This window comes from Salinisphaera sp. Q1T1-3 (assembly GCF_003602005.1).
Classification (GTDB): domain Bacteria; phylum Pseudomonadota; class Gammaproteobacteria; order Nevskiales; family Salinisphaeraceae; genus Salinisphaera.
In genome coordinates this window covers 1-57,671 of sequence record NZ_QZWD01000005.1, presented here as the reverse complement: position 1 = coordinate 57,671, position 57,671 = coordinate 1, and the positions used below count along the sequence as shown (strand labels likewise).

Genomic DNA, 57,671 nt, shown 5'->3' with positions numbered 1-57,671 from the left:
TGCCGACCATGTGAAAGACCAGCAGACAGTAGACGAAGGTCGCCAGGAAGATGCCCAGCACGCTCTGATTCGCCCGATCACGCATGAAACTGCGGATCAATCGATGACCGAACTGGCTGGTCGCCAGTGTCAGCACCACCATCATGGTCGAGAACACCACCGTGGCGATCGCCACCATGGCGCCGGTCAGCGTCTGCAGCAGATTGCCCGCGTTCGACGGCCCCCCGCTATAGAACACGCGGCCGAGCCAGGCGCCGGTTACGCCAAGCTTGTCGAGGCTGAGCGTGGCCGCGAACAGCACGATGCCCGTCGTCATCATCAGCGACGGGATGTACCAGAAACTGGATCGTGCGATCTCCAGCCGCTCTTTGAGTTTTTCGTACATGGAAGCGTCGACCCCCTGGAAAACGGCCGGTTGTATCAGTGCCGCCGTAACAGTTGACGGTCTCGATGCCGTCAGCGTCGTCACAGGCCACTTGCCGCGCCATTATCCATCGCGCATGACGCGGATTTCATGCCCGGCAAAAAAAAGCCGCCGATCACACGATCGACGGCCTGGCTGCGCGTGGCGATGTGCGATCGCCTCAGACGGTGGCGTCCAGCGCCTTGGCGAAGATATCCACGCCTTCGTCGATCTGCTCGCGGCTGGCAACCAGCGGCGGCAGCCAGCGCACGACCTGTTTGCGCGGGCCACATCGCAGCAGCAGCAGACCGGCGGCTTCACAAGCCTTGGTGATGCGCTCGGCGCGCTCGCCGTCCGGTTCGCCGTCCTTGTGGATCTCGACGCCGATCATGAAACCCTTGCCGCGCACATCGACGATGCAGTCGTGATCGGCCATCAACGACTCGAGACGCTGTTTGAGATGCGCGCCCTGCTCGGCTGCGTTCTCGACCAGGCCTTCTTCCTCGATCACATCCAGCGTGGCCAGGGCCGCGGCACAGGCGACCACGTTGCCGCCGTAGGTGCCGCCCTGGCTGCCCGGCCAGCCTTTTTCCATGAGCCCGCGCGGCGCGGCGAATGCCGACAGCGGAAAGCCGGAAGCCAGCCCCTTGGCCGTGAGGACGATATCCGGCTGCACGTCGAAATGTGTATGCGACCAGAACTCGCCGGTCCGCCCGTAACCGGCCTGGACTTCATCGACGCCCAGCACCATGTCGTAGCGGTCGGCGCGCTCGCGCAGGCCCTGCATGAACCGGCTGTTGGCCGGCACGAAGCCGCCCTCGCCCTGAATCGGCTCGATCAGCATGCCGGCCGTATCGCGCGGCGAGCTGACCGTCTCCAGAATGTAATCGAGCTCGCGCAGACAGAAATCGGCGGCCTCGTCTTCCGACCAGCCGTAGCGAAAGGCGTTGGGGAACGGCGCGACGACCACGCCGCCCATGATCGGCTGCAAACCCGCGGTGTAGGCAGTGCCCGAGGTGGTCATGGACGCCGCGCCCATGGTCCGACCATGGAACCCGCCGTGGAAGACCACGATGTTGGGCCGACCGGCGGCATGGCGCATCAGGCGCATCGCGCCCTCGGCCGCTTCGGTGCCGGCGCTGGCATAGAACACGGTGTCGATATCGCCCGGCATCTTCTCGGCCAGACGGGCCGAGAGTTCCTGGATCGGGCGATGCGTGATCGTCGTGTACTGGCCGTGAATGAGCTTGCCGACCTGTTCCTGGGCCGCGGCGACCACCTTGGGATGACAATGACCGGTGCTCGTGACCCCGATACCGGCCGTGAAATCCAGATAGCGCTTGCCGTCGCTGTCGAACAGATAACAGCCCTCGCCACGTTCGGCGTAGACATCGGTTGCCTGTTTGAGCAGCGGGGACAGGTTACCGGGGCGGTTGGCCGTCATGGCAGTTCTCCTGGCTGTAAGAATAAGCGGTTTGGGGCACGGCCGGACGCCGTGCCCGTCGAGGCTAGACCTGTTGACAGGCCCGTGCAACGCACGCGGTGTACGGGCGCGCCGGCCGTGCGGATGAAGGCTCAGCCAGTCCGATCGGCCAACGCAGCGACGACCGCATCGCCGATGACATCGGTGGCGCGCGCATCGCCGGCGTGTGCGGCCAGATCATCGGCCACAGCCTGCTTAAGCCGGACGCCGGCACGGGCTGCGGCCGGATCCTGCTCGCCCATCCAGTCGAGCATCATCGCCGCCGTGAGCAGCATGGCGGCGGGTCCGGCCTTGTTCTGGCCGGCAATATCCGGGGCGCTGCCGTGGGTCGGCTCGAACATCGGTGGACGCGTCCGATCACCGGGATTGAGATTGGCCGAGGGCGACACGCCCATACCACCGTTCAGGACAGCGGCCAGATCGGTGAGGATATCGCCGTGCAGGTTCGAGGCAACGACGACATCGAACAACCACGGATGGCTGACGAACTTCATGCAGGCCGCATCGACCAGCTCGTGATGCGTGGCGATATCCGGATAGTCCGCCGCGATCGCCTCGAACATCTCGGTGTACATATCGCCCCAGAACTTCTGGGCGTTGCGCTTGGTCACGAGACAGACCTGGGCCGGTTTGCCGTTGAAATCCCGCGTTCGGCCCTCGGCCTGTCTTGCCGCGGCGCGGGCGCGCGCCTGCTCGAAGGCATGCCGGATGATGCGATCGGTCGCGCGATGCGTGAACACCGCGGTCTGTGTGACCACCTCGTTCGGCGTGCCGCGTGCCAGCCGCCCGCCCTGGTTCACATACTCGCCTTCGCTGTTCTCGCGAATGACGAGCATGTCGATGTCTTCGGCGCGCGGGTCGGCCAGATACTGGGGAGCGCCTGTCAACCGACGCACCGGGCGCTCGCAGACCCACTGATCGAAGCCCTTGCGGATCTCGAGCAACGGCGCCAGCGAATCCGAGTCCGACAACAGATAGCGTTCCGGGTCGGTGGTCGGCCCGGGATCGCCCAGGGCACCGAGCAGAATCGCGTCGTAATCGGCGAGCCGGTCGAGATAGTCGGCCGGCGCCGATTCGCCGTGGGCCTGGTGCCAGGCGTGCGACGGCCAATCGAAGACGTCGTAATCGATCGACAGCGCGGCATCGGCCTCGGCCAATGCATCGAGCGCGCGGGTGGCTTGCGCGATGACTTCCGGCCCGATGCCGTCACCCGGCAGGACCGCAACGCGCCATGTGGTTTGCGTTTTCATCCCGCCAACGTATCACCGCCGGCACGCCTTGCGAATGCCCTCGCTCGACCTTTTTCGGCAACCACGGTTGATCGTCGTTCGTGGGCGGGGAAAAAGCCTGCCGCCCCGCCCGATCATGCCGCCGCGGCATCTCACCGCCAGGGCCTGTTGATGTTTCGTGCGAATCCGCGCCACGCGCTCACTGCAATCGACAATGGGCGGCAAGACGAGGCCTGCTCGCACGCATCGCCTGTCCTGCTGCGTCAGCGCGCGAGAACGCGGGATTGCTGCTGTGTTCTTGATGCGCGGGCGCTTTTCCCGATGGGTTGGGCTGCCCATGGACAATCGCCGCTGGCCGCCCGGCGGCGATTCGCGCCTTGCAGGACGTACGGCGAACTCGCAACGATAGCGCTCGGACGAACCATCAACAGGCGCCAGCACGTCGGGCACGAAAGAAGCGACGCAACAACGAGGCACTCTGCTCACCCAGCACGCCGCCGACATGGGCCACACGATGATTCAAGCGCGCCTCGTCGAGCACGGCGAAGATCGAGTGCACGGCACCGGCCCGGAAATCGTCGGCGCCGTACACCACCCGAGCGATGCGGGCATGGCCGATCGCCCCGGCACACATGGCACAGGGTTCCAGCGTGCAATAGAGCGTGGCGCCGGGCAGCCGATAGTTATCGGCATATCGACAGGCATCGCGGATCGCCACGATCTCGGCGTGCGCGGTGGCATCACCCGCGGCGATCGGCTGGTTGTGACCGCGCCCGATGCATACCCCGTCACGCACGACAACGGCACCGACCGGCACCTCACCCGCAGCCTCGGCCTGCTCAGCCAGCGCGAGCGCCTGGCGCATCCAGATCCGGTCGTCTTCGCTGACGCTTGCTTGCATGGCTGTCCTGCGTGCCGATTCGTCGGCCATCGAAAATCTCTTGGTCATCCGCGACGGGGGTCATGTGCCGCGCCACGAGGCCTTACATTATAAGCGCGACTTGTTCTGGTGATCTTTGATGGCATCTCTTGCAAACACACGCGTGCTGGTTCTCGGCGGCAGTTCGGGCATCGGTGAAGCGATCGCCCGCCGCAGCGCCGAATCAGGCGCCGCCGTGACCATTGCGTCACGTTCGGCCGACAGGCTGGCCGCGGCCGCCGAGCGCATCGCCCGCGATATCGACACGGCCGTTCTGGATACAGGCGACAACGACGCGATCGAGGCGTTCTTCGCCGAGCACGGTCTGTGGGATCACGTCATCGTGTCTTCTGCCGATACCGCCCGCGGGCCGATGCGCGAAATGCCCCTGGCCGATGCCTACGCCGCGATGGACAGCAAGTTCTGGGGTGCCTATCGCATCGCCCGCGCTGCCCGAATCGCCGAGCACGGCACCCTGACTTTCGTGACCGGCTTTCTGGCCGAGCGCCCCGCGGCCGGTGCAGCCCTGCAGGGGGCGATCAACGCAGCTCTCGAAGGACTCATGCGCGGGCTGATGCTCGAACTGGCCCCGGTGCGGGTCAATGCCGTTTCCCCGGGGTTGGTGGACACGCCCCTGTGGGACAACCTGTCCACGGCACGAAAACGCGAGATTCTCGACAGTACTGCAGACCGGTTGCCGGTCGGACGCGTCGGGCGTGCCGGCGATGTCGCCAATGCCGTCCACTATCTGCTGATCACCGGGTTCGCCAGCGGCTCGGTGGTGCGGATCGACGGCGGTGGTGCCATCAGCTGACGCCGCGTGTGCGGTGCCGGCCGGCCAATCGTGATACGAACCCAAGCGTCTTGTTTTTCGCGGCCGACGTAACCATCTCCCGTCCATGCTTTCAATTCGAGCGACCGAATCATGAAGATAGAACTCAACGGCAAGACCGCCCTCATCACCGGCTCGACGGGCGGCATCGGGCTGGCCATTGGCAAGGGTCTGGCCGGCGCGGGCGCCACGGTGGTACTCAACGGCCGCAAGCAGGATCGCGTGGATGCCGCCATCGCCGATCTGAAGGCCGCGCTCCCGGATGCCGACGTGCGCGGCGTCGCCGCGGACCTGGGCACGGCCGAAGGCTGTCAGGCGGTCGTCGATGCCGAGCCGCAGGTCGATATCCTGGTCAACAATGTCGGCCTGTTCGGCCCGCATGATTTCTTCGACGTGCCGGACGACAAGTGGCAGCAATTCTTCGACGTGAACATCATGTCGGGGGTGCGTCTGTCGCGCGCCTACGCCCCCGGCATGGAGGCCAACGGCTGGGGTCGCATCGTGTTCATGTCCTCCGAGTCCGGCATCAATATTCCGGCCGACATGATCCATTACGGCTTCACGAAATCGGCCAATCTTTCGGTCTCGCGCGGCCTGGCCAAGCGCATGGCCGGCACCGGCGTGACCGTCAACGCCGTGCTGCCCGGCCCGACACTGTCTGAAGGTGTGCAGGACATGCTCCGCGAGGATCAGAAGGATTCCGGCAAATCGATGGAAGATTTCGCCCGCGATTTCGTCATGGAGGCCCGGCCCAGCTCCATCATCCAGCGTGCCGCGCACGTCGACGAAGTCGCGAATATGGTGGTCTATACCTGCTCAGAACAGGCCTCGGCCACCACGGGCGCCGCATTGCGCGTCGAAGGTGGCATCGTCGATACGCTGGTCTGATCCCGCCGGTCGCCTGCCGCCGCCACGCGGGTTGCGGCGGCGGCCGACATGCGCCGTTATCGAGCGGTCACAAGTCGGCAAAAGACACGCGCTGCCCGCGACGATTCAGTACGGTCCGCCAAAGATCATGATCGCCGCGTGATGCGACCCTGCGCTCGCCTGGCCGCTCGCCTGCCGATACGGTCGATATGGCGGCCGAACGCGCCGGCCGCTATCGCCAATTTCGATGCGCCCACGTCAGGCTCCTCGCACGGCAAATGCTGCCACCACGCATTGACCGGCGACCCAGCGCAGCTGGGACCGCCCGCCCCCGGCTTTCGTCGAATGTTCGGAAACGAACATTACTCATAAGGTGAGCACGGATTTCACACTGACCCACCGCCTTGACCGATCACAAAGCCGACGACGATGAACCCATCACGCCACGCCAGGAGGCCATCGTCGCCCGTGTGCAGCAATACGGTTTCGTGGCGATCGAGGCCCTGGCCCGCGAGTTCGACATCACGCCGCAGACCGTCCGCCGGGACATCAACGCGCTGTGCGCGCGTCGTCTGCTGCAGCGCTATCACGGCGGGGCGGGGCTTCCGCCGTCCACCGAAAATCTGGCCTATGAAACCCGCGAAGGCCTGCATGCCGACGCCAAGCGACGCATCGCGGATCTCGCTGCTACCCATATCCCCGATCATGCCGCCGTGGCCATCGGGCTCGGCACCACGGCACAGGCAGTCGGGCTGGCCTTGAAGGGGCATCGCGGACTGCGGGCCATCACCAACAATCTGCGGGTGGCCGCGACCCTGTCGGCAAGCGACTCGAATGAAGTCATGCTGGCCGGCGGCATCGTGCGCCAGATCGATGCGGGCGTGACCGGCGAATCGGCCATCGATTTCTTTCGCAGCTTCCGCGTCGACTATGCGCTGATGAGTATCTCGGGTATCGAGGAGGACGGCAGCCTCATGGACTTCGACTACCACGAGGTCCGTCTCCTACAGGCCATCCTGGCTAGCGCCCGGCGCCGTTTCCTGCTCGCCGACGCCAGTAAATATCGACGCCATGCCCTGATTCGTGTGGCCAATATCTCGGATTTCGATGCTCTGTTCACCGATCGTCGCCCGAGCGGCGAACTCGCCCGCGTGGTGGCCGATGCCGGTGTGGCCGTCTACGTCACCGACACGCCCTGACCGGGCACCGGACGATTTCCGGTCAGCCATGATCGGCCACATGCCGCACATCGAGCGCCGCCGCCGGCCATCGATCTGGGCCGTAGTCACGGGTTGGCTCGGCCGCAGGTGCCCGCGTCGCTTGCCCGACACCATGATGCGGGGCCTTGTCTCTACGACTTTTGACGCGTTGCGGTTGTTCACTTCCGAGCGTTAACGTCGCAAACCGAAAATCAACCCGGCCACCCTTCGCCATGCATGAGACATCCTGCTACGACCTGATCGTCATCGGTGGCGGTATCAACGGCGCCGGCATCGCCCGCGATGCCGCAGGTCGCGGGTTGTCGGTCCTGCTGTGCGAGGCCGATGATCTGGCCAGTCATACGTCCTCGGCCTCGACCAAACTGATCCACGGTGGCCTGCGTTACCTCGAACAGTACGAGTTCAAGCTGGTCGGCAAGGCGCTTGCCGAACGCGAAGTGCTGCTCGCCGCCGCGCCGCACATCATCTGGCCCCTGCGCTTCGTGCTGCCACATCAGAAACATCTACGCCCGGCCTGGATGATCCGCGCCGGTCTGTTTCTCTACGATCGCCTCGGCGGGCGCCAGACACTGGCGCGTTCACACGGTATCCGGTTCGCGACACATCCCGCGGGTGAATCGCTGCAGGACGCGTTCGACAAAGGCTTCATCTACTCCGATGCCTGGGTTCAGGACGCGCGTCTGGTCGTATTGAACTGCATGGACGCGGCAGCCCGTGGCGCAACGATCGCCACCCGCACGCGCTGCGAGTCCGCACAGCGCGATGCCGCGGGCTGGCAGGTCCGGCTCGAGAAAGCCGACGGCACGCAGATCGACGTGCGTGCGCGCGGTCTGGTCAACGCGGCCGGGCCGTGGGCCGTGCGGTTTCTCGACGATGTCGCGCATCTGACGCATCGATACGCGCTGCGTCTGATCAAGGGCAGCCATATCGTCGTGAACCGTCTGTTCGACCACGACCATGCCTATATCTTCCAGCAGCCGGACGGCCGCATTGTCTTCGCGATTCCCTACGAGCGCGACTACACCCTGATCGGTACCACCGATGTCGAGCACGACGGCGCCCCCGGGGCCGTCACGATCTCCGACGACGAGATCACCTATCTCTGCGATGCCGTGAATCGTTACTTCAAGGCACGGATCACCCCGGGCGATGCCGTCTGGTCCTATGCCGGCGTCCGACCGCTGCTTGACGATGCCGAGGACAACGCCAGCGAGATCACGCGCGACTATCGCATCCAGCTCGACACCGAAGCCGCGCCGCTGCTCAACGTGTTCGGCGGCAAGCTCACGACCTTCCGCCGACTGGCCGAGGATGCGATCGATCAGCTCGCCCCGACGCTGGGCAACCACGCACCGGCCTGGACGGCCACCGGCCATCCGTTGCCCGGCGGCGATGAGCGCGAGCCGCAGCGAATTGTCGACGCGCTTGGCGCGAGTCATCCGTTCATTCCGTCGACGATGGCCCGGCGTCTCGTCTTTGCCTATGGCACCCGCGTCCATGACGTGATCGGCCAGGCCGAAAGCCTCGCCGATCTCGGCACGCATTTCGGCGCCGACCTGTACCGCGCGGAAGTCGATTATCTGTGCCGATACGAATGGGCCCGCAGCGCATCGGACATTCTCTGGCGCCGCTCGAAACTGGGCCTGCGAATCGGCACCCGCGATCAACAACGGCTCGCCGATTATCTGGCCAAACCCGAGGCCCGGACGACAGCACCGATGGCCTGCACGGCCTGACCGTATTCATATCGATTACCCAACAGACCCGCGAAACGAGGAGGAGAAGATGAATTCGACCCGATACGAGACAGGCGCGGCATGCGTCCGTCGATCCACCAACAGCCACCGCACGCTGCGGCCCTGACGAGCGGAGCAACGAGCGATGGACATGGGAATCATCGAAACCATCCTGGTGCACGAAATCGCGGGCACCGCTTTTCTGACGCTGCTGGGTTGTGGCGTGGTCGCCAACGTACTGTTGAACAAGACCAACGGCCACGGCAGTGACGGCATCGTCATCTTCTTCGGCTGGGGCTTGGCCGTGTTCGGCGGCGTCTACGTGGCCTACGACACCGGCGCGCACATCAATCCGGCCGTCACGATCGCTTTACTCATCGGCCCTGCCAAGGAATATGCCGACGGGATTCCGATTAACTTTGCGACCACGATGGCCTACTTCGTCGCCGAATTCGTCGGCGGCTTTCTGGGCGCGATCGCCTGTTATCTGGCCTACAAGAAGCAGTACGACGAAACCGAGGACGGGGCGGCGAAACTCGCAACATTCTCGACCGGCCCGCAGATCCGCTCCTATGGGTGGAATCTCGTGACCGAAATCATCGGGACCTTCGTGCTGATCTTTGTAATCATAATGTTCGGACATACGCCGTCCGGCCTCGGCCCGTTGGGCGTCTCCCTGCTGGTGGTCTCGATCGGGGCCTCGCTGGGTGGGCCGACCGGTTACGCCATCAACCCGGCGCGCGATCTCGGACCCCGCATCGCACATGCGGTACTGCCGATCAAGAACAAGGGGCCGAACGACTGGTCCTATGCCTGGGTCCCGGTCGTGGGCCCGGTGATCGGCAGTGTCCTGGCCGCGCTGGCCGTCTACGTCTACTGACGTCATACCGTCACAATACGCATCACATCGTTTGCAGCTTACGCACGAGGAGCCAGAGCCAATGAGCAACGACAAGAAATACGTTCTCGCGATCGACCAGGGCACGACGAGCTCGCGCTCCATGCTGTTCGATCACGACGGCCAGGTGGTCGGCATCGCCCAGCGCGAATTCGAGCAGATCTTCCCGCGGCCGGGCTGGGTCGAACACAATCCGCGCGAGATCATGACCAGCGTGCTCACCACGCTGACCGAGGTCATCAACAACACCGGTGTCGATGTCTCGGAAATCGCCTCGATCGGCATCACCAACCAACGTGAAACGACGGTCATCTGGGACAAGAATACCGGCCAGGCCGTCTACAACGCCATCGTCTGGCAATCGCGTCATTCGGCCGAGATCTGCGACGACCTGCGCGAGGCCGGCCATACCGACATGATCCGCGACAAGACGGGTCTGGTCGTCGATGCCTATTTCTCCGGCACCAAGGTGAAATGGATCTTCGACAACGTCGACGGCGTCAAGGAAAAGGCCGACAACGGCGACCTGCTGTTCGGCACCATCGATTCCTGGCTGGTCTGGAACCTCACCGGCGGCAAGGTGCACGTCACCGACGTGACCAATGCCTCGCGCACCATGATGTTCAACATCCGCGATCGGCAATGGGATCCGGAACTGCTCGCGCTGTTCGATGTGCCCGAGTCCATGCTCCCGGAAGTCCGCTCCAACAGCGAGATCTATGGGCATGTCCTGCCGAAGTTTCTCTTCGGCAACGAAATCCCGATCGCGGGCATGGCCGGTGACCAGCAGGCCGCGCTGTTCGGCCAGGCCTGTTTCGAGCCCGGCATGGCCAAGAACACCTACGGCACCGGCTGCTTCACGCTGATGAACACCGGGACCGAGGCCACCGCCTCGGAAAACGGTCTGCTGACCACCGTCGCCTGGGAAGTCGACGGCACACTGGAATACGCCCTCGAAGGCAGCGTGTTCGTGGCCGGCTCCGTCATCCAGTGGCTGCGCGATGGCCTGCGCATGCTCGGCAAGGCCTCGGACTCGGAAGCCTATGCCGAGCGCGCCGGTGACTCCGACGGCGTCTATCTGGTCCCGGCCTTCACCGGCCTCGGTGCGCCGTACTGGAACTCCAACGTACGCGGTGCGATGTTCGGCCTGTCGCGCGGTACCACCAAGGAACATTTCATCCGGGCAGCCGTCGACTCCCTGGCCTATCAGAGCGCCGACGTGCTCAAGGCCATGCAGGCCGATGCCGACATCGCCCTCACCGAGTTGCGCACCGACGGCGGCGCGATCGCCAACGACGTGCTCGCCCAGTTCCAGGCCGACATCCTCGGCGTCGACGTCCTGCGCTGCGCGGTCAGCGAGACGACGGCCCTGGGTGCCGCCTACATGGCCGGCCTGGCGGTCGGCTTCTGGACCTCGCGTGATGAAATCTCCGACCGCTGGGCCCTGGAGCGACGCTTCAGCCCGGATATGGGCGAGGAGAAACGTGAAGAACTCTATGCCGGTTGGAAGCGCGCGGTCGAAGCGACCATGGGCTTCCGGGTAGAGTCCTGACCGAGACCGCGCGCGCCATCGCGTGAGCGTTCAAGGCCTCGTCGATATCGACGGGGCTTTTTTGTGCGCCAGACAGACCGCCGGGCGCCCCCGCGCAGACGACCGCGCACGCCCGTTTCGGCAGGGGCTGCGGGTGGCCGGGCACAACGGCCCTGTCAGCACGCACGGTTGTGGCACCGCCCTGCCGCAGGTGTGGCGACCGCGCGCGCCACGCCCCCGAGTCAACAAGCCCTGTCGTCCATCTTCCGTTGGCGCAGAACTTGCGCGATGCTTCAGGACACGGCCTATCGCGAATGACGCGAACGCCGGGCACCGGTCACCGCACGCCGTGACGCATCGTTCGATCATCTTGGCGTCGGCCCGTGTCGAAATATAAACAGGAGGAGACGAAGATGAACGCAGTCGCAGCCAAGCAGGTCGAACTCGAACCCGGGGTCCGGGAATTCATCGACACCCCACGCAGAATGCTCATCGGCGGGCAATGGGTGGCCGCCGAATCCGGCCAGACCTTCGATGTCTACAATCCGGCGACGGACGAGGTCATCGCCCAGGCCCAATCCGCCGGCAAGGCCGATGTCGACAAGGCGGTCAAGGCAGCACAGCAGGCTTTCGATGATGGCCCGTGGACACGGATGTCCCCGGCCGAGCGCGGTCGCATCGTCTGGAAGATCGGGGACCTGATCATGGCACATCAGGAGGAACTGGCGCAGCTCGAATCGCTCGACAACGGCAAGCCGATCTCGATCGCCCGCGCGGCCGACGTCCCTCTGGCTGCGGAGCTGTTCCAGTACATGGCCGGCTGGGCGACCAAGCTCAACGGCGAACAGATCGGCATCACCGTGCCCTATGCCCCGGATGCCCAGTGGCATGCCTATACCCGGCGCGAGCCTGTCGGTGTGTGCGGCCAGATCATCCCCTGGAACTTCCCGTTGCTCATGGCGGCCTGGAAGCTCGGCCCGGCGCTGGCCTGTGGCAATACAGTGGTCATGAAGCTGGCCGAGGAGACGCCGCTGTCCGGGCTGAAGCTCGCCGAGATCATGCAGGAAGCCGGCGTGCCGGACGGTGTGGTCAACATCATCACCGGTTTCGGAGAAGAAGCCGGCGCGCCCATCGCCGCCCATCCGCAGGTCGACAAGATCGCCTTCACCGGCTCGACCGACGTGGGCCGGCTGATCGTCGATGCCGCCAGGGGCAACCTGAAGAAGGTGTCGCTGGAGCTCGGCGGCAAGTCGCCCAACATCGTGCTCGATGATGCCGATCTGGAAAAAGCCATTCCGGGCGCAGCCAACGCCATCTTCTTCAACCACGGCCAGTGCTGTGCCGCCGGTTCGCGGCTTTTCGTCCATGAAAAAGTCTATGACGAGGTCATCGAAGGGATTGCCGACTATGCCCGCAACATCAAGCTCGGCCCCGGGCTGGACCCGGAAACCCAGATGGGCCCACTGGTCTCGCGCACCCAGCTCGAGCGCGTAACCGGCTATCTCGATGCCGGCAAGCAACAGGGGGCGAAAGCAGCCGCCGGCGGCGAGCGGGGCGACGGTGCCGGCTATTTCGTCAAACCGACGGTACTGGTCGATGTCGACGACGACATGAGCGTCTACCAGGAAGAGATCTTCGGCCCGGTCGTCGCGGCCACGAAGTTCTCGGATGTCGACCACGATCTCGTGCGTCGCGCCAACGATACGGTCTTCGGCCTGGCCTCGGGCGTATGGACCCAGGACATCGGCAAGGCCCACAAGCTGGCTGCCCGGCTCCGGGCGGGCACGGTCTGGGTGAATTGCTACAACATCTTCGACGCCGCGCTGCCCTTCGGCGGCTTCAAGCAGTCCGGCTGGGGCCGGGAGATGGGCGAGCAGGTGCTGGCCAACTACACCGAGACGAAGTCGGTGGCGATCTCGCTGTAACGCAGCTGCGGCTTGCGCAGGCCGGTCCCGGTGTGGGCCGGCCTGCGTGGGACCGCGATTCGGCCACCGCAGTCGAGAGCACCAGCCGGCGTTGCACCGCGCGCCCGGGCATGCTCGAATGACGTCATGCGAGACGGCTGGTCCCGACTGTCGACCTGGTGCAAGAGCGCGCTGGCCCTGTGCCTGCTGTGCAACGCCCTCTTGTGGTCGGTGCATGGTCTGGCGGCTGCGCCGAAGCACACGCATGCCTCGGCAACGACGGCGACGACTGCCATCGATGCCTCAGCATCCGCCGCCACGGCCAGCCCCGACCAGCCGGATCCGCCCGCAGACCATTGCTGCAGCCACGCCGAGCTGCATCACCTGGGTGTCATCCATATCTTCGTACACGAGACCCGGCCCGGTGCGGCCGCGCTCGTCACACGCACGCCGGCCCGCTATACCAGCGTTGCCGCCCAACCGCCGATTACCCCGCCCATAGCCTGAATTCTCTCGCTCTTCTTCTTTTCGCGATGAGGATTCATGCATGTTTCTGCCCTACCTGCGGCCGGGTGCCTGCGCGCTCGGCCTGGGGCTGGCGCTGTGGTCGGCGAGCGCATCGGCGCTCACCCAGATCCCCCAGCCCCTGACACTCGCGGCCGCGCTCGACTGGGCGGCCGAACATAACCCGACACTGCGCGCGGCCCGGATCGACATCGAACGCCGAACCGGTCAGGCCATCCATGCCGATGTCGCTGTCCCTTCGAACCCGCGTGTTCAGATCGGCGCCGGCCAGCGGCGCACCCCGGCCGGTCGCGGCACCGATCTGGACATCACGCTCAGCCAGACTTTCTGGATCGCCGGTCAGGGCGCGCTACGCGAGGCCGCGGCGAGCCACGAGCTCGGCGCGGCCCGGGACCGGTATCGCTATCTGTTGTCGGCGACGAGCACGCGCGTCCGCCATGCCTTTCTGTCCGTGCTGCTGGCCGAACGGGCCGTTTCCACGGCCGACCGGGTACAGCAGGCGACACGCCGCATCGATGGCTATGCACGTCGACGTCTGGATGCCGGTGCCGGCACACAGCTGGAAGCCAACGCCGCCCGTCTGGGCCTGCGCCGGGCCGAGGCCCTGCAGGCCCGGGCCCGTCGACAGCGGGCCCGGGCCCGGTTTGCGCTCGACGAGCTGCTCGGCATCGCGCCCACGCGTCGACTGGATATCGTCGGCCGCCTGCGTGTGAACCCGGCCGACCTGCCCGACCGACAAGCGCTGCTCTCGCGCGCCCTGCGCCAGCGCCGTGATCTGCAGGCCGCGGCCGGTCGCGTGGCTGCCGCGCGCAAACGACTCGCCCTGGCCGATCGACAGATCATCCCGAATCTCGAGGTCTTCGGTTTCTATCGCCGCGAAAACAGCGGGCGCGGCGAGGGCCCGGCCGGTAACGGCGCGGATATCCTCGGGGGCGGGATCTCGTTCGAGTTGCCGCTTCTTCACCGATACCAGGGAGAGCGGCGTCAGGCCGCGGCCGAACTCGATGCCCGTCGCCTGGCTCAGGACAATCTGCAGCGGGCGGTACGCCTGCAGGTCCTGCGCGGTCTGTCGGACTACGAGACGGCACGCGAGGAAGTGCGCAGCCTGGATCAAGCGGTGATGGACGCCGCGCAACAGAGCCTTGCCCTCACCCGTCGCGCCTTTGCCGCCGGCGAAGTCGGTGCCCCGGCGATCACCGCGGCCCAGAACAGCTTGATGGCCGTACGACGCGAATATCTCGATGCCCTGGGCCGGTTTGTCCAGGCAACCACCGATATCGAACGTGCCACCGGCGGCCTTGTCGCCGTCACCGGCGCGCCCACGCCCCATGCCGGAGATTGAGATGCGCGTATCGATGAACTGTCTCTCTGCCCTGTTGCTGATCTCGCTCGCCGGCGCGCAGACCGGCTGTAACCCGGAGACCACACCGGGCCAGACCGATCCAGAACCACAACGCACGGCCAAGACAGAAGACGAACACGGCGCCGGTGAAGATCATGCCCATCACGACGCCCACGAGGCGTCATCCCGTCGACTGACTCTGACGTCCGCCCAGCGCGAACGGCTGCCCATCGAGACCGGCCCGGCAGAGGCCGGCACGGCCGAGGCGACGCTGAGCGCACCGGCAGAGGTTCGTTTCGATGCCGACCGTGTTGCCCATATCGGCCCGCGCGTCGAAGCCAAGGTGGTATCGGTGACGGCCGACCTCGGCGATACCGTCGCGCCCGGCGACACGCTCGCCGTCCTTGACAGTGTCGCCCTGGGCCGGGCCAAAGCCGCCTGGCTGCGCTCCAACGCCGAAACGCGCAATGCCCGCGCGGTCTATCGGCGCAAGCAACAACTGGCCGAGGATCGGATCGTCAGCGCGACCGACGTCGATGCCGCGCAAGTCGCATATGTATCGGCACGTGCCGAACGACGAGCGGCCCGCGCCGAACTCGTCTTGCACGGCCTGACGGACACGGACATCGCCGCCATCGATGCCGGGGACGATTCCCGGCTGTCGCGTTTTTCGCTCATCTCACCCATCGCGGGCACCGTTCAGCGTCGCGATCTCGTGGCCGGCCAGACCGTCTCGTCCGATGCCACGCCGGTGCACGTCGTCGATGCCGACACGCTCTGGGTGATGATGCAGATCAGTGCCGACCAGGCCCCGCGCGTGCGTCCCGGCCAGGCGATGAGCTTCACCGTGCGCGCGCTGCCGAACCGGCAGTTCGATGGCCGTATCGACTGGGTTTCCCAGGCCCTCGACAACGAATCGCGCACACTGGCCGCGCGTGCGGTGGTGAATAACCAGCAGGGCCGCCTGGCGGCCGGCATGTTCGGCCAGGCCCGTATCCAGGCGGCCGGCGGGTCGCCACGCGCGCTGGTGCCGGTCGATGCGGTCCAGGTGCTGGACGATGATCGTCCCGTGGTCTTCGTACCCGGCGATGCCCCCGGTCATTTTCGCGCCGTCGCGGTGGCGACCGGCGCCGAGACTGCCGGACTCGTGGAGATCGTCCGCGGCATTTCGCCCGGCGAGACCGTGGTGCGTCGGGGCGCCTTCGATCTGAAATCCATCCTCACGAGCGGCACGCGCAGTGCCGCCCACAGCCACTAAAGCGGCGGCCACGATGATCACTGCATTCGTACGCCTTGCACTCGCCAACCGCCTGCTCACGCTGGTCACATTGACCGCCGTGGCACTGACCGGAATCTATGCCTATCAGCAGGTGCCGGTCGATTCCTATCCGGACGTCACGCCACCGCTGGTCCAGATCTATACCGCCAGTCCGGGGCTGTCGCCGGTCGATGTCGAGACCCAGGTTTCCTATCCGGTCTCGATCGCGATGTATGGTCTGCCCGGGCTGGCGCGGGTCCAGAGCACGTCGATCTTCGGCCTGTCCCGCGTCAACGTCTATTTCGAGGACGGCACCGATATCTATTTCGCGCGGCGGCTGGTCATGGAGCGCCTGGCCCAGGCCCGGCAGGAGATTCCGGACGGCCTCGGCGATCCACAGCTCGGCCCGCTGACGAGCGGGCTGGGCCGCGTGATGATGTACACGGTCGAAAACACCGACAGCGGCGATCACTCGCCGATGGCGCTGCGCAGCGCCCAGGACTGGATCATCAAACCGCAGCTGCGCACGGTGCCCGGCGTGACCGGCGTCCTGTCCATCGGCGGCCAGGAAAAACAGTATCAGATCACGCTCGATGCGAATGCCCTGTCGGCGCGCGGGCTCACGGTGGCCGATGTGCGCGCCGCGGTGGCCGCCAACAACCGCAACGTGGGCGGCTCGTTCATCCAGCGCGGCGGCGAGGAATACATCGTGCGCGGCTATGGCTGGGTCAACGCCGGCGACGCCGGGCTGGCGGATCTGCGTCGTATCCAGATCGCCGTGCGCGACGGCACGCCGATCACCATCGACGATGTGGGCGATGTGGCCTACGGGCCGGCGCTGCAGCGCGGCACGCTGGTGGCCAACGGCCAGCCGGCGGTCGGCGGGTTCGTGCTCAAGCTCATGTCGGCGGACACCCAGCGCCTGCTCGCGGCCATTCGCGACAAGGTCGAGACCCTCAATGCCAGCCTGCCCGAGGGCATGCAACTGGTGCCCTACTATTCCCAGGCCCGGCTGATCGACAGGGCCACCGGCACGGTGACACAGGCCGTGCTGTTCGGCGCACTGCTGGTCGTGGCCCTGCTCTATCTGTTTCTCGGCAACCTGCGCTCCACGCTCATCGTCGTCGCCAGTCTGCCCCTGTCGGCGCTGGTGGCCTTCATCGCCATGTACGGCGTCGGGCTGTCCGCGAACCTCATGAGCCTGGGCGGGCTGGCGATCGCGGTCGGCATGATGGTCGATGGCTCGGTGGTGATGCTGGAAAACATATTCCGGCATCTCGAATCCCGCCGCGAGACAGCCGTATCGCGGGTCCGGCTGGTTGGCGAGGCCGCTGCCGAAGTCGCCCAGCCCATCACCTTCGCGATCGCGATCATCGTGCTGGTCTTCGTGCCACTGTTCACGCTCCAGGGCACGGAGGGCAAACTGTTCTCGCCGATGGCCTGGACCATCGCCTTCGCGCTGCTCGGAGCCTGGCTGATGGCATTGACCTTCGTACCGGTCATCGCCTCGCTCGTTTTCTCGTCCGGCCACCATCAGACCGAGCCCCGCCTCATGGCCTGGATCCGCGCCGGCTATCGCCCGCTGCGCGATGCCGCGATGGCGGCTCCGCTCATCGTGGCCACGGCCGCCATCGTGCTGTTCTGTGCCAGCCTGGCGATCTTCCCGCACCTGGGAACGGAATTCATACCGACCCTGCGCGAAGGCACCTTCATGGTTCGCTCGACCCTGCCGCCCGGCGCGAATCTGAACAGTGCGACCGACTACGCCCGGCGCGTGCAGGCCGTGATCGGCGAGTTTCCGGAAGTCGAAGGCGTCTATTCCCGCGTCGGCCGCGCCGAAGTCGGGGGAGATCCGGAGCCGGTCAATGTCATCGCCTCGGTCATCACGCTCAAACCCCTCGATCAGTGGTCGACCGGGCACGATTACGAAGCCCTGCAGAAGGCCATGGCCGAACGCGTCGGCAAGACGTTGCCGGGCCTGGCCAACAACTTCTCGCAACCGATCCAGCTCCGCACCGACGAGCTGCTGTCGGGCGTACTGGCCCAGGTCGTCGTCAGTATCTACGGCGACGATCTGGACGCGCTGGCCAAAGCCGGACGACAGATCACCGCCATCGCGCGCGAGGTGCCGGGGGCTGCCGATGTGCGCATGCAGCAACAGGCCGGCAAGCCGCAGATCGTGATCCGCCCGGATCGCGCCGCCCTGGCCCGCCACGGCGTGTCGCTGGATGAAGTCCTCGGTGTCGTGGAAACCGGGATCGGCGGCGCCGCGATCGGACAGGTCTTCGAGAACGTCCGCCGCTTCGATATCTTCGTCCGGCTCACCGCCGAGGCCCGCGACAGCGTGGCGGCCATCCGCAACCTGACGTTCCGCACCTCGCAAGGCGCGTTGGTTCCGTTGTCGCGGCTGGCCGATGTCGAGGTCTATCGTGGGCCGAAGAAGATCTCGCGTGCCCAGGCCAGCCGGCGGTTGTTCGTGCAGCTCAACGTGCGTGGACGCGACATGGGCAGCGTGGTCGCCGACCTGCAGACACGCGTGGCCGAGCAGGTCGATCTGCCGGTCGGCTATTTCATCGAGTACGGCGGCCAGTTCGAGAACCAGCGTCGGGCGATGGCCCGGCTCTACGTCGTCGTGCCGATCACCCTGGCCGGCATCTTCCTGTTGTTGTTTCTGGCGTTTTCGAATCCACGCCATGCTGCGCTGATCTATCTGAACGTCCCGTTCGCCATCACCGGCGGCATCTTCGCGCTCTGGCTCTCCGGTCTTTATCTGTCGGTCGCCGCAGCGGTGGGCTTCATCGCGGTCTTCGGCGTGGCCGTGCTCAACGGTGTGGTGCTGGTCTCCTACATCAACCAGCTGCGTGATCGGGGCATTTCGGTCGACGACGCCGTGCGCACCGGCGCCGAACATCGGTTGCGGCCGGTACTGATGACGGCCACCACGGCCATCGCCGGGCTCGTGCCCCTGATCCTGGCCAACGGCATCGGCGCAAACGTTCAGCGTCCGCTGGCCACCGTCGTCATCGGCGGCCTGGTCACCTCGACGTTGCTCACCCTGCTGGTGCTGCCGGCGGTGTATCGATGGTTCGCCGGGCCATCGCGCTGAAAGCCGGCCGCGGGCCATGCGTGGACGGTATTCATCCGTCCACGCCGGCATCGAGCGCAACGAGCGCGACACGAGGATTCGACCTCGCGTGCCGGATCTTGTCGCCCCGCGCCGGTGGTCGAACCGTCTGTTTCAGGGCCACGCCGTCCGCGATGATTCGCTCAGCGTCGATCGAAGACGACGTGGTCGGCCGGGGCAGTTCAGCTCGCGTCGTCGCGCGCGGCCCGGTACCGAAGACCGTCGACAACCGTATGCAGTGCCCGAGAGGACTGCCGCCGCGACGGATAGTACAGATAGTGCCCCGGCCAGGACGGTGCCCAGTCATCGAGCGTCGTTTGCAACACGCCGGTCTCGATGTCCGAGGCCACCATCTCGATCGGCAGGAAACCCAGACCGTAGCCGCGCCGCACGGCCCGCCGTATCTGATAAAGCGTGTCGAAGACCAACCGCCCGGGCACCCGCACGTCGATCTCTTCGTCGCCTCGCGCGAGTTCCCAGGCATAGATCGCGCCCCGCGTCGGCAGCCGCAGATTGGCGGCCTGATGACGAGCCAGATCATCGGGCGTCGTTGGCGCTGGATTGTCGGCGAAGTATGTCGGCGCGCCGACGATCACCATGCGCTGCTCGGGTTGCAGGGCCACCGCGATCATATCCTGTTCCACCGCCGGGCCCAGTCGTACGCCGATATCGAAACGGCTCGCGACGATGTCGGTCAGTGCGTAATCGGTACAGACCTCGACGGTGATCTCCGGAAACTGTTCGATCACCGCTTCCAGGCGCGGCCAGAGGATGTACTCGGCCACGAAATCGAACGTGTTGATCCGGATCGTACCGGCCGGGCGCTGTTGCTGGGACTGCAGCTCGGCGACTTCGGCCTCGATATCGGCAAAACGCGGCCCGAGCATGGCCAGCAGGCGATCACCGACATCGGTGGTGGCGATGCTGCGTGTATTGCGGGCCAGCAGGCGCAGTCCCATGCGTTGTTCGAGCGCCTTCATCGACTGGCTCAAGGCCGACTGCGAGACCCCCAGCTGGGCGGCGGCCCGCGTGAAACTGCCCTCGCGGGCGATGGTCACGAACGAAAACAGATCATCGTAGTAGCGGCGCGGCATCGGCAGGCCTTCGTGGGGCGACCTAGAAGCAGGCCTTATAAGGCCTTTCGTTAGAACAGTATGGATGTGTCACGAGCCGCCCACAATAATGTTAAGTATTCCAGTTCACGCCGAATGCGATGAAAACCGGAGTTATTGATGAATTATCAATCGAAGACCGCGATCGCCTGTGTACTGCTCGGTTTCGCCATGGCCAGCCAGGCGGCCGATCAGAACACCGACGCCAGCCAGGGCGATTCGAACACGCTGCGCATCAGCCATGCCGCGGATCGCGACACGCGCGCTGACCTGTCGAAGTATTTCACGGGCAAGGCCCTGGTCAATCCGCTGTTCTCGGCCGAAGACGACTCGCACGCCACGGCGGCCAGCGTGACCTTCGAGCCGGGCGCCCGCACGAACTGGCATACGCATCCGGTCGGCCAGCAGCTGGTCGTCACCGATGGCATCGGCTGGGTCCAGATGAAGGGCCAGCCCAAACAGACCATCAAGGCCGGTGACGTGGTCTGGATACCGGCCGGCGTGAAGCACTGGCACGGCGCAACGGCCAATCACAGCATGACGCACATCGCCGTTCAGGAACGTCGGGATGGCGACAACGTCTCCTGGGACGGCCCGGTCACCGATGCACAGTACAACGCCGAATAACACTTTTTGCCCTCGAACCATAAGGAGTCTGTAATGGATATCAGCAAGAACGGAACGCGCCCGTCCAACCCCGGCCCGGACGATTTCTTCACCGGCACGGTGCGCATCGACCCGCTGTTCAACAACGACGACCCGGCCCGCACGAGCGGCGCCAGCGTGACGTTCGAGCCCAAGGCCCGCACGGCGTGGCACACCCACCCCTACGGCCAGACGCTGATCGTCACTGCCGGCAGCGGTCTCGTTCAGCGCGAAGGCGGCCCGATCGAAGCCATCAATCCGGGGGACGTGGTCTGGTTCCCGCCGGAGGAAAAGCACTGGCACGGCGCCGGTCCCGATACCGCGATGACCCATATCGCTGTCCAGGAGAAAGCCGAGGACGGCCCCGTGACCTGGATGGAAAAGGTTACCGATGCCCAGTACGAAGGGCGCGAATAAGCGGCTTCACGGCGACCGGTCTTCCGGTCGCCGTCTTTTATCGAGGGATATATCCATGCCAAAGCGATCCATCGGCCTCGGGTCGCGGTTGTCGGCCGTCGCTGTTGCGCTGGCCTGTTCAACCGGCGCCAGTGCGGCCACCGACACCGCCGACGACAGCGCCAAGACGACGTCGCCCGACCTGTCGCAGACACCGACATTGCAACAGATCAGCGAGGTGGCCCCGGCGCTGTCGCGCTATTCGCGCGATGTGATCCGGGACGATCTCTGGCAGCGCAAGGCCCTGTCCACGCACGACCGAGCCCTGGTCACGGTCGCGGCCCTGATCGCACGCGATCAGACCGGCGACATGACCTTCTACTTCAAAAAGGCACTGGACAACGGGGTCACACCGGCTGAACTCGGTGAAGTGATCACCCAGATGGCCTTCTATGCCGGCTGGCCGAACGCCATGGATGCCGTCAACGTGGCGCGGCCCATCTTCGAGGCACGTCATGTATCGGCCGATCAACTCGCGCCCAACAAGCCCGATCTGGCGCCGGTCGACAAGCAGACCGAAGCCTCACGCAAGGCCTCGGTCGAGAAGATTGCCGGGCAAGCGTCGCCGGGCGTGGTGACCTTCACCAACGATGTGCTGTTCGGCGATCTGTGGCGGCGGCCCGTGCTCAGCCCGCGCGATCGCAGCCTCGTGACGGTCGTCGCTCTCGTGGCCACCGGCCAGGCCGAACAGATCAAGTTTCACCTGAACCGAGCGATGGACAACGGTCTGAGCCAGGACGCGGCATCGGAAATTCTCACTCAGCTGGCCTTCTATTCGGGCTGGCCGAAGGTCTTTTCCGCGATCCCGGTCTTCAAGGCGGTATTCGCCTCGCGGTCGCAGGACAGCCAGGCTGGCGCGACGGACCAGCAGACCACCTCGGATACCGGGCAATAACCAACAGCACCGCCCGCGGTGCCCGCGGCAGCCCGAGAACACCGGCTGCCCTTCTTTTCAGGAGTCATCCCATGACGGACGCAATCGATAACCGGGTCGTCGTGATCACCGGCGGCAGTAGCGGCCTTGGCGAAGCCACGGCCCGTCATCTGGCCGAACACGGCGCGATCATCGTGCTGGGCGCACGGCGCCTCGAGCGCATGCAGTCCATTGTCGACGACATCAAGGCCGCCGGCGGTACCGCGATGGCCATCGAGACCGATGTCACCGACCGGACACAGGTTCAGAACCTCGTGGACAAGGCCGTGGCCGAGCACGGCCGTATCGACGTGATGCTCAATAACGCCGGGCTGATGCAGCAATCCGCACTCGAGCGGCTCAAGGTCGACGAGTGGGACAACATGATCGACATCAACATCAAGGGCACGCTCTACGGCATCGCGGCCGTGCTGCCCCAGATGCAGAAACAGAAGTCCGGCCACATCATCAATGTCTCGTCGGTCGCCGGGCACAAGGTCACCCCGGCCGGCACGGTCTATTGCGCCACCAAGTACGCCGTACGTGCGATCAGCGAAGGCCTGCGTCAGGAGGTCAAGGACTACAACCTGCGCACGACCATCATCTCCCCCGGCGCGATCGACACCGAACTGCCCGGTCATATCACCGATCCGGACGCCTCGGAAGCAATCAACGGTTTCTACGAATCGGCCGCCATTCCGGCGGATTCCTTCGCCCGGACGGTCTACTTCGCCATGAGCCAGCCGGCGGATGTCGATATCAACGAAATCCTGTACCGGCCGACCGCACAGCCGCTCTGATCGCGCCATGCAAGGCGGTGGCCCCGGATAGGTGTGCCACCGCCTCGATACCGCCATCACCGAATCCCCGGGGCGACAGATGAACCGATCGATGCCACTCGCACGCCGTCGTGCCACATGTCTTATGCCTGCCCGACGGCAACGCGTGTTCAGCCAGACCGTTCTGGCCGCACTATGCCTGGCCGGCGCGTTCATCTTCGCCCGGGCGGCCTTCGCCGAGACCAAGGAGCCCTCCATGATTCCCATCAAGGTCACCGTCGCCGATCACGTGCTTGAGGCCAAGCTCGACGACACCACGGCCGGCCGTGATTTCGCGGCCATGCTGCCACTGGATCTGACGCTGTCGGACTTCCACGGTATCGAGAAGATCGCCGATCTGCCGCGCGAGCTCGACACCAGCGATGCCCCGGACAGCTACAAGCCGGAAACCGGCGACATCACGCTGTATGCCCCCTGGGGCAATCTCGCGATCTTCTACAAACCGTTCCAGAAATCGCGCGGGCTCGTTCGCCTCGGCGAATTCTCCGGCCCGATCGATGCGCTGGTGCGCGACGGCGAGACGCCCATCCATATCGAGCGCACCGACTAGAGCCTGTTATTAATCCGGCACCAGAACAGCTGACGACGTCAGCTGTCTTCAACGCCATCGAAAGAAACGCCGGCACTTGTCCGTCTTTTTATTTTCAATGGCTTCACGGCCGTTGGCCGTGGCGCGCGTGCTGTCGCACATGCGCGTCATCAACCCGAAAAATCATCTATTTTCATGCCGGGTTAATAACACGTCGCACGTGACCGCGTTGCCAGACGATAGACAGCCGCCTTGTCTCGCCTCTGCTCTGGTGTCAAGCAAGGCGCAGGCCACCGATCGTGCGGCACTTCGGGCGCCTGATGGCGGACACGGTTCGTTTGCCATCTCGCAGCCGAACCACGTGAACGTCGACGTCATCCGGTGCCGGCGGACCGCCGCCCACCCCGGCCGGGATCACCGCCGGCAAGCCAGCGACCCGCAGGCTTGCCCTGGCTCGTTGATTAATCGAACCACTTGACAGCGATGCGCGCGCAAGCCGTGCGCATCGTCTTCGAACCACCGCATTCACAAAGGTTTCGACCATGGAATACCGCACTCTGGGCCAGTCCGGCCTCGCTGTTTCAAAACTCGCGCTCGGCACCATGTATTTCGGCAACGAGACGCCGGAAGCCGAGGCGTTCGACATCATGGATACATTCGTTGAAGCCGGCGGCACCCTGATCGACACGGCCGATGTCTACGTCGGAGGTATGGCCGAACAGGTCATCGGTCGGTGGTTTGCCGATCGGCCCCGCGAGATCACCGATCACGTCGTGCTCGCGACCAAGGCCCGCTATCCGATGGGCGACGACGTCAACGCGCAGGGGCTGTCGCGTCGACATCTGCAGCGCGCGCTCGATGCCTCCCTGGAACGTCTCGGTGTCGAGACGATCGATCTGTACCAGCTTCACGGCACCGATCCGCTCACCCCGATGGAAGAGACGCTGGCGTTTCTCGACGACGCCGTGCGCGCCGGCAAGATTCATCACATCGGCCTGTCGAATTTCAACGGCTGGGAGATCCAGCGCATGGCCTCGACGGCTCAGGCGATGAACCTGACCGTCCCGAGCGCGCTGCAGCCGCAGTACAACCTGCTCTCGCGCGAGATCGAATGGGAAATCGTGCCGGCTGCCCGACACAACGGCATGGGCCTGTTGCCCTGGTCGCCGCTGGCCGGCGGCCTGCTCACCGGCAAGTACGAGCGCAACAGCCAGCCCGCCGCCGATACCCGCGCCGGGTCGGACAACCCCATGTGGCAATGGACCATCGCCGAGTTCGCCAAGGACGACCGCGACTGGGCGGTCATCGATGCCGTGCGCGAGATCGCCGACCAGACCGGCGCGACCGCCTCGCAAGTCGCCCTGGCCTGGCTCATGGCCCGGCCCGGCGTGACCGCACCGATCTGCGGCGCCCGGACCCCGGCCCATATCCAGGACAACCTGGGCGCCGCCGAACTCACCCTCGACGCCGAGCCCATGGCGCGGCTGAACGACCTCAGCGCGCCGGTCGCCGTCAACAGTTATCCGTACGGCAATTTCGGCGAGGCCATGCGCACCCGCTATGTGGATCGCGCCGAACATGCGGTGGGCCGTGTGGTGGCAGATGGGGCCGATGCGCCGCTCGGCACGCGGGACGACTGATCCGCTCGGCACTCGGCGCAGCCAGGCCCTGCCGGGGCATCCGCCGTTCGTTATACCCGGTCTGTCGCGACATCAAAACACACGACAGCTCGCCCGAGCGCGGCACCCGCCGGCGTGCCGTGCTCGATAGCATCACGGGCGCCGCCTCGTCGAAAGGATCTTGGCGGACGAGCGTCATGCCACCGGCCGGGAATCGATCCGGATGCCCGGCAGATAACCGCAGGTCGAGGCGACGATGTGCCTATCGCGCACGACACGGGCGCGACAGCGCGTGGATCAGGCTGCCGTCGAACACGGCGGTTCCGCCCGGACGGCGGCCGGGCGAAACCGCCGCCCGTTGGTCATCAAAGCCATGCCGTGGCCCGATGGCAGGAACGAGCCGAGATCGATCCACGGGCCATCAGCCACCGCAAGGCTCAGCTGACCGATGCTCTCGCCAGCTTGCTGGCGGAAGTCGCCTCGCTGATTCCGGGACGGGTTGCGGGTCGAGGATCGCGCACACGAGCGGCACGACAATCAGGCCAGCCTGCATCTTGCCGTGGACAGCCGCTATCCGCGCGATCGGCCGTTCGCTGCACAGAACGTCGTGGTCGGCTCATCCCACCGGATGCGGCAAGGCATCGCGCCACTTGATACGCATTCCACCGATCGAGCCAACGGCCCCGGCCAAGCCCGACGCGGGACAGCCCAAACACCAATGCACGGGCAAACGCATGCGATGACCTTGCCGATCCGGCGCCCGCCTCGGCATCGACCCACTCAGCCATCGCACTGGGCATCCGCAACCGGCCAGTGATACGCAATGAAATCGCTTGGCCCGCCGGTATACCGGTCGTAGAACCCCCGCCCACGTGCGTTGAAGTGCTGCGTCAGCCAGCGGACGGCGGGCCAGCCGCGGTCGGTGGCGCACTGCCGGATGCCGGCGAACAGCGCATCCGCGGCGCCGCTACCGCGATATGCGGCAGCCACGTACAGATCATCGAGAAAGCCGATATCGGTGCCGCCGAGCGTCTGCGGACAGGCCCGGATATGCGCCAGGCCCACCGGGCCGTCGTGTTCATCGACAACGACCAGCCCCTCCAGCGGATGGGCCGGATCGCCCAGCCAGCGCCACACGGTATCGATCGTCGCGCTGTCGATATCCGGTTTGTCGTAGAAAGCAGCGTAGCCCTGGAACAACCCACGCCAGGCCTCGGCATCGTCGGCCCGCAGCCAGCGCACCGTAGGCGTTTCGATCGTCTTTTTGCCGCCCGGCTCGGCGTTTCGCGCCCGCATCGTCAAGCGAGACAATCGTTCGCGCTGCCGGCCGTGTTGATCGAAATTATCGGGCGACAGCCATGCCCGGAACGCTGCTTCGAGCGCGGGCCATTCATGGTCGAGCATCGAAAACCAGGCCGTGTCCCGGTTACGGCCCTTGGCGATGCGATGCTGGCGAAACACGCCCTCGAAGCGAAACCCCAGACGCGCGGCGGCCGTCCGCGAGGCCGCGTTACCGGCATGGCATTTCCATTCATAGCGTCGATACCCGAGCGCAAAGACGTGCTGCATGAGCAGAAACTGGGCTTCGGTGGCCGCCGCCGAGCCTTTCAAGGCATCGGCATAGTGGATATGCCCGATTTCCAGCACGCCATCATCGGGACGAATACGAATCAGCCCTGCCACGCCCAGCGCTTGCCCGCTCGCCCGGCCGATCAGCGCCACATAGCGCGCATCGTGTTCGGCATTGGCCCGTGCAATCCAGCGCGCATAGTCGGCGCCGTCGGCGAACGGCCCATAGTCCAGATAGGTCCAGCCCGGGGCATCGTCGCCGGCACGATAAGCCGCCATCAGCGCCTCGGCGTGACGACCGACATCGAGCGGTTCGAGCCGGACATATCGCCCCGTCATCTGGACCGGTTCGGGGAATCGGGGCGGCTGCCAGTCCGGCAGCGCCGCCCCGAGCGGCGAGTGCAAGAAACGCGGTTGCATATCATCTCTCTGTCGAATGGAAACCCGATCGGCCCGCCACTCGGTGCCAGTGCGGCACACCAAGGCCGTCACGGGCTGGAGCCGGCGGACACGGCCAGCATGCAAGGGCAACCGGCGCTCTATAAGATCCGGTCATGAGCGAATCGAGGGAACCAGTGAGCGACCGGGCAGTATTCGCCTGGGTCATCGACGGCCTCAATCGACGATTGGCGGAGCCGAGTGGCGATCCCAAGCAGCGGCGCGTATATAACGCGCTGCGCGCCTGGATCGTCAGCGGCGAGCTGATGCCCGATATGCGGCTGCCGTCGAGTCGCCTACTCGCGCGCGAGACCGACATGGGCCGCAACACAGCACTGGGCGCCATCGATCAGCTGGTTGCGGAAGGCTTCCTCGTGGCTCGCGAAGGGGCCGGCGTCTATGTCACCGCGGTCGGCTTTGCCGGTCTATCCGACACGCCGAACGCGCCGACCTCGGATCGCCTGTCACAGCGCGGGCGCGCCGTGCTCGCCGTCAGCCCGGACGATGCCGTCACGCACCCGGCCTTCACCCTGGGTATGCCGGCGCTGGATCGGTTCCCCGAGGCCCGTTGGCGTCGCGTGGTGCGCCGACACCAGCGCCCGGGCGCGCAGCAGGCCCTGCACTACCGCACGCACGGCGGGCATCCGGACTTGAAGGCAGCGATCGCGGATTATGTTCGTCTGGCGCGCGGCGTCGTCTGCCAGGCGGATCAGATCCTCATCACGCACGGCACCCAGCAGGGCCTCGGCCTGGTGGCCACGCTGCTGGCCGACGGCGGCGACAGCGCCTGGATCGAAGACCCCGGCTATCTCGGCGCGCGTGCGGCATTCCAGGCAGCCGATCTGCGGCTCATCCCCGTGCCGGTCGACGACGACGGGCTCGATGGTTCGGCCGTTGCATCAGCGCATCCAGCGCCTCGGCTGATCTACACCACACCCTCGAACCAGTATCCGCGCGGCGTCACACTGGCCCTCAAGCGCCGATTGGCACTGCTCGAAACGGCACGCCAGCACGAGGCCTGGATCGTCGAGGACGATTACGACAGCGAGTTGCGTTATGTCTCATCGCCCCTGGCCTGTCTGCAGGGCCTGGCTGGCGGTGCGCCGGTGATCTATCTCGGCACATTCAGCAAAACCCTGTTCCCGGCCCTGCAGCTCGGCTATATCGTGGTGCCACGGGCGCTGATCTCTCGCTTTCGCCGGGCCAACGCGCGGCTGTTTCGCGAAGAGGATCCGGCCTTGCAGGCCGCCCTGGCCGATTTCATGAACAGCGGTGAGTTCGCGGCGCACATCCGGAAGATGCGACGTTGTTATCGACGCCGCCAGGCCGCGCTACGTGAGGCGCTCGCCCCGGCAACGAATGCCGGGCTGCGCCTGTCGTCCGGCGCCGCCGGACTGCATCTGGTCGCCTATCTCGACTCGATCGCCCAAGAGACACGCCTGGTCGATGAAGGGGCCGCGGTCGGCGTTTCACTGGCGCGCCTGTCGACCTATTTCATCGGTGGCCGCACCGAACCCGGGCTCGTGCTCGGCTACGCCGGCGCGGACGAGGCCGAGATCGCCCGGCCGGGCGGCTGGCTGGCACGCGCATGGCGGGCCAGCCAGGACGACGGGTCGTAAAACGATCCGGTCAGCGCCGCGGGCATGGCGTCCTTGTCGATGGCGTGAACGGCTGCTATAAATTGAACACCGTTTAGTTATTGGGAAAAACGCCATGGCGTCCGGACAGTTCAGACTTCTCGGCGAACGACGTTTCGCGCCGTTCTTTCTCACGCAGTTTCTCGGCGCGTTCAACGACAACCTGTTCAAGAACGCGTTGGTGATTCTCATCGCCTTCCAGGGCTCGAGCTGGGCGATGGCCCAGGGCGGCATGAGCACGAACGTACTGGTCAACGTCGCCGCGGGACTGTTCATCCTCCCGTTCTTCCTGTTCTCGGCCACGGCCGGCCAGATCGCCGACAAGTACGACAAGGCCACGCTCATGCGCTGGATCAAGGTGCTGGAGATCGTGATCATGGCAGGGGCAGCGGTGGCGTTCGCCCTGCACAGCCTGATGCTGCTGTTCGTCCTGCTGTTTCTGATGGGTACCCAGAGCACGCTGTTCGGCCCGGTGAAATACGGTTACCTCCCGGCGCATCTGGGCACGCGCGAACTGACCGGTGGCAACGGACTCGTGGAGCTGGGCACCTTCCTCGCGATTCTGCTCGGCACCATCGTCGGCGGTCAGCTGGTGCATGTGATCGGCGACCGGGTGATCATCATCGGCCTGAGTGTGCTGGTGTTCGCGGGATTGGGCTGGCTGGCAAGCCTGTGGATTCCGCGCACCGCGCCCAGCGCGCCGGGGCTCAAGCTCAACTGGAACCCGGTCACCGAAACGGTGCGCATCGTCGGCTATGCCCGCGAGAACCGCACCATCTTTCTGTCCATCATGGGCATCAGCTGGTTCTGGGCGGTCGGCGCCCTGTATCTGGCCCAGCTGCCCAACTATGTCCGCGTCGACCTCGGCGGCGACGAAACCGTGGTCACGCTCCTGCTGGCGCTGTTCTCGCTCGGTATCGGCATCGGCTCCATGCTCTGTGACCGGCTCTCCGGCGGGCGGATCGAGCTGGGGCTGGTGCCCTTCGGTGCGGCCGGCCTGGTGGTCTTCAGCCTGCACCTGGGTTTCGCGGGCGTTGCCGCACCGAGCCAGCCCGCCGGTCTGGCGGCCTTCCTGGCGCTCGACGGCAGCTGGCGCGTACTCGCCGACCTGGGCTTGATCGGCCTGTTCGGCGGCTTCTATATCGTGCCGCTATACGCCCTCATCCAGGAACGTGCCCCGCGCGAGCGCCTGTCGCGCATCATCGCCGCCAACAGCGTCATCAACGCCTTGTTCATGGTGCTGGCCTCGCTCTACGCGGTGGGCGCGCTCGCGCTCGGGCTGACCATCCCCGGCCTGTTCCTCGCCACGGCGGTGATGACGGCAGCCGTGGTGGTGTTCATCTTCACGCTGGTGCCCGAATTCACCATGCGTTTCATCATCTGGCTGCTGGTGAGCACGATCTATCGCGTGCGCAAACGCGGGCTGGACAACATCCCGGATGACGGCGGCGTGCTGCTGGTGTGCAACCACGTCAGTTTCATGGACGGGCTCATTCTCGGCGGCTCCGTACGCCGCCCGGCCCGCTTCGTGATGTATCACACGATCTTCAATATCCCCGTGCTGTCCTTCATCTTCCGCACGGGCAAGGCCATCCCGATCGCCCCGGGCAAGGAAGATCCGGAATGCCTGCAGGCGGCCTACGATGCCATTGCCCGCGAACTGGCCGATGGCCAGGTCGTCTGTCTGTTTCCCGAAGGCGCCATCACGCACGACGGCGAGCTCCAGACGTTCCGCGAGGGCGTGGAACGCGTGATCCGGCGCACACCGGTCCCGGTCGTCCCGATGGCGCTACGCGGCATGTGGGGCAGCTTCTTCTCGCGCAAGGGCGGCGCGGCCATGCACCATTGGCCGAAGCGGTTTCGTTCCCGCATCGAGCTGGTAGCCGGCGCGCCGGTCGACCCGGCCGACGTGAGCGCGGCCGATCTGCAACAACGCGTGCATGCCATGCTCGATGACGGCAAGCCGGTCTGAGGGCTATGCGGCGCCGCCCGTCGGCGCCGCCTCGGCACGCACGCCGGCCAGATAATGGCTCACGAGATCGTCAGTCAGATGGGCGACCGCCTGGCCGCCAACCATGTGCAGCTTGCCCGTGAGGGTGAGCATGCAGATGCCGTGGACACCGCTCCAGAGCGCCTGGGCAGCGGTATCGAGCGCGGCGCCCGTCGCCCCCGTGGCCTCGGCCAGCGGATCCATGATGAGGGCAACCAGCCCGGCGATGCGGGTATCGATATAGTCCGGGCCGGCCACCGTATCGGGCAGGCGGTGCTCGAAGCAGGCCCGCCACAGGTTCGGTTGCGCCTGCGCGAACGCGGCATAGGCACGCGCCACCCGCCGCAGCTGCTCCGCACTCGAACCCGACTCGGCCACCGCGGCTGCCATCGGCACACGCAGGCGATCCAGCGTGCGGGCGTTGACGTGCAGAATCACGTCGTCGAGGTTGGTGAAGACCAGATAGATGGTGCCCGGCGTATAGCCGACACGCCGGGCGATGGCGCGCGCGCTCAGCCCGCCGAGCCCGTGATCCACGATCAACTGCTCGGCCGCGCCCAGAATCAGATCGCGAAGCTCTTCCCGGCTATGGTCGCTGCGACGTGCCATCGATGCGTCTCATGAAATGAAGACATCATAACGCGCTATTGAACGGCGTTCATTTCCGCCCCCATCCACGGCATGCCCGATCGCGCGCTCGATCGGGTGACCGGTCCGCCGATTGTCGGCAGGCGTGCCCGGTTCCCTCGGCCCGACCGGTCGGCGGCGTCATGCGCAGCTCTCGACAATGGCACGAAAGTTCTGCAATGACGGGCTCGTTTGATCGGCCCGCCAGATCAGCCCGGTCTCGAGCTGTGGAGCCCCGCTCTGCAGCGGCACGTAGCGCGTACCGGTCCGTGCCAGATGACGTAGCGATGCCGGCACCAGTGCGATGCCCATGCCGGCCGAAACCAGGCTGATGATGGTCTGCATCTGGATCGCCTCCTGCACGATGTCCGGCGTACCGCCACAGGCGTGGTAATAGCCGGTGACCAGATCATGGAAAGCCGGCGCGACCTGGTGCGGGAAGACGATGAGTGGCGAGCCGACCACCGCCGCCGGCGTGAGCGCGCCGCCGGCCAGCGACAGGCGTCCATCTCGCAACCACGCGTCCGGCACCGCGGCCACCAGCGGCTCGGTCAGCAATCGGGTATAGGCCAGTGCGGCCGGCAGCGGCGCCCGGGCCGGCGGAATGACGATGCCGGCGTCGGCCGTGCCGGCCAGAACGGCCGCGATCTGGACATCGCTGGTCGCTTCCTCGAGCGACAGCGTCACATCGGGATAGGCCGCCCGAAAACGAGCAACCAGGTCAGGAAGCAGGCTGTAGTCGGCGGTGCTGACGAACGATAAGGCCAATCGCCCGATTTCCCCGCGCTTCATGCGCTCGGCCGTCGGCCCGAGCGCATCGAGGCCCGCCAGTGCCGCACGGACCGGCACCAGCCACTGGGCACCGAACGCGGTAAGCGCGACGCGTCGCTGTGTCCGCTGGAACAGATCGGCGCCCAGCTCGGCCTCCAGGGCCCGGATCGACTGGCTCAGCGGCGGCTGGGTCATGTGCAGACGTGTGGCGGCGCGGCCGAAATGCAGGGTCTCGGCGACCGCGACGAAATGCCGGAGCCGGCGCGCATCCATGATTGATATCTCTTGCGACTCAGTCAGGCCGAAATTATATATTTCAGATGCAGACGATGACGACCTACGATAAGCGCCCACCCCGTCGCCAAATCGACTGCCATGCCTGCCTATCGCTCCCGTACCACCACCCATGGCCGCAACATGGCCGGCGCCCGCGCGCTCTGGCGGGCCACCGGCATGGGCGATGCCGATTTCGGCAAGCCGATCATCGCCGTGGCCAACAGTTTCACGCAGTTCGTACCCGGCCACGTGCATCTCAAGGATCTGGGCCAGCTGGTGGCTGAAGAAATCGCGGTGGCCGGCGGCGTGGCCAAGGAATTCAACACGATCGCCGTGGACGACGGGATCGCGATGGGCCATCAGGGCATGCTCTATTCCCTGCCCTCGCGCGAGCTGATCGCCGACAGCGTCGAGTACATGGTCAACGCGCACTGTGCCGATGCCCTGGTGTGCATCTCCAACTGCGACAAGATCACGCCCGGCATGCTGATGGCAGCCATGCGGCTGAACATCCCGACAGTCTTCATTTCCGGCGGCCCGATGGAAGCCGGCAAGGCGGTCGTGAAAGGCAGCAGCCGGGCCTTCGATCTGGTCGATGCCATGGTAGTGGCCGCCGACGAGCGCTATTCCGATGACGACGTCGCGACCGTTGAACGTTCGGCCTGCCCCACCTGTGGCTCGTGTTCCGGCATGTTCACGGCCAATTCCATGAACTGCCTCACCGAAGCACTCGGCCTGGCGCTACCGGGCAACGGCTCGATGCTGGCCACCCACAGCGACCGCGAGCGGCTGTTCCGTGACGCCGGCCGCACCGTCGTCGAAATCGCCCGACGGTATTACGAAAACGACGATGAGCGCGTGCTGCCGCGGCGTATCGCCAACCGCGACGCGTTCGCCAACGCCATGAGCCTGGACATCGCCATGGGCGGTTCGACCAATACGGTCCTGCATCTGCTGGCCGCGGCCCAGGAAGGCGCCATCGACTTCTCCATCGCCGAGATCGATGCGCTCTCGCGGCGCGTGCCCTGTCTGTGCAAGGTCGCCCCCGCCAAGGCCGATGTGCACATGGAAGACGTCCATCGCGCCGGCGGCATCATGGCCATCCTCGGCGAGCTCGACCGCGCCGGCCTGCTCGACACCACGCTGCCGACGATCCATGCCGAGCGCATGAGCGACGCACTGGCCCACTGGGACATCGTCCGCACCACCGACGCCGCGGTCCGCCGGTTCTACCAGGCCGCGCCGGGCGGCGTACCGACCCAGACCGCGTTCTCGCAGTCCGCCCGTTGGGAGGCGCTGGACGCCGACCGCGAACACGGCGTGATTCGCTCGGCCGCGCATCCGTTCTCCACCGACGGCGGCCTGGCCGTGCTGTTCGGCAACCTCGCGCCCGAGGGTTGCATCGTCAAGACCGCCGGCGTGGATGATTCGATCCTCACGTTCACCGGCAGCGCCCGCGTTTACGAAAGCCAGGACGCCGCCGTGGCCGGGATCCTGTGCAACGAAGTCTCGACGGGCGAGATCGTCATCATCCGCTACGAAGGCCCGAAAGGCGGCCCGGGCATGCAGGAAATGCTCTATCCGACGAGCTACCTGAAATCCAAGGGCCTCGGCAAGGCCTGTGCCCTGGTCACCGACGGGCGTTTTTCCGGTGGCACGTCGGGCCTGTCCATCGGCCACGTCTCACCGGAAGCCGCCGAGGGCGGGCTCATCGGCCTGGTCGAAACCGGCGATACGATCGCCATCGATATCCCAGGCCGGACGATCGAGCTGATCGTCGACGAGGCCGAGCTGGGCGCCCGCCGGACCGCCATGAACGAACAGGGCCCCAATGCCTGGCAGCCGAAGAATCGCCTGCGCAAGGTCTCGACCGCGCTCAAGGCCTATGCGGCGCTTGCAACCAATGCCTCACGCGGCGCCGTGCGGGATGTGAATCAGGTATCGTCCTGAACATATCCCATGACGAACTTAACGGGCATCCGCCAGCCGGGGCCAGACTGACGCCGGATCGCGCGGCAATGCATATGATGGGGTAATCCGTGCGCTCGATCATGGCCCACGTCTGCCGGTCGCGCCGCGGGTCCTAGATATTTGGTCCTGCCGTATGGTGGTTCAACGTTGCATGGCCGGTTTTTGGGCACAACCCGACGGGACGGCGGTCATTTTTTAGCAATCCGGCGTTATCGTTCGCGACGCCAGAATGACGGCCGTACGCGCCCGATGCCTTGTCTTGCAAAAAAATGGCCGCCGGCGCGGCGCACGTGGGACGTGTTATCAACCCGGCATAAAAATAGATGATTTTTCGGGTTGATAACGCGCGTGTGCGACAGCACGCGCGCCACGGCCAACGGCCGTGAAGCCATTGAAAATAAAAAGACGGACAAGTGCCGGCTTTTATTCTTCGATGGCGTTGGAAACCGCTGAGCAGGTCAGCTGGCCCGATGCCGCGTTCACAGGTCTTGAAGGTCGGCACAACTCGCGGCGACGCGCTCGAGTTCGCCGTCTTCATGCCACCAGACATGGACCGCCGCCAAGAGCGCCGTGCCCTCGGCAGCCGGCAACAGCACGAGCTGGTTGCCATCGCCGTCGGTCGCGATGGCGATCGCCTGCGCCGGAAAGCCGGGCCAGGCGCGGGCAGCCATGGTCTCCTGCACGATATGGCTGGCGGTTCGTTTGGCCCGTCGGGCATCGGAATCATCAAAGACCGGATGGAGGCGCCAGTCCGCGTCGAGAACATCCAGCTCGCCACCGTTGTCGCATCGAAGACGTGCCGTCAACGCCGCCGGGAAAACAACGCCCAGTGCGGCCTCGGCCTGGCGGATGAATCGAATATCGGTCGAAAAAGCCATCGATAGGGTCCTGAAAGTGCCCGGACTGCGCCCCCGCTTCGGGCCATGAATATAACCGCGGAATCGTCGTGCCGCCGAGCGCCAACGTATTCTGACCGTCTCGCGGTGATACCGACGACAGGCAACACCGGTACGGCGCCGCTACGCCGCCTGGGCCTTCGCACTATCCAGAATGGTGGCCGCCACCGACGCGGCGAATTCCTCGGGCACGCCGAGTTTGCCCTGCGACAACACCACCGGCGCGATATCCAGCGGCTGCATTTCTGCCTGCGACTTGCACGGCGTATCGCCACCCCGGATCAGCTGTCGCCGCTCGCGCGACAGCCCGGCGGCTGCATCATGAAAATCGGCGCGATCCTCGAACGGGTCGAGTGCGCCGGTCGCGAACCGCACCGACGTATGCCGCGCTCCGGCAGCGCCCCCCTGGCGTTTATCGGCCATGCGGGACGGCGTCAGCCAGCCGGCGTCGCTATAGACGTGCCCGGCTACCATGCGCCGGATCATCCAATCATTCAGATTGAGCGCGTACAGCCCCGGGCCGATCAGTCGATGATCCATCGCCGCACAGAGCCCACCGAGCCAGGCCGGGCGACGGCCGAGCATGGTCGGCAACGGCCCGCGTCACGTCGGCGCAACCAGGGCCAGCGCCGGCGCCGTTGTCGGCGCGCCGGCGAAATGACGCAACACATAGCCGGCCGCATGGGGCCGGCCGCGACAATGGGATGCGGACGCGATACACGCGTTTCCAGGATATGCGCCAGAAATGCCGACATCGCCGCCGGTGTCCACGCCACGTGCGGCTTGTCGACAGGCCCGACCCCCGGCCAGTCAACGGCAACCGTGTTGAAATACGGCGCTGGACGAGCCTGCAACGAGGCCATCTCACTCCGGGCGGCAATCGCGGACAATGCCAGCAACAGCCGTGCCTGCGGGCCGGTGCCAAACCACGTCGCCCGACATGCCAACGACCGGTCCTGCCACGACCGGGGTGAACAAGTCCTCGCGCGGCGGTGCGTTGTCCGTGCTTGTCGCGTCTGAATGCCGCAACGCCCGATCTCGCTGCGGTCGGTGTTCACGATGCCCCGAGCGGAATCGCCCCCGATACGCGTTCCGCGACTATCGCCGCGCTATACGGCGCCCGTCCAGCCCAGTCGCGCGCCGCCTTCGGCATCTCGATCAGACTATGCGCCGACGACGACGGCGTGATCGCCATCATCGTGACCGCGGGGCCCCCTTGAAGACCGGCCAATCGCGCCTGACCAGCAGCCCCCGCCCCGGTGGCAACCGGCGCGCCGCCGTGGACGCCCTACAAAAGCACTCGAACCGGTGACGCCGCCCGTGGCGCACCGGCAACCTCGGGCGCGCTGGCGTGGCCGCCGACTACGCCGCCGGCCGATACAAAACGCGAGCGCGTCGCGCGGCTCATTCGATAAGCCGGCCCCTGTTTGTCTTCGGCGAAGTCCGCTGTCGCTTTTTTTGACAGACGGGGACTATTAATCCGGCACCAGAACAGCTGACGACGTCAGCTGTTTTCAACGCCATCGAAAGAAACGCCGGCACTTGTCCGTCTTTTTATTTTCAATGGCTTCACGGCCGTTGGCCGTGGCGCGCGTGCTGTCGCACACGCGCGTTATCAACCCGAAAAATCATCTATTTTCATGCCGGGTTAATAATGGGCGCCATGGCACGTATCAAAACCGTTGCAAAAGCGTCGGAATACCTGACACTCACGATGAGCCATATGACATACGCTTTTGTTTTAAAAAGACAAAAAAAGCTGGCTCGAACGTTGCCAAGCCGAGCGACCTGCTGGCCATCCGGCCACCCACTCGTTTCGTGCAGAAACTCACAGAGCATCCATATGGTTCATCGCTCCCTCCAGAATGCCGCTTTCATCGGCATCGCCATGTGCATCAGCGCGAGCGCCAGCGCTTATACGATCACGTTCGATCACAGCGCCGATGCCAACGGCCTCGCCACGACCAACGTCGCCGGCGCCAACGTCCTCGACTTCAAACAGCAAGCGACTTGTGGCGGTTATAGCGGATGCTTCGGCAGCTACACCTTCCGGACGGGGAGCTTGGCCAACGAATACAGCGCGCCGGAACTCAGCCCGGGACGCAACAGCACGCCGTATTTATCCAACCCCACCACTCTGGGCGAGGACAACCGCGCCAACTTCTATATCCCCGACACAGCCAATTATTTCGGCCTGCTCTGGGGCTCGATCGACCCGGCGAACTCGATCACTTTCTACAACGGCTATCAGAGCGCCACGACGGCGGTTGCCCGCGTCACCGGCACCGACATCCGCAACGCGGCAAGCAGCCAGAACATCTCGTTGGCCGATCAGAACGACAGCGCCTACGTGAATCTTTTCGACCTGCCGGATTTCAACACGATCGTCTTCAACAGCGATGACACGGCCTTCGAAAGTGACAACCATGCCTATGGCAACGCCAGCGCGCCGTCGGCCGACGTACCGGAGCCGAGCTCGCTGGTACTCTTCGCGTTGGGCCTGTTCGGCCTTGGCGCCCTCGCGCGTCGTCGCGGCCTGATTTAAGCCGCCGCAGCATACGCCGCAAGCGTGCAAAAGACCCAAGGCCCGTCGACAAGTCGACGGGCCTTTCCATATGCAGCAGCGACAAGCCACACCGTGCGAAAGCCATGCGCATCGACTTCGGCGCATCGACGGCCGTCGCCGGCTGACGATTCACGCCGCGGCATCTCGATGAGAAAGATGAACGTGTCGGGCACGGCATGCGGCGTCAATCGTATGGCGGGCCGGATGATCGATCCCCGAGGCCGATGCCTTGCGGCGCCGTGTATTGTGAGCAATCGTGACTTGTCCCATTGATTGACGAAGCGATGCATCCCCGGACTCGAATCCTCAAGCCGATAGCCGAGGCGATAACCACCGAGCGATTTCGCCGTTATGTGGTGCGCCGAGACCGGCAGGACCGGGCATGCCAACAACGACTCGGTCTGGATACCTTCGTCGCGGACTGGGATCGTTTGATGCAGGCACCGCCAGCGCCGAACCCGCCGGCGCGAACCATCTGGATGCTCTGGCTGCAGGGCGAGACCGAGGCACCGGCCCTGGTGCGCGCCTGTATCGAAAGCTGGCGGGTACGGAACCCGAGCTGGACGGTACGCGTGCTGGACGCAGAAAGCCTGGTCAACACGATCGCGCTCCCCCGGTTTCCATCGCATATTTCGCCAAGCCACAAGGCGGATATCATCAGGCTGCGGCTGCTGGCTCGCTATGGCGGCGTCTGGGCCGATGCGACCACGATCTGTCAGCGCCCGTTGGACGAATGGATTGATGTCACAACGCCGCGAGGCTTCTTCGCCTTCACCCGACCGCAGCCTCTACGTTCGGTCGCGAACTGGTTCATCGCCGCCCACACCGATGCCCCGTTGCTTCAGGCCTGGTTGGCCTGGAGCGAGACCTACATGTTGTCTCGCCGACCGGCTCGAAGCTACTTCTGGCAACATCACACATTCGACTGGCTGCTAGCCCGCGATCCCGAGCGACAACGTGAATGGGACGAGACGCCCAAGATCAGCGCGCGCGGCCCGCATGTCTTGCAACGACTCCTGGATGGGCATTTGTCAGCGCAGGCGCGGCCCACCGCCGAACAACTGGCCAGCCTGCCGTTATTCAAACTCAATCGCCGCAAGGGCTATACGCTGACCGACACTCGGCGGATATTTCTGGATTACGGCCTGGAGCCTGTTGATGTTTCGTGCGAGTCCGCGCCAAGTGCGCCCTGAAATTGACGATGGGCGCCCGGCGGCGTTGCGAGCCTTGCCGGACACACTGCGGTCTCTCGACGAAAAGGCGCTCGAACGAAACATCAACAGGCTCCAGCGCCCCCATCCATTAACCCGGCACCAAGACAGCTGACCTCGTCAGCTGTTTTCTACGTTATCGAAGATAAAGGCCGCTTGCCCGTCGTTCGTTTTCAATGCCTTGGCAGCCGCTGTGTGTGCCTTGATAAGCCCATCGCGGTTGATCCGCGCTCAGATCAACCCGAGGCGGCGTTGATGAAATGTCGATCTTGGCGGTTCAGGTCAGACTCGCCGGATGATGTCGGCATTCGTATGACAGCCTCGAATGCCTTGCCAGAATTGGCGCCACATCACAGGGACTCAGAAGCGCCCAGAGGACTGATCTGCCACTGCGTCGTCAACGACAGCGGTTGTGGCTCGATGCCGCGGCCGGGCGCACTTCGACACGCCATCAGGCATGCCACCTCGCAAGAGCCGCCCGCACACAATCGAAGGCTCGAACATGTCCCGGCGACATCACCCGCGACAGTTCATGCGACCGGGCTCGTGGACGGACGATCCGGTACGTCGTGGCGCCAATCGGTCTGAACCCGGAGCCGCGATCGGATCCGGCGCCGCCGTGGTCGAGTGATGGTTCGTCTTCATCGACCTCGCGCGGCCTCGCCCCGGGTATCGGCGCATGGCGACACCGCACCGGCCACCTCGAACTTATGAGGCGCCGGGCAGCACGCGACGTCGGTCGCGCGCCTGTGATTCGGCGTATACGCGGGCCAGCGTGGTCCGCGCTGGCACAGGTGGCCCGGCGATACCGTGCCGCGGCGGTCTGGCGGCATTATCCGCAAGGATAAGCACCCGACCGACAGGACATGGCGCGACGGTTGACGCCGGCAGATCGAAACCGCTCGTCGCGCCTCTGAGTCCCGTCAATACGAAAGCCCTGACGGCCCGATCCGAACGCAGACCGGGCGCCGACTCTCTCGACCCAATCGCGGATCGACAATGAAACGCCCCGAGCGCAGCGCCTGCCCGTGTCCGCGAACCGCCCCGGAGATCACGCCCCGCTTTTTGTCGCCCCCATTCGACATCGGCCGCATTCGTGGTGCCTCTAAAAGCCTGTGCATGAACCGCGCGCCGGAATTGCCAGTCGATAGCAGGCACGCGCACCACGCCGGAAAAGCCGCGGGGCCTGCGGCTTTGCCCGATCGTTCCGGGCCGTGGCGACACCACCGCCCGAGCACCGTAATCGCAGCCGAATTGAGATGGATCAAATAAACTGGCAGGAAAGCGTATGACACTACGGACTTGACCGGCTTTAACCGGATTCCACCCGGCTGACGGAGATCGACGTTGGACTACGCCACGCTTCTGTTACTCACGCAAGACAGTTCCCACCAGGCGGACGTTGCCGATACGGCGCTTCGCATCGCCAGCGACGCCAATGCACATCTCACGGCGCTGCGTGTCCACGTTCCGAGCTATCAGGCCTACGTTGCCGCCGGCACTTATCCGGTCGCGCCCAGTGCAGAGGCTATCGAACACGAGAAACTCGAAGCGGCCCAACACGCCGATCGCCTGAAAACAGCGTTCGTCGAACAGGCCCATCGGGTCGAGTTCCAGAACTTCGAATGGCGCTACCATGCAGGCGAGATGGCCGACGGCAGCGTTGCGGATATCGCCGCGCTACATGCCCGCTATGCCGATCTCGTCATACTCGGCCAGCACGATCCACAGGAACGCGACAGCCAAATCAGCGCCGACACGCCCGCTGTGATCGCGACCGCCTCAGCCCGCCCGGTTCTGATACTGCCCTACGGCAGATGCCCCGATACGCTCGGCCAACATATCGTGCTGGCCTGGAATGCCACGCGTGAGGCCACGCACGCGATCACCGCGGCCTTGCCTTTTTTGAAACGTGCGGCCCTGGTCGAAATACTGATCGTCGACGAGGGCGAGGCCCGTACGCACCGTATCTATGGCGACGAACCCGGCGCGGACATCGCCTTGTTCGCCGCCCGGCACGGCATCCGCGTATCGGTAACGCAGCTCGACGGTCGCGGGCTGAGTGTCGCCGAAGTATTGTTGTCAAAGATCGCCGACAGTGGCGCCGACCTGCTGGTAATGGGCGCTTACGGACATTCCCGCTTGCGCGAGCTGGTCTTCGGCGGCGTCACCTATGAGCTGATGCGCCATATGACTGTTCCTACATTGATCGCGTCGTGACCCAACGTGTCGTTCGATACCCAAGGGCCGCCACTGCAGCTCAGTGAGCTTCTGGTGTACGGCCAGAATGCCAGTGTTCAACAGCTGTGTTCCCCGCATACGCTGGACGACAACGTACTCACACAGCTGGCCGCCCTGCCCATGCGCGAGATCAAGCTGGCGCGTGGTCAAACCCTGTTCCGACAGGGGCATGGCCTACATGGGCTTTACATCGTGACCGAGGGGTTGCTCAAGACGACACTGGTCGACGCCCAGGGCCGACATCAGATCACCGGCTTCCATTTCCCCGGCGAACTGGTCGGCCTGGATGCCTTTCATAATCGCGAACACCTCTGCATGGCCACGAGCATCGAACCCAGCACGGTGCGCGTGTTTGCCCTGCACCGTTTCAACGAAACCATGGCAAGGCTGCCCGGGCTGTACGACGCGTTGGCCAGCGTGCTGAGCAAGAATCTGGCCGAACATGAGCAACTGTTGATGGTCGTCAATCAACGCGATGCAAGCGCCCGTGTGGCCATCTTTCTATTCAGCCTCGCCTGCCGGCTCGGACGAAATGGCCAGGTGGCAAGCGACTTGATACTCGCCATGCCCCGCGCGGATATCGCCAACTATCTGGGGTTGACCACGGAAACCATTTCACGCGCTATCGCGGCACTACGCCAAACCGACATCATCGAAGGACGAGGCAAACACCTGCGCTTGGTTGCGCCGGCGCGATTGGCCGACTGGGCCATCAACGGGCGTCCGAGTTCGTGATGGCCATCGATCGTCTTTTCGACCAACGCGCCATGGCATTCGGCTATGACATCAATCGTGCTGCGAAAATCAAGCGTCCCGCATTTTACAGCGCGAACCACGCAGCCCGATCGTTATTTCCGAAAGCGCGATAAAATCAAAGAAAGTCAGCACGTTCGATATACGTTCCGGCACGACTCAAAAGAACAACCACGGGCCCGCCTCATCGATGCCACATCGATAGCTATTGGGGAAAGACCTTGCCTTACTATATCGCCAGAAGAGCAATCGCACCTTTGTCCGCCGACCGGCTCAGCCGCGATAGAGTCGAAAGACTTCTGAACTTATCGGTTATCGGCTTCACGACCGGAACAGAACCGCGCCTGGACCTCCAGGTACGCAAAGAGGCGGTGCCGGATTACAAAGGCTATTATGTTCCTGCGGCCGTTCATTTCGGGATCGCAGGCCGCGAGCATCCAACATACGGCTTGACGGTTCTGGATGAAGAAATCGACGCACGCGTCGTCGTTTCCTCCGCAGCCAGATCACCCTGGCTCGAAACAGGTCATCCATCCTTGGCTTCTATTGAGCAGCACTGGAAACCTGTTGATGATCAGAACTCTCTTGACGAGATGCTGCGCCTGTTCGCATTAGTCGAGGAGTACGCTCTAAATCATCATTACCCACATCTATCGCGCAGCGAAAAGCTTTCAGTCGTGAAAGAGCCACACGTCAACGTCGATGCATTACGAGAATTTGGCGAGATGCTGAGCGGCTTTGATACAGCGGCTGACAATTACATTGAAAAGCATCTGATTTTTCCCGCCCGAGATCCCCGTGGCTTTTTGACGAAAGGCGGCCGATGGAAAAAGATGACACTTTCCGATTGCCGGGAGTTCTCCTGGCATGATGCGATTTACGACGAGAAAGGCTATTTTGCAAGACACAACCTCATAGCCGAGATGGACTGGAAAGCCACCGCGGCGGATGTGGCATATCAGATCAACCTGATCGTTGAATCCAGAGGGCTGAATATCGGCGACATATCCCTTCCGAACGACGAAGAGACAAATCTAACCGGCCGGCATCTCAACGAAGCCGCGAAAAAGTTATCTCATAGCGATATCGCGATCATCATTTTCGACGACGATAGCGATTCTCACATCTTCACGTTGATGCCGAAATCGCGGGTGGATCGTTTTCTGGCATGCGGGCACGAGATCGGCCTGACTCTCCAATCTCTACCGCCGCCAAGGAACAAAATATCAAAACTGTTGACAGGCTGGCTCTCCTAATCGCTTCGGCCTGCCGGACTCCAACACGATCGTCCTCGATCGCCGGAACACGGCCCTCGAAATCGGCAACGCTGCCCATGGCGACACCACTGCCCTGTCGGTCTGCGTGCGCCGCAACCCGGATCGCTCGCTGATCCGCTTGGTGCCTGGGCTGCCCGCCTCGACGCCTTCGCGGTCTCATCTGTGCCTGCGGCCATCGCCCCAGGACAAAAGGCCCATCGACGTCTCGACGGGCCTTTTGGAGTTCGTCGCAGGCCGACGGTTCCGCGCCAGCAGCGCGGCATAAAGAGAACGCATGTGGAATTCGGACCTTGAGTCGCGCCGCCAACCGCCAACCCGCCCGGTCAGGCCGATCCCAACCCGATGAGCACGAACCCGCCGTGATCCGCCTTCTATTGCTCACCTGCAACAGACAACCCGTATCTAGTCGTTCGGGAACAGGCTGTTATCGATCACCGAAAAGCCGTCGCTCGCCGTCTGCCAGTTGGCGGTATCACGAATGCGTGCGGCCAGACCGTTGTTCCGGTTATCGAAACCCCCGGCATATCGGGCATTGGCGGCGGCGAAGCTGATCGCCTGGCCGGTTGTGGCCAGATCCGCCGGGATATCGCCGGCAGTCTCGTCGCCGATGTGAATGGCAGCCAGGAACCGCTGTACGGCGAGGTAGCCGGCATCGGCGTCTGCCACCGGGCCAACGAAGGCATAGATCGTCTCGCCCGATTTGCCGATGCCGCCGTCGGAGCCGACCACCGAGCCCTTGTCCGCGGTCAATGTCTTGGGCTGGACGGTGACGAGGGTGCCGGGCGCATAATCGACGTCGGCCGTCCAGGTATAGGCGGCTTCGTTATCCGGCCAGTGCGGCGTGCGCGCGGCATCGTAGTCCTTGTCGGTCAGCCCGATCTGGGTGCCGGCCCGGGCGCCGCCCAGCAGGATGAAAGCCACGGCATCGGTGCCGGACCCATTCACGCCGACGAACAGCGTATTGGCCGGTGTCAGCGCGGTCGCGAAGAACGCGCCGTCGTCGGATAGCACAAAACCGTCGTCATCGTCGTTGACGCGCCAGTTGCCAGCATCGTCGATGCGCTGAACAAGAGCCGGCAGATCGGACTCGTCGAACGAGCCGCTGTACTTGGCGTTGGCCCCGTCGAAATGCTGGTAGGCACCGCTCGATGCCAGTGTGGCCGGGATGTCGCCCGCCGCCTCGCCGCCGGTATTGATCGCGGCCAGGAAGTGATCGACCGAAAGCCGGCCGGCATCGGCATCATCGATCTGGCCGGCAAACGCATAATAGGTCTCGCCCGACGCGCTCACGCCACCGCCTTCGCCGCTGACCATGCCCTTGTCGGCCAGGGGGCCGTCGGTTGTAATCGTGACCACCGTGCCGGCCGGGTAATCGGTATCGGCCGTCCAGGTGTAAGCCGCTTCGTTATCCGGCCAGGGCGTCGCGCTCGACGCGGCGTAATCCTTGTCGGTGAACTGGATCTGCGTGGTCGCGTTGACCGGCTTGAGCAGAATGAAGGCAATGGCGTCGGTGCCGTGGCCGTTGACGCCGATGAATCGGAGATCGCCCGCGGCCAGCGGGGTTGCGCCCGTTCCCGCGCCGGTGAGAAAGGTGAGCGCGTCATCGCCGGCGCGCCCGGCGTAAGCGTTGCCGACGCGATCGGTGAAGGCGTTGTCGTCGATCGTGACACGATAATCCGCGCCAGCCGCGAGCCCGCCGCTCGGTGACACGGTCACGGTATCGCCGTCGATGGCGACCTGCGACGTATCGGATGCATCGATGTCCGTGGTATCGCCGTTGGCCTGCAGGAGATGAAGGCTGCCGCTACCGGCCTGGATGTCTTCACTGAACTGCAGCCGAATCCGGTCGGCAGTCACGCCGCCTGCGCCGTCGGCAGGCGCCGTCGAAACAAGGCGCGGCGCGATATCGTCGGCGGCGGTGGTGAAACGGGCGTCGGCAAGGCTCGCCAACGCCGGCAAGGCCCCGCCGTCGGTCTCTTCCACGGCGCCCTCGGGAATACCGATGCGATACGTCTGCTGTGCAACAAGGGGTGCGTCGGGCGTGATCGCCAGCGTGTTCCCGTCGACGATCGCCACATGCTGGCGGTCGGTGACATCGAAGCGCCGGCTGTCGCCGTTGCCGTTGTCGAGCGTGATTTCGCCGCTGCCCGCCTGTATCGAGCGGTTATACGTCACATAGATATGCGAATGGATGCCGACGTTCTGACTGTTCGTGGTCGGCGTGTATACCCACAGCTGTGGCTTGTGCGGGCCACCGCCGCCCATCTCGTTGGCGGTATAGATCACGTGATCGGCATCCATCGTGATGCCCTCGTTCTGGCCCGCAACGCCGATTACCAGACGGCCGCGGATATGGCCGTCGTGGTCGGTCTGCACGATCACGCCGGATTCCTGGCTGAGCAGCAACAGGTCAGCGTAGTTCGCGCTGCCCGGATCGACCCCGTTGGAGACCGCATAAACATCGGCCAGATCGGCGACGTCGAGCGTCTCCGGATCGAACAGATTGGTCGAATTTTCGGTATCGAGACCGCCGTTGCTGGCCGTGCCCGCGGCAAAATCCACCTGCGTCGCGAAGACACCGATCGGCTGTTTTTCCTTGACCAGTACGTAACCGCTGGCGGACGGGTCGCGGCTGATGCCTTCGAGACCGGTGTTGCCGATGGTTGTGCCGAGCTTGATTGCGGCGACGCCCTGACGCGTCAACGTGGCCCCGGGCTGGTAGGTGAATCGATTGATACGCCGATCGCGCTCCTCCACCAGCACAAATTGGCCGTCGCCGGCGTAGGTCAGGCCCTCGGTATCGTAGAACGCACGGCCGGACGGGCTATCGTCGTCGGCCGCGAGCGCCATCGAGTCGATGAGCCGGCCCTGCTTGTTGACCTGGACGACCGCCGTGCCCCCGTCACCCACCACGAACAGGCTGTCGGTATCCGGATCCCAGGTCACTGCCGATGCCTCGTCGGCCAGCCGATTGTCGGCGTCGGGCGCGACCGGTAGATCGTATTGGGCCGTCAACGTGTAGTTATCGACCGCCACACCCTGGCCGGGCGGCGTAAACGCGATGTCCGCAGCCGGTGCCGGTGTCCCCGCTCCGGTATCGCCGGTCGAAACGTTCGCATCGTCGTCGTTACAGCCCGTCAAGCCGAGCGCAACCACACTGGCCGTCATGCCCGCCAGTAACCAACCCGATCCCCGAATGCACAGCCCTGTCATGCCGACCCCCTAGACGGCCCGAATGGACCCGGAATCGTGCGGCTGATTCATGTCGTCTGTATGACAGCGCGTCGTATCTGCCGGCCGCCCAAGGGCGGAGCACTCGAAGACTCTCTTTGACCGCCATTGGCTGCATCGGATGCTCGGCTACATCGGCGACTGGGTATCCCCGATCCAGCACTTGCCGAGCCGCTTCGTCCTTGAATTCCGGGGTATATCGCTGACTACTCATTACACTTCCTCCTATGCTCAAATCATAGGCCAGAAGTGTCTAATGGCCCCGGCCAAGTCCAACCCCCTGATCTGGCTGTCCGAAATAGCCGGGCATCTCGACTCGCGAACGTGTTCTTCGACGGAATAGGACGACAGCGGACGCACTGGCTATCGATGTTTCAACGAAGCGCGAAAGCGCTCAGGTGATAACCCGAAGCATCGTTTGAAGGCGCTCGATAAAGAAGCGGAACCTGAAAAGCCCGTCCTTGAAGCGATCTCTTTCAAGGATGAATCCGTCGCGAGCAGTTTGCGGACGTGTTCCAATCGTGCAATTTGCACAAACCGCGCCGGTGACATGCCGATACTTTGGGTAAAGCGTCTGTGAAAGGTCCGCTCGCTCATGGCGGCGTGCTGTGCAAGCCGTGTCACGCTCAAACAGGCCGACAGGTCGTTTTGTATGTGCTCGATCAGTTCGGCAAAGGGCGCATCGGCTTCGAATTGAGCACGCAGTACAGGGCTTAGTTGCCGTTGATGGCTCGGCCGTCTTTCGGCCAGCACAAGGCGTTTGGCGATCCGGTGTGCGACCGAGACACCGAGATCCTGCGCCACCATCTCCACACACATATCGATGCCGGACGTCACCCCGGCCGATGTCCAGAGACGGCCGTCGTTGACGAATACCGCATCGCGATTGATCTTGGCATTCGGCAGTTGGCGGGCGAGTCGCTCGCAGGCGGACCAGTGGGTCGTCACATGGCGGGTTCCTATCAGACCATAGCCGGCCAGCGCAAATGTGCCGGTACAGACTGAGCCATAGCGCCGTGCAGCCTTGCTGCCCGCGACCGCCCAATCACGCGCACGCGGGTCGGCGATCAAGGCGTCCAGACCGGCTGCCTCGCCGCCGGCAATCAGCAAGGTGTCGATGCATTCCGGCGCCAATTCGACAATCGAGCGTGTCGATAACACGACCGCACTGCTCGAAGAGACAAGTCCGCCGGCTACCGAGAGAATATGAATGTCGTAGCAGCGATCGTCGATCAGATCATTCGCTGCTTCGAACACCATGGCGGGCCCGGTCACATCCAGAATTTGGCACCTTGGAAAGGTGAGTATCGCAACGGCGCGTGTCGTAACCATTGGCAGATATTAGATGAAGATTGTCGTACTTCGAATGCGGCCAATCGTCACACTGTCACCATCTCGGACCAATCAGATCATCCTTGTATGCCGCTCACCTCGTTGCGCCTCAACCCCGAGGTTCTAACGGCGCTTGGCGTTGCTACGACGACGCTGATTGCGGCGACCCCGGTCTCGTCAGCGGCGGCGGAATCACCATGGCAGGGTCGGCGCCCCCCGCTGAGCGCGGCCCCGTCATCGCAGATGCGCGTGGACCGATCACCGACATCATCGACGCAGATCCCGGGTTCAGCACAGCGCCCTGAAGCGGCACCGATCACCCAACTGCCAGCACTGACGGTCACAGCCCCCGCGTCGTTTCTCGCCGGCCCTTACACCATTACCGAAACACATGCGGCGACCCGGACCAACACCCCGTTGCTCAAGATCCCGCAGTCAGTGCAAGTCATCGATCGGCAGATGATCCAGGACCAGGACGATCGAACACTGGCGGACGCGCTGGTCAACGTATCAGGCGTGGTACCCAGCCAGCCGGATGCCGATCTTTTCTTGCCGATTCTTATTCGTGGATTCCCGGCCGAAGTCTATGTCGATGGTTTGCCGTTGTTTGGCAACGCGGCCGAGACCGCGCCCACGAGCCTGGTCGGCGTACGGCGCTTCGCGGTGCTCAAAGGCCCGAACGCGGCACTGTATGGCGGCGGCCTTGGCGCCCCGCTCGGCGGCCTCATCAACGTCGAGTCCGAAGCGCCGTCTAAAGATGGCAAAGGCTATGTTGCCATGCGAATCGGAAGCGACAACACGCTCGATCCGTATTTTGACGTCACCGGTCCGCTGTCATCACGCGTCAATTTCCGGATTGCGGGTGAGTATCAAGACAATGAGAGTTGGATCGATCAGGTCCACGGCCATCGCTCGTCGCTCAAGCCGAGCCTGTCGTTTCAGCTCAGCCCGAAAACGAAATTATCAGTATACGGCCAGTTCAATCGCGATAGCCGGCTCGAATATTCCGGCTTACCGGCAATGCAGGCACTCGCGGGAAAACTTGAGCGCAACGCATTTCCGGGTACGCCCGAGGGTCAGCCGGAAACACAGAACAAAAGTCAGATTGTTACGGTTCAGCTACAGCATACGTTCAATGACACGCTAAAAGGGCAGCTTACGGGGCGCTATTATCACAACGAGACGGCGGAATACGGGAGTTTCGTCTATCCGCAACTGTATCCGCCAGACCCGGCGACGCCAACGCGATACCCCATCGTGCCGCTCGATATCATCGGGCATATCGACGAGGCGGCCTTCGATGCCAATGTGACCGACAGCGTGCATTGGCTGGGCGGCACGCATCGGTGGCTGGCCGGGGTCAATTACGATCGCACCAACTTTTCGTCCGACCTGGGTTTCAACGGCGTGGCCCGTGGCACGATCGATCTCGTAGATCCTCGCTACGATCTGTCCTTCGGCCCCCGATTGGCGACGACGCTGAAACAGACCGATCGCTATCGAACCCAAGCGGCCTATGTTCAGGATCAAGCCACTTACGGGCGTCTCGGTCTGACGGGATCGCTTCGACTGACGCAACTTCAGTTCTACGAAAAAGAGCAGAACACCGATCAGACCTATCGTCGCGTCTCACCGCGCCTTGGCGCGACCTTCGACATGTGGCGGGGCATCTCCCTTTTTGCCGGCTATGCCACGGGCTTTCGCGGCGCATTCGCCTTCACGGGGCAAGAGGCGCCCAAACCCATCACCTCCGATAACGTCTCGGGTGGGTTCAAACTGGCGCTGGCAGATTCGGGCTTGTACGCCACCCTCGCCTTCTTCCGGCAAACACGAGAGAACATGCCCACGGCTGATCCGACCCATCCGGGTTTTTCGATTCAGACCGGGCAACAACGCGCTCAGGGCGTGGAGGCCGATCTCACGTGGGAGCCAGTACCGGCCTTTTCACTCACAGCCAACTACGCCTATACAGACGCCGAAGTGACGCGTGACGACACGATCCCGGTCGGTGAGCGCTTGGCGCGCGTACCGCGCAGCAGCGGCCGGCTTGCCGCACGCTATCGCTGGCTTTCCGGACCGGCGAAAGGCCTATCGCTGGGGGCTGGTGTCACCGCGCTCGGCGCACGCGAAGATACCTTGCCGAATACTGTCTCCGTGCCCGGATATGCCCTGATCGACGCACAGGCGGCGTACACGTTCAGCCGTTATAGCGTCCAGGTCTCGGGCGTGAATCTCGGCGATAACAAAGCATTCAACACGTATGCGTATCTCGGCTTCCCGGTCGTCCAACCTGTTCAGCCCCGATCTGTCTATCTCACACTCAAGGTGAACCTATGACCGACATACATCGTCGCCGGCTTCTGCTTAGCGCGCTTTGTGCGCCACTGGCTATGGCGAGCGCGCCCGTGCTTGCGAGCACTTTGACAAAAGATAAACCTGGATCACGCGAGATGGATATGCCCAACGACGCAGTCCATTGGGTCGGCGACGAAAAGATAGCCATGTTGGTCTATCCTCAGATGACACTGCTCGACTTGATCGGCCCGCACAGCATGCTGGCCTCGATGATGGGTGCCCAGATCGACCTCGTCGCCCCCTCGCTGGAACCGGTCGTCAGTGATTCAGGCGTCACTATCACGCCGACCGCGACGTTCGAAGACTGCCCCAAGGATCTCACGGTACTTTTCGCACCGGGCGGGACCACCAGCACACTCGCCACGGCGCAAGACCCCAAGACGCTCGCATTCATGGCTGATCGTGGTGCCCGCGCAAAATATGTTACCAGCGTGTGCTCCGGGTCACTGATTCTGGGGGCCGCCGGTTTGTTAGAAGGCTACAAGGCAACCTCCCACTGGTCATGTATCGACGCGCTCAAAGGCTTCGGCGCGATTCCCACCAACGAACGCGTCGTCAAGGACCGCAATCGGATGACGGGCGCCGGCGTGACCTCCGGGCTCGATTTCGGTCTAACGATGGTTGCGGAACTGCGCAGCGTCTTCTACGCCCAATGCACGCAACTCGTCGGCCAGTACGATCCGCATCCCCCGTTTCATGCCGGGTCGTTGCAAACCGCGCCGCCTCAGGTGAAGCACGATATGGTTAAACTGCTCTCCGATTTCACGGCCAAAGCCAATGCCCTCTCTGAGAATTACTCAACTCAATAGGAAGGCAAAGCACAGTTAGGCCCGGTATTCATGTCAAAAATTGGCCCGCTATCTCATCACACTCTTCTGAGCCGCTCGCGAAAAAATCCAAATTACTGACTTAGGCTAAATAGCTTCACGAAACCATCAGGGTTTGGTCGTTTCTTGGCCCGCATATCTGCAAGGAAGGCTTGATATGAAACATTCGCAAGTGGACGTCGGTGGAGGTATCGAGCTTCACGTCGCAGAGCTTGGTGAAGGCAAGCCTGTCCTGTTCTGCCACGGCTTTCCGGATACCTGGCTCGGCTGGCGGCGGCAGATGGAGGCCGTCGCGGCTGCTGGCTATCGGGCAATCGCGATCGATATGCGAGGCTATGGGCGAAGCTCCGCGCCCTCGGACCCCCATGCCTATACGACATTACACACCACGGGCGATCTCGTTGGGCTGTTGGACGCGCTCGGGTTGGCGACGATCACGATCGTTGGTCACGACTTCGGTGCCGCTGCGGCCTGGGGGGCGGCCATGATGCGCCCCGATCGTTTTACCGCCGTTTTCGGTGTCAGCGTCGCCTTCGCGCCACGCGGCGAACAGCATTTTCTTCAATCGCTGGAAGCGGCAGGCAAGCGCGACAGCTTCTATATGTTTGACGAAATGAAGCCTGACGCGGCCGAGCGCTGGCAGGATGCGGCCGTCACTTTCCCCGGTTTTCTTTACTGGTCGTCCGGCAGCCCGGCCGCTGCCGACCGATGGGACCCATTCGATACGACACGCGAGCGTACCCGCAAGGCCCCGGTGGCGGTGCCCGAGTGGGCGGACGCGCACGACGTGGCTGAGCAGATCGCGGACTTTCAGCGCACCGGCTTTCAAGGAGGGCTCAATTACTACAGCTCTCTCCAACCCGGCTTCGATCTCACCGCGGCATTCAAAGGCGTGCCTATACACCAGCCCTCATTCTTCATTTACGGCGAGCTGGACGGGCTGAACGCGGTTCGCGAACCGAGCGAGGCTGAGTTGCGAAAGGGACTTCCCGGATTGCGCGGTTTCGTCGCCATGCCAGATGTCGGCCACTGGCCCAATCGCGAAAGTACCGAGCAGTTCAATCGCGAGCTTTTAGGGTTCCTCGACAGTCTGGAATAAACCCAACTTCAGTGGTCCGGGTGCCGTATCTCACCGGTGCAACGGATCGGCCGTCGCCATGGGTGATATGAACCGTCAGCGTCAGGTGGATCGGCTGGCCGTTCATCTGGCTGAACCACCGGCGCGCTATCAGGTTTCGAGAAGGCCGGGCACGAACACGTCTTCGATGGTGAAGCGACGATCGGTCAGCCCCTGTTCGTGATGATAGCGCAGCACCGTGTCGATCGCAGCGCGATTGGCGCCGATGCCGTAGGGCCACCAGTCCTTGCCCATGAGCTCGCGGTTCTCGGCGATCAGCGCGGTCAGCCAAGGATGCATCAGGTCCATATTATTGAAAGTCATACCCTGCGCATAGTGCTCGATCATCTGATCTTTGGCCTGGCAGAAGCTTTGGTAGATCGACTTGATCAGTTCCGGATGGTTCTCGGCCATCTGCCGTTTTACCGCGACGAGATGCATGATCGGGAAGATGCCGGTGTCGCGAAAATAGGCGCGCTCACGCTCCAGGTAGTCGCCGAACAGTCGGCGGATGCCCGACCGCTTCTGCAACATGCCTGCCGGGATGTCGGCGGTAAAAAGCGCATCGATCTCGCCCGTCACCAGCATCTCGCCGAGATCGACGTCGCTACCGGCATATTCGACCTCGCATCCGGCCGGTACCGGACGGGAGACGAAATCGACGGGGTCCATCGGGAAGTCGATACCACCGACGATCCATCGGCTCTGCTCCGGCCGCCAGGCGGAGGTGTCGGACAGAATGCCCTTCGACATAAGGCCGGCATCATGCCCGTAAAGAGCGAGTTCGCCGATCCGCTTGCCGGCCAGATCTTCCGGGCGGCTAATGCTCGAATTTTCGTTCACATGGATCGCGCCATGGCGGAAGGCGCGATTGAGGAAGACGGGCAGGGCCAGAAAAGGCGAGCGCCCGTCGACGAAGGTTCTGAGGAAATAGGTGAAGCCGAGCTCCGACACGTCATAATGGCCGTCGATCATCGCCTTGAAAATCTGCGGCACAATGCGCGCGGAGTGAAAGCGCGGCTCAGCGCCCTGAATCGGGATGGTGCCGTCCAAAAGCAGGCGCGTGCGGTCGTAATCCCAGAACGCGATATCGATCGTTCGATTGGTCATGGCCGTTCTCCGCTGTCGGACGGGGGCCGGGCCATAGCCGAGGTGCGGCGACGTCCCCAAAGAATGAAGACGAGCAACGCCAGGAAGACGAGGTTGACCGGCAGGTCTTCGGCCTCGCCACGCGAGATGTGAAAGATCATCGCGCACAGCTGGAGCAGCACGCAGCCCACGGCGGCGGCGGTCGTCAGGCGAGGTTTGATGCGGGTCAGATCGGGCAACAGGACGCCTATTCCACCCAACAGGTCGATCACACCGAGCGTTCGTACAATCGGTGGCGGCAGATCGCCGGTCCACGGCCACATGCGGGCAAGATCCGCTATCGGCGACAGCAGCTTCTCCGATCCCGCCCACAGAAAGGCGAGGAAAATAAGCCCCTGTGCGACCCAGGTCGCGGCGCGCAGAAGCTTTCGGCGCGATATCGAACGTCGGTTCGTCATGGCAGGCCCCCCTCTCCGATCGCAAGGCGACGCCGAGAAGGCGACGACATGCATGGCAATGATGCTTACACTATCACTGCAACGATCAGAGGATTAGTCGGCGCAAACAGGACATCGCGTTCCATTCAACGAGACAATAAATGCGGGATCTCAACGACCTGACCTACTTTGCCGCCGTCGTGGCGCATGGCGGTTTCTCTGCGGCGGCCCGCGTGATGGGCGTGCCGAAGTCGCGCGTCAGTCGCAGGGTCGCGGCGCTCGAGAAGCGCCTGGGCGTCCGTTTGATCGAACGCTCGACGCGCCGGTTCAGCGTCACTGCCGTAGGGCGAGAAGTTCAGGCGCACGCGCTTGCCGCCCTGGACCAGGCCGATGCCGTGGAGGCCGCAGCCGCCCGGGTCACCGCCGAGCCCCGGGGTCTGGTCCGGATCGGCTGCCCGCTCGGGGTCGAACGCCTCCTCGCCGAGCGACTGCCCGAGCTTATGCGTCGGTATCCGCGATTGCGCGTGCAGGTCATGGTCGGCAATCGGCGGCTCGACCTTATCGAAGAACGGATCGATGTGGCGCTACGCGTGCGTGAAACGCTCGACGGGGATGCCGACGTGGTCATACGACAACTCGCGCGCGGCCATGCCTGTCTGGTCGCCAGCCCGGCGCTGCTGGACGAACGCGATCCGCCGTCCATACCGGCCGAACTGGCAACCTGGCCCACCATCAGCCAATCCGAGCAGAGCGGATATCATCGGCGAAGGCCACAAGGCCAGCGTGGATCACGAGCCGCGAGTGGCGGCGACCGAGTTCGCCATTCTGCTACAAGCGGCGATCGATGGCCTCGGCGTCGCCTTCCTGGCCCACTATGCCTGCCGTGCGGCGCTGGATGATGGTCGCCTGGTGCGGATACTGCCGACCTGGCGCAGCCGCGAAGCGAACATCCATCTGGCTTTCCCATCTCGCCGCGGCATGCTGCCGGGTGTACGCGCTACGGTGGATTTTCTGGCCGAGACATTTGCCGCAGATTCTTCCGCCTGGCGTCTCCCGTTGTGACGGGGTGATCGAGCATCGTGGCATCTGATCTCGACACTGCGTCGGCAGCGAGTGAGAACTCGCTATGCTTTTTCAATAATTTCAATAACAGGACTTCCAAATCGACAAGCCGACTGGTGCCGGTCGCTGTCCAGCCCAATTGCTGACGCGTACAGGTCCAAGCTGGCGCTGCCGACCGTGAACGAGGCTCACTTAAAATGAATCAACTCGCAGGCGGATGCCTGCAGCATTGGGGACAGACCCAGCGCTGTTCACTTAACCACCTGAGCCGTGTAATTAGGCTGTCCGTTGAGTCGCTCGTCGCCTTTTCGGGATGGATAGTCTTTCGTTCGTCTTTTGATTCGTCGTGGATTGGTTTGAGCTGGTCCCCGAAAACTGGACAGAGCGCTAAGTGATGAACTGCTCCACACTGGCCGCCCAAGGGCGGAGCACTCAAAGGCTGGCGGGCCTGATGCACTTGAGCACACCGCCCGACTAATCCATCACGTTCAAGCCAGATACCACGAACGCGGCCCGTAGCTGAGGGGCCCGGCGATTACTGACCGCCTCATCATGTCGGGAAGACCGAAAGAAGCCCGTGAGCTGTCGCGATAATCAGCGCCCCAGATAGCGCGTACGCAGGTGGCGCTGATAGTGCGCCGGGTTGAGCGATTCACCGCTGGCGCGACGGATCAACTCGTCGGTCTCATACAGGCTGCCCTGCTGCCAGACGTTGGTCTTCAGCCAGTCAAGCAGCGGCTTCGGGTCGCCGGCGGCGATGCGCTCGTCGAGGTCAGGCCGTTCGCGGCGGGCGGCGGCCATCAGCTGGGCGGCCAGCATGGCGCCGAGACTGTAGGTGGGGAAGTAGCCGAAGGCGCCGTCGGTCCAGTGGATATCCTGCAGGCAGCCGTCGCGGTAGTTGCCGCGAGTATCGAGTCCCAGCAGGCGCTGCATACCCTCGTCCCACAGCCCGGGAATCTCCTCCACTTCGATGTCGCCCTCGATCAGGGCGCGCTCGATGTCGTAGCGCAGCAGAATGTGCGCCGGATAGCTGACTTCGTCGGCGTCGACGCGGATCAGCCCCGGCTCGACGCGCTGCGCCAGCCGCACCAGATTGGCGGCCTCGAACGCCGGCTGGTCGCCGAACTGCTCGACCAGCCAGGGGCGCAGGCAGCGCAGAAAGGCAGCGCTGCGTCCCAGCTGCATCTCGAAGCTCAGGCTCTGGGATTCGTGTACCGCCATCGAGCGCGCCTTTCCCGCCGGCTGGCCGCGCAGCGCCGCGGGCAGGTTCTGCTCGTAGCGGGCGTGGCCGGTCTCGTGGATGATGCCCATCAGCGACGAGAAGCATTCATCCTCACGATATCGCGTGGTCAGGCGCACATCCTCCGGCACGCCGCCGCAGAAAGGGTGCAGGCTGACATCCAGCCGGCCGTGCTCGAAGTCGAATCCCAGCCAGTCCATCATGCGCTGCCCCAACCGCTGCTGATCCTGCTGCGGGAAGGGGCCGCGCGGCGTGGTGTAGTCACCCGTGGCGCGCTGGTGTTCGACCACTTCCTGCAGCAGTCCCGGCAGCCACTGGCGCATATCGGCGAACAGGCGGTCCAGCTCGGCAACGCTCATGCCGGGCTCGAACTTCTGCAGCAGCGCCTCGTAGCGCGAGCAGCCCGCCGCTTCGGCGCGGATTGTCGCCTCCTCGCGGGCGAGACGGACCACCTCGCGAAAGGGCTCGAGAAACCCCTGCCAGTCGTTGTCTGCCCGGCAGCGGCGCCAGGCCCGCTCGCCGCGTGCGCCGGCCAGCGACTGCGCCTCGACCAGCGACGGTGGCAACACCCGAGCATCGTCGACCTCGCGCTTCATTTCGCGCAGATTGGCACGCTGACTATCGTCAAGAGTCGAGGGGGCGACGTCGTCAAGCAGCCCGCGGGTGGCGTCGTCGGTCAGACTTTCGTGCATCAGTACCTGCAGCTCGGCAATAGCCGCAGCGCGCGCCTCGCTGCCACCGGAAGGCATCAGAGTGAGCTGATCCCAGCCGGCCATGGCGCCCAGGTGGGCATAGCGGGAGAGTCGCGCGAAGCGCGCTTCGAGCTTGCAGTAGGCATCAGTCATGGCCGGAGCGTCCTTTGGGCAATGGGAACATCGCAGGTATGGCCACCAACGCTACCAACCGTGAAGGCTTTGTCACGCCGGCTCGATCATGACACCAGCGTGCGGGAGGTGCCCCCTGATCGGCCGATGGTACTTCGCCGGATGCCACCGCGGTCGCCATAGCGACAGGTCTTGCATGGCCACAAGCCCGCCCGTGCCTTCCGATTCATGTCGTTTGTATGACAGCGCGTCGTATTGGCCAACCGATAAGGGGCGTGCACTCTGAGACTGCTGGACTTGATGCAGCTGAGCACACTGCCCGACTAATCAACGCCTTTGGGGGGTGGATGCCATAAACGTAAACGTGGTCTGTCCCCAATGCCGTTCACTTAGCGATATACTATTGAATATTGATCGCTTCCAGTAATCGGCATGGCAGGCAAGGCGTCGACGTTGGGTGGTCCCATCCGCATGGCGGACTATCTCAGCATTGGATTGCTGTCACGCCTGGTCTCGCCAGCGCTTGTCGATGAAGCGCTTCGTCTTCATG

44 protein-coding genes and 1 pseudogene (1 of these 45 running past the window's edge) are annotated in these 57,671 nt (G+C 64.2%); 29 read left to right on the top strand and 16 right to left on the bottom strand.

Features of this window, described 5'->3' with window-relative positions:
* The 4 genes from D3260_RS06515 to tadA form a co-directional block, all read right to left on the bottom strand.
* Nucleotides 1–385, bottom strand: partial view of a DUF2254 domain-containing protein gene (locus D3260_RS06515; RefSeq protein WP_120097774.1) — the beginning only. 959 nt of this gene lie to the left of the window's left edge; only the first 385 of its 1,344 coding nucleotides appear in the window; its start codon is at nucleotides 383–385; its stop codon lies beyond the left edge, outside the window.
* Nucleotides 386–584: 199 nt separating this feature from the next.
* Entirely contained in the window at nucleotides 585–1,847 is a 1,263-nt protein-coding gene (locus D3260_RS06510; protein WP_120097773.1) for an aspartate aminotransferase family protein, read from the bottom strand.
* A gap of 131 nt (nucleotides 1,848–1,978) precedes the next feature.
* Nucleotides 1,979–3,136, bottom strand: coding sequence for an isocitrate/isopropylmalate dehydrogenase family protein (locus D3260_RS06505; protein ID WP_120097772.1), 1,158 nt, complete (start codon nucleotides 3,134–3,136; stop codon nucleotides 1,979–1,981).
* 403 nt (nucleotides 3,137–3,539) lie between these two features.
* Complete coding sequence (tadA, locus tag D3260_RS06500; protein ID WP_120097771.1) at nucleotides 3,540–4,016, bottom strand: tRNA adenosine(34) deaminase TadA; 477 nt, start codon at nucleotides 4,014–4,016, stop codon at nucleotides 3,540–3,542.
* A gap of 115 nt (nucleotides 4,017–4,131) precedes the next feature.
* Here tadA and D3260_RS06495 point away from each other — a divergent pair, with 115 nt between their 5' ends.
* From D3260_RS06495 to D3260_RS06445, 11 genes are all read left to right on the top strand, one after another.
* Nucleotides 4,132–4,848, top strand: coding sequence for an SDR family oxidoreductase (locus tag D3260_RS06495; RefSeq protein WP_370456283.1), 717 nt, complete (start codon nucleotides 4,132–4,134; stop codon nucleotides 4,846–4,848).
* A gap of 111 nt (nucleotides 4,849–4,959) precedes the next feature.
* Nucleotides 4,960–5,754, top strand: coding sequence for an SDR family NAD(P)-dependent oxidoreductase (locus D3260_RS06490; protein WP_120097769.1), 795 nt, complete (start codon nucleotides 4,960–4,962; stop codon nucleotides 5,752–5,754).
* Between the two features lie 383 nt (nucleotides 5,755–6,137).
* Complete coding sequence (locus D3260_RS06485) at nucleotides 6,138–6,932, top strand: DeoR/GlpR family DNA-binding transcription regulator (RefSeq protein WP_120097768.1); 795 nt, start codon at nucleotides 6,138–6,140, stop codon at nucleotides 6,930–6,932.
* Nucleotides 6,933–7,165: 233 nt separating this feature from the next.
* Nucleotides 7,166–8,689, top strand: coding sequence for a glycerol-3-phosphate dehydrogenase (gene glpD, locus D3260_RS06480; protein WP_120097767.1), 1,524 nt, complete (start codon nucleotides 7,166–7,168; stop codon nucleotides 8,687–8,689).
* Between the two features lie 151 nt (nucleotides 8,690–8,840).
* On the top strand, nucleotides 8,841–9,569 hold the full coding sequence (locus tag D3260_RS06475; RefSeq protein ID WP_199671391.1) for an MIP/aquaporin family protein: 729 nt from the start codon (nucleotides 8,841–8,843) through the stop codon (nucleotides 9,567–9,569).
* A gap of 61 nt (nucleotides 9,570–9,630) precedes the next feature.
* Nucleotides 9,631–11,139, top strand: a complete 1,509-nt coding sequence (gene glpK / locus D3260_RS06470; RefSeq protein WP_120097766.1) for a glycerol kinase GlpK — start codon at nucleotides 9,631–9,633, stop codon at nucleotides 11,137–11,139.
* A 392-nt stretch (nucleotides 11,140–11,531) separates the two neighbouring features.
* Nucleotides 11,532–13,043: an aldehyde dehydrogenase family protein gene (locus D3260_RS06465; RefSeq protein ID WP_120097765.1), complete on the top strand. Its 1,512-nt coding sequence runs from the start codon at nucleotides 11,532–11,534 to the stop codon at nucleotides 13,041–13,043.
* Between the two features lie 126 nt (nucleotides 13,044–13,169).
* Complete coding sequence (locus D3260_RS06460; protein WP_120097764.1) at nucleotides 13,170–13,529, top strand: hypothetical protein; 360 nt, start codon at nucleotides 13,170–13,172, stop codon at nucleotides 13,527–13,529.
* 40 nt (nucleotides 13,530–13,569) lie between these two features.
* Nucleotides 13,570–14,889, top strand: a complete 1,320-nt coding sequence (locus D3260_RS06455) for a TolC family protein (protein WP_120097763.1) — start codon at nucleotides 13,570–13,572, stop codon at nucleotides 14,887–14,889.
* Between the two features lies 1 nt (nucleotide 14,890).
* Nucleotides 14,891–16,147: an efflux RND transporter periplasmic adaptor subunit gene (locus tag D3260_RS06450; protein WP_158583419.1), complete on the top strand. Its 1,257-nt coding sequence runs from the start codon at nucleotides 14,891–14,893 to the stop codon at nucleotides 16,145–16,147.
* 13 nt (nucleotides 16,148–16,160) lie between these two features.
* A complete protein-coding gene (locus tag D3260_RS06445; RefSeq protein ID WP_120097895.1) occupies nucleotides 16,161–19,253 on the top strand; it encodes an efflux RND transporter permease subunit in 3,093 nt (1,030 codons plus the stop codon).
* 200 nt (nucleotides 19,254–19,453) lie between these two features.
* On the opposite strand, the gene D3260_RS06440 is transcribed toward D3260_RS06445, so the two are convergent.
* On the bottom strand, nucleotides 19,454–20,365 hold the full coding sequence (locus tag D3260_RS06440; RefSeq protein ID WP_120097761.1) for a LysR family transcriptional regulator: 912 nt from the start codon (nucleotides 20,363–20,365) through the stop codon (nucleotides 19,454–19,456).
* 138 nt (nucleotides 20,366–20,503) lie between these two features.
* Between D3260_RS06440 and D3260_RS06435 the strand changes: the two genes are divergently transcribed.
* The 6 genes from D3260_RS06435 (at nucleotide 20,504) to D3260_RS06410 (ending at nucleotide 25,405) form a co-directional block, all read left to right on the top strand.
* Nucleotides 20,504–21,010, top strand: a complete 507-nt coding sequence (locus D3260_RS06435; RefSeq protein WP_199671390.1) for a cupin domain-containing protein — start codon at nucleotides 20,504–20,506, stop codon at nucleotides 21,008–21,010.
* 33 nt (nucleotides 21,011–21,043) lie between these two features.
* On the top strand, nucleotides 21,044–21,445 hold the full coding sequence (locus tag D3260_RS06430) for a cupin domain-containing protein (protein WP_120097760.1): 402 nt from the start codon (nucleotides 21,044–21,046) through the stop codon (nucleotides 21,443–21,445).
* Nucleotides 21,446–21,500: 55 nt separating this feature from the next.
* Nucleotides 21,501–22,379: a carboxymuconolactone decarboxylase family protein gene (locus D3260_RS06425; RefSeq protein ID WP_120097759.1), complete on the top strand. Its 879-nt coding sequence runs from the start codon at nucleotides 21,501–21,503 to the stop codon at nucleotides 22,377–22,379.
* A gap of 71 nt (nucleotides 22,380–22,450) precedes the next feature.
* On the top strand, nucleotides 22,451–23,197 hold the full coding sequence (locus D3260_RS06420; protein WP_120097758.1) for an SDR family oxidoreductase: 747 nt from the start codon (nucleotides 22,451–22,453) through the stop codon (nucleotides 23,195–23,197).
* Between the two features lie 124 nt (nucleotides 23,198–23,321).
* A complete protein-coding gene (locus D3260_RS06415) occupies nucleotides 23,322–23,786 on the top strand; it encodes a cyclophilin-like fold protein (protein WP_233543988.1) in 465 nt (154 codons plus the stop codon).
* A 521-nt stretch (nucleotides 23,787–24,307) separates the two neighbouring features.
* Nucleotides 24,308–25,405: an aldo/keto reductase gene (locus D3260_RS06410; protein ID WP_120097757.1), complete on the top strand. Its 1,098-nt coding sequence runs from the start codon at nucleotides 24,308–24,310 to the stop codon at nucleotides 25,403–25,405.
* 759 nt (nucleotides 25,406–26,164) lie between these two features.
* On the opposite strand, the gene D3260_RS06405 is transcribed toward D3260_RS06410, so the two are convergent.
* Nucleotides 26,165–27,373, bottom strand: coding sequence for a GNAT family N-acetyltransferase (locus tag D3260_RS06405; RefSeq protein ID WP_120097756.1), 1,209 nt, complete (start codon nucleotides 27,371–27,373; stop codon nucleotides 26,165–26,167).
* Between the two features lie 134 nt (nucleotides 27,374–27,507).
* Between D3260_RS06405 and D3260_RS06400 the strand changes: the two genes are divergently transcribed.
* Together D3260_RS06400 and D3260_RS06395 are read left to right on the top strand one after the other, a co-directional pair.
* Nucleotides 27,508–29,010 carry a PLP-dependent aminotransferase family protein gene (locus D3260_RS06400; RefSeq protein ID WP_120097755.1) on the top strand — a complete coding sequence of 501 codons (1,503 nt, stop codon included), beginning with the start codon at nucleotides 27,508–27,510 and terminating at the stop codon, nucleotides 29,008–29,010.
* A gap of 94 nt (nucleotides 29,011–29,104) precedes the next feature.
* On the top strand, nucleotides 29,105–31,000 hold the full coding sequence (locus tag D3260_RS06395; RefSeq protein ID WP_120097754.1) for an MFS transporter: 1,896 nt from the start codon (nucleotides 29,105–29,107) through the stop codon (nucleotides 30,998–31,000).
* A gap of 3 nt (nucleotides 31,001–31,003) precedes the next feature.
* On the opposite strand, the gene D3260_RS06390 is transcribed toward D3260_RS06395, so the two are convergent.
* Together D3260_RS06390 and D3260_RS06385 are read right to left on the bottom strand one after the other, a co-directional pair.
* Complete coding sequence (locus tag D3260_RS06390; RefSeq protein ID WP_120097753.1) at nucleotides 31,004–31,627, bottom strand: TetR/AcrR family transcriptional regulator; 624 nt, start codon at nucleotides 31,625–31,627, stop codon at nucleotides 31,004–31,006.
* 159 nt (nucleotides 31,628–31,786) lie between these two features.
* Nucleotides 31,787–32,689, bottom strand: a complete 903-nt coding sequence (locus D3260_RS06385) for a LysR family transcriptional regulator (RefSeq protein WP_120097752.1) — start codon at nucleotides 32,687–32,689, stop codon at nucleotides 31,787–31,789.
* 102 nt (nucleotides 32,690–32,791) lie between these two features.
* On the opposite strand from D3260_RS06385, the gene ilvD reads away from it, so the two are divergent.
* Nucleotides 32,792–34,642, top strand: a complete 1,851-nt coding sequence (ilvD, locus tag D3260_RS06380) for a dihydroxy-acid dehydratase (protein ID WP_120097751.1) — start codon at nucleotides 32,792–32,794, stop codon at nucleotides 34,640–34,642.
* A gap of 500 nt (nucleotides 34,643–35,142) precedes the next feature.
* Here the strand turns inward: ilvD and D3260_RS06375 are convergent, their stop codons facing one another.
* Nucleotides 35,143–35,541: an SMI1/KNR4 family protein gene (locus D3260_RS06375; protein WP_120097750.1), complete on the bottom strand. Its 399-nt coding sequence runs from the start codon at nucleotides 35,539–35,541 to the stop codon at nucleotides 35,143–35,145.
* 141 nt (nucleotides 35,542–35,682) lie between these two features.
* Nucleotides 35,683–36,144 (bottom strand): hypothetical protein, encoded by a 462-nt coding sequence (locus D3260_RS06370; protein ID WP_120097749.1) that lies wholly within the window; start codon nucleotides 36,142–36,144, stop codon nucleotides 35,683–35,685.
* 1,069 nt (nucleotides 36,145–37,213) lie between these two features.
* Here D3260_RS06370 and D3260_RS06360 point away from each other — a divergent pair.
* The 5 genes from D3260_RS06360 to D3260_RS06335 all read left to right on the top strand — a co-directional run bounded on the left by D3260_RS06360 (nucleotide 37,214) and on the right by D3260_RS06335 (nucleotide 43,586).
* On the top strand, nucleotides 37,214–38,104 hold the full coding sequence (locus D3260_RS06360) for a PEP-CTERM sorting domain-containing protein (protein WP_120097747.1): 891 nt from the start codon (nucleotides 37,214–37,216) through the stop codon (nucleotides 38,102–38,104).
* A 305-nt stretch (nucleotides 38,105–38,409) separates the two neighbouring features.
* Nucleotides 38,410–39,318, top strand: coding sequence for a capsular polysaccharide synthesis protein (locus D3260_RS06350; protein WP_147418117.1), 909 nt, complete (start codon nucleotides 38,410–38,412; stop codon nucleotides 39,316–39,318).
* Nucleotides 39,319–40,683: 1,365 nt separating this feature from the next.
* Nucleotides 40,684–41,556, top strand: a complete 873-nt coding sequence (locus D3260_RS06345) for a universal stress protein (RefSeq protein ID WP_120097744.1) — start codon at nucleotides 40,684–40,686, stop codon at nucleotides 41,554–41,556.
* Nucleotides 41,557–41,562: 6 nt separating this feature from the next.
* The gene (locus tag D3260_RS06340) at nucleotides 41,563–42,312 is read left to right on the top strand and encodes a helix-turn-helix domain-containing protein (protein ID WP_120097743.1); all 750 of its coding nucleotides are present in this window, start codon (nucleotides 41,563–41,565) and stop codon (nucleotides 42,310–42,312) included.
* Between the two features lie 239 nt (nucleotides 42,313–42,551).
* Nucleotides 42,552–43,586, top strand: a complete 1,035-nt coding sequence (locus tag D3260_RS06335) for a hypothetical protein (RefSeq protein WP_147418116.1) — start codon at nucleotides 42,552–42,554, stop codon at nucleotides 43,584–43,586.
* 423 nt (nucleotides 43,587–44,009) lie between these two features.
* Here D3260_RS06335 and D3260_RS06330 read toward each other — a convergent pair whose 3' ends face one another.
* The 3 genes from D3260_RS06330 to D3260_RS06320 form a co-directional block, all read right to left on the bottom strand.
* The gene (locus D3260_RS06330) at nucleotides 44,010–46,820 is read right to left on the bottom strand and encodes an SdiA-regulated domain-containing protein (RefSeq protein WP_120097741.1); all 2,811 of its coding nucleotides are present in this window, start codon (nucleotides 46,818–46,820) and stop codon (nucleotides 44,010–44,012) included.
* On the bottom strand, nucleotides 46,735–47,052 hold the full coding sequence (locus tag D3260_RS18060; RefSeq protein ID WP_370456282.1) for a transposase: 318 nt from the start codon (nucleotides 47,050–47,052) through the stop codon (nucleotides 46,735–46,737). The genes D3260_RS06330 and D3260_RS18060 overlap by 86 nt, the downstream gene beginning before the upstream one ends.
* A gap of 149 nt (nucleotides 47,053–47,201) precedes the next feature.
* Nucleotides 47,202–48,098: a GlxA family transcriptional regulator gene (locus D3260_RS06320; protein ID WP_233543987.1), complete on the bottom strand. Its 897-nt coding sequence runs from the start codon at nucleotides 48,096–48,098 to the stop codon at nucleotides 47,202–47,204.
* On the opposite strand from D3260_RS06320, the gene D3260_RS06315 reads away from it, so the two are divergent.
* The 3 genes from D3260_RS06315 (at nucleotide 48,045) to D3260_RS06305 (ending at nucleotide 52,451) form a co-directional block, all read left to right on the top strand.
* Nucleotides 48,045–50,507: a TonB-dependent siderophore receptor gene (locus D3260_RS06315; protein ID WP_120097740.1), complete on the top strand. Its 2,463-nt coding sequence runs from the start codon at nucleotides 48,045–48,047 to the stop codon at nucleotides 50,505–50,507. The two genes, D3260_RS06320 and D3260_RS06315, sit on opposite strands and share 54 nt — an antisense overlap.
* A complete protein-coding gene (locus D3260_RS06310) occupies nucleotides 50,504–51,334 on the top strand; it encodes a DJ-1/PfpI family protein (protein WP_120097739.1) in 831 nt (276 codons plus the stop codon). The genes D3260_RS06315 and D3260_RS06310 overlap by 4 nt, the downstream gene beginning before the upstream one ends.
* A gap of 175 nt (nucleotides 51,335–51,509) precedes the next feature.
* On the top strand, nucleotides 51,510–52,451 hold the full coding sequence (locus D3260_RS06305) for an alpha/beta fold hydrolase (protein WP_120097738.1): 942 nt from the start codon (nucleotides 51,510–51,512) through the stop codon (nucleotides 52,449–52,451).
* A gap of 129 nt (nucleotides 52,452–52,580) precedes the next feature.
* Here D3260_RS06305 and D3260_RS06300 read toward each other — a convergent pair whose 3' ends face one another.
* Together D3260_RS06300 and D3260_RS06295 are read right to left on the bottom strand one after the other, a co-directional pair.
* Nucleotides 52,581–53,579 carry a 4,5-dihydroxyphthalate decarboxylase gene (locus D3260_RS06300; protein WP_120097737.1) on the bottom strand — a complete coding sequence of 333 codons (999 nt, stop codon included), beginning with the start codon at nucleotides 53,577–53,579 and terminating at the stop codon, nucleotides 52,581–52,583.
* Nucleotides 53,576–54,016 carry a DoxX family protein gene (locus D3260_RS06295; protein ID WP_120097736.1) on the bottom strand — a complete coding sequence of 147 codons (441 nt, stop codon included), beginning with the start codon at nucleotides 54,014–54,016 and terminating at the stop codon, nucleotides 53,576–53,578. Before D3260_RS06295 ends, D3260_RS06300 begins: the two co-directional genes overlap by 4 nt.
* A gap of 140 nt (nucleotides 54,017–54,156) precedes the next feature.
* On the opposite strand from D3260_RS06295, the pseudogene D3260_RS06290 reads away from it, so the two are divergent.
* Nucleotides 54,157–55,057, top strand: a pseudogene (locus D3260_RS06290) (LysR substrate-binding domain-containing protein).
* Nucleotides 55,058–55,651: 594 nt separating this feature from the next.
* On the opposite strand, the gene D3260_RS06285 reads toward D3260_RS06290, so the two are convergent.
* A complete protein-coding gene (locus tag D3260_RS06285; RefSeq protein WP_120097734.1) occupies nucleotides 55,652–57,142 on the bottom strand; it encodes a carboxypeptidase M32 in 1,491 nt (496 codons plus the stop codon).
* Nucleotides 57,143–57,671 lie beyond the last annotated feature (529 nt).

Bases quoted from the DNA above. Each gene is read 5' to 3' on its own strand.
- D3260_RS06510 (WP_120097773.1), bottom strand. From the start codon at position 1,847: ATGACGGCCAACCGCCCCGGTAACCTGTCCCCGCTGCTCAAACAGGCA.
- D3260_RS06505 (WP_120097772.1), bottom strand. From the start codon at position 3,136: ATGAAAACGCAAACCACATGGCGCGTTGCGGTCCTGCCGGGTGACGGC.
- tadA (WP_120097771.1), bottom strand. From the start codon at position 4,016: ATGCAAGCAAGCGTCAGCGAAGACGACCGGATCTGGATGCGCCAGGCG.
- D3260_RS06490 (WP_120097769.1), top strand. From the start codon at position 4,960: ATGAAGATAGAACTCAACGGCAAGACCGCCCTCATCACCGGCTCGACG.
- glpD (WP_120097767.1), top strand. From the start codon at position 7,166: ATGCATGAGACATCCTGCTACGACCTGATCGTCATCGGTGGCGGTATC.
- D3260_RS06475 (WP_199671391.1), top strand. From the start codon at position 8,841: ATGGGAATCATCGAAACCATCCTGGTGCACGAAATCGCGGGCACCGCT.
- glpK (WP_120097766.1), top strand. From the start codon at position 9,631: ATGAGCAACGACAAGAAATACGTTCTCGCGATCGACCAGGGCACGACG.
- D3260_RS06465 (WP_120097765.1), top strand. From the start codon at position 11,532: ATGAACGCAGTCGCAGCCAAGCAGGTCGAACTCGAACCCGGGGTCCGG.
- D3260_RS06460 (WP_120097764.1), top strand. From the start codon at position 13,170: ATGCGAGACGGCTGGTCCCGACTGTCGACCTGGTGCAAGAGCGCGCTG.
- D3260_RS06455 (WP_120097763.1), top strand. From the start codon at position 13,570: ATGTTTCTGCCCTACCTGCGGCCGGGTGCCTGCGCGCTCGGCCTGGGG.
- D3260_RS06450 (WP_158583419.1), top strand. From the start codon at position 14,891: ATGCGCGTATCGATGAACTGTCTCTCTGCCCTGTTGCTGATCTCGCTC.
- D3260_RS06445 (WP_120097895.1), top strand. From the start codon at position 16,161: ATGATCACTGCATTCGTACGCCTTGCACTCGCCAACCGCCTGCTCACG.
- D3260_RS06440 (WP_120097761.1), bottom strand. From the start codon at position 20,365: ATGCCGCGCCGCTACTACGATGATCTGTTTTCGTTCGTGACCATCGCC.
- D3260_RS06435 (WP_199671390.1), top strand. From the start codon at position 20,504: ATGAATTATCAATCGAAGACCGCGATCGCCTGTGTACTGCTCGGTTTC.
- D3260_RS06430 (WP_120097760.1), top strand. From the start codon at position 21,044: ATGGATATCAGCAAGAACGGAACGCGCCCGTCCAACCCCGGCCCGGAC.
- D3260_RS06425 (WP_120097759.1), top strand. From the start codon at position 21,501: ATGCCAAAGCGATCCATCGGCCTCGGGTCGCGGTTGTCGGCCGTCGCT.
- D3260_RS06420 (WP_120097758.1), top strand. From the start codon at position 22,451: ATGACGGACGCAATCGATAACCGGGTCGTCGTGATCACCGGCGGCAGT.
- D3260_RS06415 (WP_233543988.1), top strand. From the start codon at position 23,322: ATGCCTGCCCGACGGCAACGCGTGTTCAGCCAGACCGTTCTGGCCGCA.
- D3260_RS06410 (WP_120097757.1), top strand. From the start codon at position 24,308: ATGGAATACCGCACTCTGGGCCAGTCCGGCCTCGCTGTTTCAAAACTC.
- D3260_RS06405 (WP_120097756.1), bottom strand. From the start codon at position 27,373: ATGCAACCGCGTTTCTTGCACTCGCCGCTCGGGGCGGCGCTGCCGGAC.
- D3260_RS06400 (WP_120097755.1), top strand. From the start codon at position 27,508: ATGAGCGAATCGAGGGAACCAGTGAGCGACCGGGCAGTATTCGCCTGG.
- D3260_RS06395 (WP_120097754.1), top strand. From the start codon at position 29,105: ATGGCGTCCGGACAGTTCAGACTTCTCGGCGAACGACGTTTCGCGCCG.
- D3260_RS06390 (WP_120097753.1), bottom strand. From the start codon at position 31,627: ATGGCACGTCGCAGCGACCATAGCCGGGAAGAGCTTCGCGATCTGATT.
- D3260_RS06385 (WP_120097752.1), bottom strand. From the start codon at position 32,689: ATGGATGCGCGCCGGCTCCGGCATTTCGTCGCGGTCGCCGAGACCCTG.
- ilvD (WP_120097751.1), top strand. From the start codon at position 32,792: ATGCCTGCCTATCGCTCCCGTACCACCACCCATGGCCGCAACATGGCC.
- D3260_RS06375 (WP_120097750.1), bottom strand. From the start codon at position 35,541: ATGGCTTTTTCGACCGATATTCGATTCATCCGCCAGGCCGAGGCCGCA.
- D3260_RS06370 (WP_120097749.1), bottom strand. From the start codon at position 36,144: ATGCTCGGCCGTCGCCCGGCCTGGCTCGGTGGGCTCTGTGCGGCGATG.
- D3260_RS06360 (WP_120097747.1), top strand. From the start codon at position 37,214: ATGGGCGCCATGGCACGTATCAAAACCGTTGCAAAAGCGTCGGAATAC.
- D3260_RS06350 (WP_147418117.1), top strand. From the start codon at position 38,410: ATGCATCCCCGGACTCGAATCCTCAAGCCGATAGCCGAGGCGATAACC.
- D3260_RS06330 (WP_120097741.1), bottom strand. From the start codon at position 46,820: ATGACAGGGCTGTGCATTCGGGGATCGGGTTGGTTACTGGCGGGCATG.
- D3260_RS18060 (WP_370456282.1), bottom strand. From the start codon at position 47,052: ATGAGTAGTCAGCGATATACCCCGGAATTCAAGGACGAAGCGGCTCGG.
- D3260_RS06315 (WP_120097740.1), top strand. From the start codon at position 48,045: ATGAATGTCGTAGCAGCGATCGTCGATCAGATCATTCGCTGCTTCGAA.
- D3260_RS06320 (WP_233543987.1), bottom strand. From the start codon at position 48,098: ATGGTGTTCGAAGCAGCGAATGATCTGATCGACGATCGCTGCTACGAC.
- D3260_RS06310 (WP_120097739.1), top strand. From the start codon at position 50,504: ATGACCGACATACATCGTCGCCGGCTTCTGCTTAGCGCGCTTTGTGCG.
- D3260_RS06305 (WP_120097738.1), top strand. From the start codon at position 51,510: ATGAAACATTCGCAAGTGGACGTCGGTGGAGGTATCGAGCTTCACGTC.
- D3260_RS06300 (WP_120097737.1), bottom strand. From the start codon at position 53,579: ATGACCAATCGAACGATCGATATCGCGTTCTGGGATTACGACCGCACG.
- D3260_RS06295 (WP_120097736.1), bottom strand. From the start codon at position 54,016: ATGACGAACCGACGTTCGATATCGCGCCGAAAGCTTCTGCGCGCCGCG.
- D3260_RS06285 (WP_120097734.1), bottom strand. From the start codon at position 57,142: ATGACTGATGCCTACTGCAAGCTCGAAGCGCGCTTCGCGCGACTCTCC.